The organism is Gordonia sp. NPDC003376 (assembly GCF_053589235.1).
Genome location: NZ_JBSFRM010000022.1, coordinates 1 through 42860 on the forward strand (window position 1 = coordinate 1; position 42860 = coordinate 42860).

General features: G+C 69.2%; 43 protein-coding genes. 19 read left to right on the forward strand and 24 right to left on the reverse strand.

Features of this window, described 5'->3' with window-relative positions:
* Positions 1-221 precede the first annotated feature (221 nt).
* From ACWDUA_RS19325 to ACWDUA_RS19385, 13 genes are all read right to left on the reverse strand, one after another.
* Positions 222-1181: an NAD(P)-dependent oxidoreductase gene (locus ACWDUA_RS19325; RefSeq protein ID WP_449752625.1), complete on the reverse strand. Its 960-nt coding sequence runs from the start codon at positions 1179-1181 to the stop codon at positions 222-224.
* The gene (locus tag ACWDUA_RS19330; protein WP_449752626.1) at positions 1181-2038 is read right to left on the reverse strand and encodes a class II aldolase/adducin family protein; all 858 of its coding nucleotides are present in this window, start codon (positions 2036-2038) and stop codon (positions 1181-1183) included. The genes ACWDUA_RS19325 and ACWDUA_RS19330 overlap by 1 nt, the downstream gene beginning before the upstream one ends.
* Positions 2039-2040: 2 nt before the next feature.
* Entirely contained in the window at positions 2041-3138 is a 1098-nt protein-coding gene (gene hisC, locus ACWDUA_RS19335) for a histidinol-phosphate transaminase (protein ID WP_449752627.1), read from the reverse strand.
* A gap of 64 nt (positions 3139-3202) precedes the next feature.
* Positions 3203-4216: an LLM class flavin-dependent oxidoreductase gene (locus ACWDUA_RS19340; protein ID WP_449752628.1), complete on the reverse strand. Its 1014-nt coding sequence runs from the start codon at positions 4214-4216 to the stop codon at positions 3203-3205.
* A complete protein-coding gene (locus ACWDUA_RS19345; protein WP_449752629.1) occupies positions 4213-4515 on the reverse strand; it encodes a TIGR04076 family protein in 303 nt (100 codons plus the stop codon). The genes ACWDUA_RS19340 and ACWDUA_RS19345 overlap by 4 nt, the downstream gene beginning before the upstream one ends.
* On the reverse strand, positions 4512-4823 hold the full coding sequence (locus tag ACWDUA_RS19350) for a hypothetical protein (RefSeq protein WP_449752630.1): 312 nt from the start codon (positions 4821-4823) through the stop codon (positions 4512-4514). The genes ACWDUA_RS19345 and ACWDUA_RS19350 overlap by 4 nt, the downstream gene beginning before the upstream one ends.
* A complete protein-coding gene (locus tag ACWDUA_RS19355; RefSeq protein WP_449752631.1) occupies positions 4820-6127 on the reverse strand; it encodes a hypothetical protein in 1308 nt (435 codons plus the stop codon). Before ACWDUA_RS19355 ends, ACWDUA_RS19350 begins: the two co-directional genes overlap by 4 nt.
* Positions 6128-6163: 36 nt before the next feature.
* Complete coding sequence (locus ACWDUA_RS19360; protein ID WP_449752632.1) at positions 6164-6880, reverse strand: SDR family NAD(P)-dependent oxidoreductase; 717 nt, start codon at positions 6878-6880, stop codon at positions 6164-6166.
* 28 nt (positions 6881-6908) lie between these two features.
* The gene (locus tag ACWDUA_RS19365; protein WP_449752633.1) at positions 6909-7724 is read right to left on the reverse strand and encodes an amino acid ABC transporter ATP-binding protein; all 816 of its coding nucleotides are present in this window, start codon (positions 7722-7724) and stop codon (positions 6909-6911) included.
* Positions 7721-8602 (reverse strand): amino acid ABC transporter permease, encoded by an 882-nt coding sequence (locus ACWDUA_RS19370; RefSeq protein ID WP_449752634.1) that lies wholly within the window; start codon positions 8600-8602, stop codon positions 7721-7723. Before ACWDUA_RS19370 ends, ACWDUA_RS19365 begins: the two co-directional genes overlap by 4 nt.
* 20 nt (positions 8603-8622) lie before the next feature.
* On the reverse strand, positions 8623-9546 hold the full coding sequence (locus ACWDUA_RS19375) for a transporter substrate-binding domain-containing protein (protein ID WP_449752635.1): 924 nt from the start codon (positions 9544-9546) through the stop codon (positions 8623-8625).
* 150 nt (positions 9547-9696) lie between these two features.
* A complete protein-coding gene (locus ACWDUA_RS19380; RefSeq protein WP_449752636.1) occupies positions 9697-10638 on the reverse strand; it encodes an alpha/beta hydrolase in 942 nt (313 codons plus the stop codon).
* On the reverse strand, positions 10635-11510 hold the full coding sequence (locus ACWDUA_RS19385) for a PaaX family transcriptional regulator (protein WP_449752637.1): 876 nt from the start codon (positions 11508-11510) through the stop codon (positions 10635-10637). The genes ACWDUA_RS19380 and ACWDUA_RS19385 overlap by 4 nt, the downstream gene beginning before the upstream one ends.
* A 226-nt stretch (positions 11511-11736) precedes the next feature.
* On the opposite strand from ACWDUA_RS19385, the gene alr reads away from it, so the two are divergent.
* The 6 genes from alr to tsaD are packed head-to-tail and all read left to right on the forward strand — an operon-like array spanning position 11737 to position 16924.
* Positions 11737-13032 carry an alanine racemase gene (gene alr / locus ACWDUA_RS19390; RefSeq protein ID WP_449752638.1) on the forward strand — a complete coding sequence of 432 codons (1296 nt, stop codon included), beginning with the start codon at positions 11737-11739 and terminating at the stop codon, positions 13030-13032.
* Positions 13029-14153 (forward strand): alpha/beta fold hydrolase, encoded by a 1125-nt coding sequence (locus ACWDUA_RS19395; protein WP_449752639.1) that lies wholly within the window; start codon positions 13029-13031, stop codon positions 14151-14153. Before alr ends, ACWDUA_RS19395 begins: the two co-directional genes overlap by 4 nt.
* On the forward strand, positions 14153-14608 hold the full coding sequence (gene tsaE, locus ACWDUA_RS19400; protein WP_449752640.1) for a tRNA (adenosine(37)-N6)-threonylcarbamoyltransferase complex ATPase subunit type 1 TsaE: 456 nt from the start codon (positions 14153-14155) through the stop codon (positions 14606-14608). The genes ACWDUA_RS19395 and tsaE overlap by 1 nt, the downstream gene beginning before the upstream one ends.
* Positions 14590-15369 carry a tRNA (adenosine(37)-N6)-threonylcarbamoyltransferase complex dimerization subunit type 1 TsaB gene (gene tsaB / locus ACWDUA_RS19405; RefSeq protein ID WP_449752641.1) on the forward strand — a complete coding sequence of 260 codons (780 nt, stop codon included), beginning with the start codon at positions 14590-14592 and terminating at the stop codon, positions 15367-15369. The genes tsaE and tsaB overlap by 19 nt, the downstream gene beginning before the upstream one ends.
* On the forward strand, positions 15366-15881 hold the full coding sequence (gene rimI / locus ACWDUA_RS19410; protein ID WP_449752642.1) for a ribosomal protein S18-alanine N-acetyltransferase: 516 nt from the start codon (positions 15366-15368) through the stop codon (positions 15879-15881). The genes tsaB and rimI overlap by 4 nt, the downstream gene beginning before the upstream one ends.
* Entirely contained in the window at positions 15878-16924 is a 1047-nt protein-coding gene (gene tsaD, locus ACWDUA_RS19415) for a tRNA (adenosine(37)-N6)-threonylcarbamoyltransferase complex transferase subunit TsaD (protein ID WP_449752643.1), read from the forward strand. Before rimI ends, tsaD begins: the two co-directional genes overlap by 4 nt.
* A 176-nt stretch (positions 16925-17100) precedes the next feature.
* On the opposite strand, the gene dmpG is transcribed toward tsaD, so the two are convergent.
* The 3 genes from dmpG to ACWDUA_RS19430 all read right to left on the reverse strand — a co-directional run bounded on the left by dmpG (position 17101) and on the right by ACWDUA_RS19430 (position 20030).
* Positions 17101-18114 (reverse strand): 4-hydroxy-2-oxovalerate aldolase, encoded by a 1014-nt coding sequence (gene dmpG / locus ACWDUA_RS19420; RefSeq protein ID WP_449752644.1) that lies wholly within the window; start codon positions 18112-18114, stop codon positions 17101-17103.
* Positions 18111-19076, reverse strand: coding sequence for an acetaldehyde dehydrogenase (acetylating) (locus tag ACWDUA_RS19425; protein ID WP_449752645.1), 966 nt, complete (start codon positions 19074-19076; stop codon positions 18111-18113). The genes dmpG and ACWDUA_RS19425 overlap by 4 nt, the downstream gene beginning before the upstream one ends.
* A 129-nt stretch (positions 19077-19205) precedes the next feature.
* A complete protein-coding gene (locus tag ACWDUA_RS19430; protein ID WP_449752646.1) occupies positions 19206-20030 on the reverse strand; it encodes a 2-keto-4-pentenoate hydratase in 825 nt (274 codons plus the stop codon).
* 69 nt (positions 20031-20099) lie between these two features.
* Between ACWDUA_RS19430 and ACWDUA_RS19435 the strand changes: the two genes are divergently transcribed.
* The 3 genes from ACWDUA_RS19435 to groL all read left to right on the forward strand — a co-directional run bounded on the left by ACWDUA_RS19435 (position 20100) and on the right by groL (position 23159).
* On the forward strand, positions 20100-20903 hold the full coding sequence (locus ACWDUA_RS19435) for an IclR family transcriptional regulator (RefSeq protein WP_449752647.1): 804 nt from the start codon (positions 20100-20102) through the stop codon (positions 20901-20903).
* Positions 20904-21122: 219 nt separating this feature from the next.
* Positions 21123-21422: a co-chaperone GroES gene (gene groES, locus ACWDUA_RS19440; protein ID WP_006334733.1), complete on the forward strand. Its 300-nt coding sequence runs from the start codon at positions 21123-21125 to the stop codon at positions 21420-21422.
* Between the two features lie 117 nt (positions 21423-21539).
* Positions 21540-23159, forward strand: a complete 1620-nt coding sequence (groL, locus tag ACWDUA_RS19445; RefSeq protein WP_449752648.1) for a chaperonin GroEL — start codon at positions 21540-21542, stop codon at positions 23157-23159.
* A gap of 197 nt (positions 23160-23356) precedes the next feature.
* Here the strand turns inward: groL and ACWDUA_RS19450 are convergent, their stop codons facing one another.
* Entirely contained in the window at positions 23357-23653 is a 297-nt protein-coding gene (locus ACWDUA_RS19450) for a WhiB family transcriptional regulator (protein WP_449752649.1), read from the reverse strand.
* A gap of 419 nt (positions 23654-24072) precedes the next feature.
* Between ACWDUA_RS19450 and ACWDUA_RS19455 the strand changes: the two genes are divergently transcribed.
* The 3 genes from ACWDUA_RS19455 to ACWDUA_RS19465 all read left to right on the forward strand — a co-directional run bounded on the left by ACWDUA_RS19455 (position 24073) and on the right by ACWDUA_RS19465 (position 26661).
* Positions 24073-25005 carry a hypothetical protein gene (locus tag ACWDUA_RS19455; protein ID WP_449752650.1) on the forward strand — a complete coding sequence of 311 codons (933 nt, stop codon included), beginning with the start codon at positions 24073-24075 and terminating at the stop codon, positions 25003-25005.
* Positions 25006-25157: 152 nt separating this feature from the next.
* A complete protein-coding gene (locus ACWDUA_RS19460) occupies positions 25158-25748 on the forward strand; it encodes a sigma-70 family RNA polymerase sigma factor (RefSeq protein ID WP_449752651.1) in 591 nt (196 codons plus the stop codon).
* Positions 25732-26661: an anti-sigma-D factor RsdA gene (locus ACWDUA_RS19465; protein WP_449752652.1), complete on the forward strand. Its 930-nt coding sequence runs from the start codon at positions 25732-25734 to the stop codon at positions 26659-26661. The genes ACWDUA_RS19460 and ACWDUA_RS19465 overlap by 17 nt, the downstream gene beginning before the upstream one ends.
* A 73-nt stretch (positions 26662-26734) precedes the next feature.
* On the opposite strand, the gene ACWDUA_RS19470 is transcribed toward ACWDUA_RS19465, so the two are convergent.
* A complete protein-coding gene (locus ACWDUA_RS19470; RefSeq protein ID WP_449752653.1) occupies positions 26735-27124 on the reverse strand; it encodes a DUF5319 domain-containing protein in 390 nt (129 codons plus the stop codon).
* A gap of 191 nt (positions 27125-27315) precedes the next feature.
* On the opposite strand from ACWDUA_RS19470, the gene guaB reads away from it, so the two are divergent.
* From guaB to ACWDUA_RS19485, 3 genes are all read left to right on the forward strand, one after another.
* Positions 27316-28827 carry an IMP dehydrogenase gene (gene guaB, locus ACWDUA_RS19475; protein WP_449752654.1) on the forward strand — a complete coding sequence of 504 codons (1512 nt, stop codon included), beginning with the start codon at positions 27316-27318 and terminating at the stop codon, positions 28825-28827.
* Positions 28828-28923: 96 nt separating this feature from the next.
* Positions 28924-30066 (forward strand): GuaB3 family IMP dehydrogenase-related protein, encoded by a 1143-nt coding sequence (locus tag ACWDUA_RS19480; RefSeq protein WP_449752655.1) that lies wholly within the window; start codon positions 28924-28926, stop codon positions 30064-30066.
* A 104-nt stretch (positions 30067-30170) separates the two neighbouring features.
* A complete protein-coding gene (locus tag ACWDUA_RS19485) occupies positions 30171-31937 on the forward strand; it encodes a GMC family oxidoreductase N-terminal domain-containing protein (RefSeq protein ID WP_449752656.1) in 1767 nt (588 codons plus the stop codon).
* A gap of 37 nt (positions 31938-31974) precedes the next feature.
* On the opposite strand, the gene ACWDUA_RS19490 is transcribed toward ACWDUA_RS19485, so the two are convergent.
* Genes ACWDUA_RS19490 through ACWDUA_RS19500 form a run of 3 tightly spaced genes read right to left on the reverse strand, consistent with a single transcriptional unit; the run spans position 31975 to position 33947 of the window.
* On the reverse strand, positions 31975-32577 hold the full coding sequence (locus ACWDUA_RS19490) for an energy-coupling factor transporter transmembrane component T family protein (protein ID WP_449752657.1): 603 nt from the start codon (positions 32575-32577) through the stop codon (positions 31975-31977).
* Positions 32574-33248: an energy-coupling factor ABC transporter ATP-binding protein gene (locus ACWDUA_RS19495; RefSeq protein WP_449752658.1), complete on the reverse strand. Its 675-nt coding sequence runs from the start codon at positions 33246-33248 to the stop codon at positions 32574-32576. The genes ACWDUA_RS19490 and ACWDUA_RS19495 overlap by 4 nt, the downstream gene beginning before the upstream one ends.
* A gap of 36 nt (positions 33249-33284) precedes the next feature.
* Entirely contained in the window at positions 33285-33947 is a 663-nt protein-coding gene (locus tag ACWDUA_RS19500; RefSeq protein WP_449752659.1) for a biotin transporter BioY, read from the reverse strand.
* 78 nt (positions 33948-34025) lie between these two features.
* Between ACWDUA_RS19500 and guaA the strand changes: the two genes are divergently transcribed.
* Positions 34026-35615 carry a glutamine-hydrolyzing GMP synthase gene (guaA, locus tag ACWDUA_RS19505; protein ID WP_449752660.1) on the forward strand — a complete coding sequence of 530 codons (1590 nt, stop codon included), beginning with the start codon at positions 34026-34028 and terminating at the stop codon, positions 35613-35615.
* Positions 35616-35639: 24 nt separating this feature from the next.
* Here the strand turns inward: guaA and ACWDUA_RS19510 are convergent, their stop codons facing one another.
* Together ACWDUA_RS19510 and ACWDUA_RS19515 are read right to left on the reverse strand one after the other, a co-directional pair.
* Positions 35640-35876 carry a hypothetical protein gene (locus ACWDUA_RS19510; protein WP_449752661.1) on the reverse strand — a complete coding sequence of 79 codons (237 nt, stop codon included), beginning with the start codon at positions 35874-35876 and terminating at the stop codon, positions 35640-35642.
* Positions 35873-37360, reverse strand: a complete 1488-nt coding sequence (locus ACWDUA_RS19515) for a PspC domain-containing protein (RefSeq protein ID WP_449752662.1) — start codon at positions 37358-37360, stop codon at positions 35873-35875. The genes ACWDUA_RS19510 and ACWDUA_RS19515 overlap by 4 nt, the downstream gene beginning before the upstream one ends.
* A gap of 136 nt (positions 37361-37496) precedes the next feature.
* Between ACWDUA_RS19515 and ACWDUA_RS19520 the strand changes: the two genes are divergently transcribed.
* Both ACWDUA_RS19520 and ACWDUA_RS19525 read left to right on the forward strand, forming a co-directional pair.
* The gene (locus tag ACWDUA_RS19520) at positions 37497-38801 is read left to right on the forward strand and encodes an ATP-binding protein (protein ID WP_449752663.1); all 1305 of its coding nucleotides are present in this window, start codon (positions 37497-37499) and stop codon (positions 38799-38801) included.
* Between the two features lie 94 nt (positions 38802-38895).
* Positions 38896-39582 carry a LuxR C-terminal-related transcriptional regulator gene (locus ACWDUA_RS19525; protein ID WP_449752664.1) on the forward strand — a complete coding sequence of 229 codons (687 nt, stop codon included), beginning with the start codon at positions 38896-38898 and terminating at the stop codon, positions 39580-39582.
* A gap of 450 nt (positions 39583-40032) precedes the next feature.
* On the opposite strand, the gene ACWDUA_RS19530 is transcribed toward ACWDUA_RS19525, so the two are convergent.
* Positions 40033-41322 carry a protein kinase domain-containing protein gene (locus tag ACWDUA_RS19530; protein ID WP_449752665.1) on the reverse strand — a complete coding sequence of 430 codons (1290 nt, stop codon included), beginning with the start codon at positions 41320-41322 and terminating at the stop codon, positions 40033-40035.
* A gap of 92 nt (positions 41323-41414) precedes the next feature.
* Here ACWDUA_RS19530 and ACWDUA_RS19535 point away from each other — a divergent pair, with 92 nt between their 5' ends.
* The gene (locus tag ACWDUA_RS19535) at positions 41415-42515 is read left to right on the forward strand and encodes an Rv2578c family radical SAM protein (protein ID WP_449752666.1); all 1101 of its coding nucleotides are present in this window, start codon (positions 41415-41417) and stop codon (positions 42513-42515) included.
* Positions 42516-42860 lie beyond the last annotated feature (345 nt).

The window sequence follows — 42860 nt, forward strand, 5'->3', positions numbered from 1 at the left end:
TCGAAATCTCCGCAGCGCACGTTGGGTGGTGACCGCCTCCGGGGTGGTGACGTTGACGAGTTCGGCCGACAGAGGTTTCGACACGCCTTGTCGCTTCGCTCCTCATCGGCTCAACCACCAACAGCTGGTCGCTACGCTCCTGGTCGGCTCAACCACCCACGGTGAGTAACTGATTGAGCAGGGATGCGCCGATGGTGGTCGCGTGCGGAGGTGCCGACAGGTCACCGGTTCAGGACGTGTAGCAAGGGTTCCCCGGTTGCCACGGCCAGGATGTTGTCGCGGACCGCACCGACCTGTGCGGCAACCGAATTGCGGGTCACGCCGGCGACATGGGGGCTCAGCAGGACGTTCTCCTCGCCCAACACCGCCGGTGCCAGTTGCGGGGGCTCGGTGCCGAAAACGTCGAGCGCGGCGCCGGTCATGGTTCGGGCGCGGACTCGCTCCAGCACCGCGTTCTGGTCGACGATGCCACCCCTACTCACATCGATCAGGATGGAGTCCTCGGGGAGGGTGTCCACCTCGTGCCGGCCGATGAGACCCAGCGTGTCCGGGGTGCGGGCGATCGCGATGATCACGATGTCACTGTCGGACAACAACTCCGGCAACGGCGTCCACGACGCACCGCCGATCCGCGAACGGGGCGACCAGTACGACACCGTACATCCGAGGGCCGCATACATCCCGCACAGACGAGTGCCGATCTGGCCGGCGCCCACCACACCCACGCGGCTGCCACGAAGCTCTCGCGGCCGGGCCTCGTCGAGGATGCCCAGCTGAGGCCACCGACCACCTCGTACCTGTGCGTCGGCCCACCGATACGACCGCAGCAGGTTCATCGTCGCACCCAGGCACCACTCGGTCACCGACCACGAGTTCGCCGGACCGATGTTCGCCACCGGGACGCCACGGCGGGCCCAGGCATCGAGATCGATCGTCTCGACACCGGCGGTCGGCTGCTGGACCAGTATCGTGCGCTCGGCGAGCGCGGCCTCGGTCTCGTCCAGCCGCAACTGTCCCGACCAGTCGCCGACGATCACGTCGCAGTGCGGCAGCGCCGCCCGCAGGGCATCGGGGGTGTGCTCGGGCAGCCGGGTCACCTCAACATCGACGCCATCGGGTTCGACCGCATCGAGTAGGGCGGGAGAAGGGTTGGGCGGCAACAACAAAACCTGCAGACCCATCAGACGCCCGCTCCCCACACCTCGGCGAAGTCGGGCTGCTCGCGGACGATCCTGGGAATGATCGACTGGTACTGGAACCATCCGACGGCCTCACCGCCGACAGTGGCACCGGTTGCCACCGCGGTGTCATGATCGAGCATGGTGGGGGTACCGGCGGCCAGCGCGATCATCTCGGCCTGCATCGACCGTTCCATCGTGATGAACCACCACACCGCCGACTCGACGGTCGTCCCCACCGTCAGATGCCCGTGATTGGCCAGGATCGCCGCCTTACGCGGACCGAGGGCCGCGGCGATCCGACGTCCCTCCTCGGCGGCGAAGACGACACCGTCATAGTTCGGATACAGGATGTGATCCTGGTAGAACGCGCACGCGTCCTGTGTCATCGCGCCGAGCTCACGACCCATCGCCGAGAACGCCTTGCCATACAGGCCGTGCGCATGCACCGCACCGACCACATCCGGCCGTTTGTCATGGATGGCCGCATGGATGGCGAAGGTCGCCCCGTTGAGCGGTCCGCTGCCCTCGACGATGTCACCGTCGGCGTTGACCAAGATCAGGTCCTCGGGGCAGACCGTGCCGAAATAGGCACCCCACCGTGCGGTCCAGAAGTGGTCGGACAGTTCGGGATCACGAGCAGTGATGTGCCCTGCGACACCCTCGTCCATGCCGAATCGCGACAGCAGTCGGTAGCCGCCGACCAGTGCGACCTTGCGGCGGTGGCGCTCCTCGTCGAGCGACGACGACGACCATCGGACAGGGATACCGCTCGGCTGATCGTCGGGCACAGCAGAGTCGGAGACAGCAGAGTCGGAAACGGGAGATGGGGAGACAGAGGATTCGGCGGCGATGGACATGGTCACTCCTTCGGAGCGGTCGGGGCGGGGATCATCCGGGCTGCGAGGTCGAGAAGACGTGTGTTGGCCTCGGTCTCGCCGATCGAGACGCGTACTCCGGTTCCGGCCAGCGGACGTACCGACAGTCCGATCTCGCCGGCCTCGGCGACGAACGCCGCGGCCCCGTCGGCATCGGGGAAGCGAAGCCAGACGAAGTTGCCCTGCGGATCACCCACGTCCCAGCCGATCTCGGCGAGGCCGCCGACCACGCGCAGGCGCTCGACGACCAGGGCGTCCACGCGCTCGAGCAACTCCGAGCGCAACTGCAGCGACGCCACCGCCGCGGCCTGTGCGGGCAGACTCACCCCGAACGGGACGGCGACGGCGCGCAATGCTGCGGCGATCTCGGTGGGTGCGTAGGCGTAGCCCACCCGCAGGCCGGCGAGGCCATAGGCCTTCGAGAACGTCCGTGCCACGGCGACGTTGGTGCGTGCGGTGGCGATCGCGATCCCGTCCACGGGATCATCCATCCGCACGAACTCCGCATAGGCCTCGTCCAGGATCACCAGGACGTGCGCGGGGACGGAGTCGAGGAACCGGAGGATCTCGGTGTGCGTCAACGCCGCGCCGGTGGGGTTGTTGGGTGTGCACAGGATCACGGCGCGGGTGCGATCGTCGATGCGGTCGGCCATGGCGTCCAGGTCGTGGCGCCCGTCGGCGGTGAGCGGGACCTGCTCCGACCGCGCGTTGGCGGCGAGTACCGCGATCGGGTAGGCCTCGAAACTGGGCCACGGGTAGACGACGTTGTCGCCCGGCTCGCACACGCTGGAGAGAAGGTCGTAGATGATGGCGGCCGATCCGGCGGCCACGGCCAGATTCGCCGTGGGTACCGAAAGGCTCTCGGCCAGTGCGGCATAAAGCTCGGCGTTGCCCATGTCGGGATAGCGGTTGGAGTCACGTACCGCCAGGTCGACGGCCGCGACCACGCCGGGCAGCGGCGGATACGGGTTCTCGTTGGACGACAGTTTGTACCGGGCGACCCCGGGTTTCGCGACGGGTGGTTTACCGGCCACATAGGGCGGCATCTCGCTGATGCTCGACCGTACGTGCAGGAGGGTCATCGTTGTCTCACCATGTTTCGTTGTGCTGCAGGGGTTCAGGGACAGGGAGTGGGGACACCCGGGATCAGGAATCGGCGAGCCGGCGCAACTCGGGCAGCACCGTGGTGCCGATCAACTCGAGGGCGTGGAGTGGATCGGCCCCGATCGGCGGACCGAAGGAGATGTGCCGGGCCCCGGCCTCGATCAGCTCGGAGCACTGGGCGATCACATCGTCCACGCCACCGACGATGCCGAGGCCGAGCATCCCATCGGTGACCGATGCGGTGGCGGCGTCGACGCCCTCGGTGTCGAGCAGTCGTTGGGTGTGGGCGAACTCGTCGGGGTCGAAACCGTGCTCGGCGAGGACTACGGCGGGCAGCGACCCGGAGTAGAGCGCGATCTGATGGGCCATCGCGTGGCGTGCCTCGTCGCGATCATCGGCGATCGACGCCCACACGCAGGCGGCGATGTCGATGTCGGCGATGTCGCGCCCCTTGTCGGCGGCGCCGGTGCTGATCTCCTTCATCACCGAGAAGACATGGCGCGGTGGCAGACACAGGGGCAGGGCGCCGGCGGCGTAGCGTCCGGCGACCCGCAGCATCTGCGGGCCCATCGCACCGACGTATACCTCGACCTCGTGGGCGTAACGCGGTATCGCGAGGTCGGTCCAGCCGGGTCCGGCTCCGGGCACACCGGCCGGACTGCGGCCGGCGGAGAGCTCTTTGATCGCCACCACGGCGTCGCGGGTGCGGGCGACCGGCCCCGACGGCGGTGCGATCCCGGCCTTGGCGTAGAACACGTCCGACCCCGCTCCGACACCTACGATGAACCGTCCGCCGGACAATTCCTGCAGGCCCGAGGCGAACATCGCGATCTGTCCGGGATGCAGTGTGACGGGGTCGACCACGCCGCAGCCGAATCGGATGCGGTCGGTACGTGACGCGATCGCTGCCAGGCTCACCAGGCCCGGTTCGCCGAGGAAGTCGTTGCCGGTCCAGACCTGGTCGAACCCGGCATGTTCGGCCAGCTCCGCCTTGGCCACCACATCGGCCACGCTGACGTGGGAACCGATGCGGGCACTGAACACGAGGCCGGTCATCCGGCACTCCTTTCGCTTGTGATGACGCCCGACTCGTCGAGCACGCTGACCCGCATCCGCACGGCCTCCGGGGCGTCCGGACAGGCGAGAAGCGGCGACGACCTCAGGTAGCGGTCGGCCTCTGCGGCGTCGAGACGTCCGAGGACGACCGGCAAGACGTTGGCAATTGCGAAGTAGCAGAACTGCTTTCCCTCGGGCACGATGACCCCGGTGTCGGACAGGTCGAAGTGATCGCCGACGGTCAGGCCGCATGCCGAGTAGTTCATCGACTCGACGGTGCAGCGCACGGTGACGCTCATGACGTCTCGTCCGGCTCGGGCACGATCGTGATCACCACGTTCTCCTCGACGTGCGGGCACAGGAAGTAGGGCTTGCGCAGCAGCCAGTCGTCGGCGGGCAGCGGCATCTGGCGTGTGCCCAGGCACGGCAACACCGCCGACAACGCGTTGGGACAGAAAGGCTTTCCGTCCGTGGACATCCGTGACTCATCGATGGTGACGTGGTCGCCGACCCGGGCTCCGCAGCGGGGCGCGTCGGCCCGGTCGATCACCACGCGCACACGCGGCGTGGGACCGACCATCGCCGGTGAGCCGGCGTCGGCACTCATCCGCGCTCGGCGAACAGCTCGCGGGCTCGCTCGGCCGGCATCATCCCGGAGGTGTCCACCCCGCCACTGCTCAGCCCGGCGCGGGCCAGCGCGCCGAGATGATCACGGCGGGTGCCTGCGTGTGCGAGCGCACCGTAGGCATCCCGGAGGACACGCTGCATCGGGTCGACGTCGCGGATGAAGCCGGCGCGCGCCAGATCGGTGGTGAGGTCGACGACCCGGCGCAGCGCCAGGCCCGCGACCGCATTGACACCGGTCATCCGGGCCTGTGCGGTGGGGGTGAGCACCCGGTCGGAGAAGATGGTGTCGTCGGTGATGTCGGCGACGTGGCGGCTGCCCGCATAGGCGAAGTCGACCTCGGCGATCGCCTCACCGAATCGCTGCAGTGTGGCGGCGTCGAGGTGGGAGACGCCGCGCGCCGAGATGATGTCGGCGGTGATGTCCACCAGGTGCCGGGCCACACCGAGGGCCACGCCGGTGAGCGCGAAGTGGCTGACGTGGACGCTCCGGTTGAGCGGGTCCTTGTTCTGGTCGTAGTCGGCGTCGCGGTCGAACGAGTGTGACGCGGGGACGAAGGCGGGCTCGATGATCTCGTAGGAGGTGCTGCCCGAGCCGCTGACCCCGAGCACCTGCCAGTTGTCGCACACCGTGATTGCCTCACGCGGAAGCCAGATCCCCAGATGCAACTGCTTGCCGGTCGGGCCGATCACCGGCTGGTCGCCGTCGAAGACGTTGGCGCTGCCGATCACGTGCTCGGCGACGTAGCTGCCGCTGCCCCAATCCCAGTGCCCGCTCACGAGATAGCCGCCGGGAACCACCTGGGCGCGGCCGCGCGGATGGAACGAACCACTGGTCGGCATGTCGCGGGTGGGGTAGAGCTCGGCGTAGGCCTCGTCACCGAGGCGGGCGGCGTAGTAACCGGTCGCGTTGAGCACACCGATGTTCCATGCGGCCGAGGCGTCGACGGTGGCCACTTCGGCAACCACGTCGAGTTGCCGGCGCAGACCCATCTCGAGTCCGCCGCGGAAAGCGGGGAACGCCATCTGGAACACGCCGGCGCGACGGAATGCGGTGGTCAGCCGGGGACTCAGGCGCGCGATCCGCTCCATCTCGTCGGCTTCCTCGGCGACGACGGGGAGCAGCCTGCGGGCATTGGTGAGCACGGCGTCGGCGGAGTCGAGCGGAAGCAGCTCGGGGATGGCGGCATCGGCACCGGCCGGCGGGGTGTCCGGACCGGCCACGCTGCCGGTTCCGGTCCGGTCGGTGCTGGGTGTTTCCGTGCTCGTCGTATCCGTGATGGACATGGGGGTACCTCGAATCATGAAGGGGGAGTGGATAGATCAGGTGATCGGTTCGCCACCGGTCACCCAGATCGTCTGTCCGGTGACCGCGGGGTTGGTCACCAGGGTTCCGACCGTGATCGCAACGTCGGCGGATGTGGGGAAGTCCGGCAACGACATCCGCGCGGTCAGGGCCTCGGCGGCGGCCACCCAGCCGGGGTCGGTGTCGACCGGATCGTCGGGATCGACCACACGACCCGGTGCGACGATGTTGGCGGTGATCCCGTACCGGCCTTCCTCGACGGCGAGGTACCGGGTCAGGGTGGTGGCGGCCGCCTTGGCCGTGCCGTATGCCGCGTGTCCGGCGATCGGCCGGGCCATCAGCGCACCGGCCAGGTACACGATCCGCCCCGATCCGGCGGCCCGCATACTCGGCAGGACGCGTCGGCACAGGGTGAGGTGGCCGGCGACGGCGGCGAGCTGCGCGGCGAGTTCGTCGGCACCGAGGTCGGCCACGGCGGTGGCGCCCGGCGCCCGCGGATGGGCTGCGTTGACCAGCACGTCCACCGCTCCGAGACGGGCCTCGAGATCGGTGAGCGCGGTGTCGACGGCCGCGGCGTCGGTGATGTCGCAGGCCGTCGACCACTGCGCGCCGGGCGGGTGGTCCCCGGAACGACTGAGTGCGGCCACGCGTAGCCCGAGTTCGGACAGGTGGTCGACCATCCTCCGTCCGAGCGGACCGGTGGCCCCGGCGACCAACGCGATCGGATCGGTCATCTCGACGGGTCCGTCGTCGCGGTGTTCGTCATCGGAGCACCGCCGACAAGAACGTGCGGGTGCGGTCGTGGGCGGGTGTGTCGAAGACCTGCGCCGGGGGACCGACCTCGACGATGGTACCGGCATCCATGAACACCACACGGTCACTGACCTCGCGGGCGAAACCCATCTCATGGGTGACCACGACCATGGTGATCCCGCCGGTGCGGGCCAGGTCCTTGATCACCGACAGCACCTCGCCGACGAGCTCGGGATCGAGCGCGCTGGTGGGTTCGTCGAACAGCATCACCTTGGGACGCATGGCGAGTGCCCGGGCGATCGCGACCCGCTGCTGCTGCCCGCCGGACAGTTTCGACGGGTAGGAGCCCTCCTTGTCGGCCAGCCCGACGCGCGCCAGCAGCGAGCGCGCGTACTCGGTGGCCGCCGCGGGGGATTCACGCTTGACCTTGATCGGGGCGAAGGTCACGTTCTCCAGGGCGGTCATGTGCGGGAAGAGATTGAAGTGCTGGAACACCATCCCGATCTCCAGGCGGCGCCGGCACGCCTCGGATTCGCGGAGTTCGTAGAGCTTTCCGCGCTTGAGCCGGTAGCCCACCAGGTCGCCGTCGACGGTGATCGATCCCGCCGAGATGTCCTCGAGGTGGTTCATGGTGCGTAGCAGGGTGCTCTTGCCCGAGCCCGACGGACCGATGATGCAGACCGTCTCTCCGGTGGGGATGTCGAGGTCGATACCCTTGAGGACCTCGGTGGAGCCGTAGGACTTGCGGACCCCGGAGATCCGGATCATCGGATCGTCGGTGGCGGGATCGGCCGACCGGGTGACGATGTCGGGTGTGGTCGTCATTTGGTGGCCGCCCGTCGTTCGAGGAAGTACTGGCCGATCGAGAGCAGGATGATCACCAGCAGGTACCAGATGGTGGCGACGATCAGCATCTCGATGGTGCGGAAGTTGACGCCGGAGATACCGAGAACCGCGGTCATGAGGTCACCGCCGGCGATCACCGACACGATCGCCGAGGCCTTGAGGCCGCCGATCAGTTCGTTGCCCAGCGGCGGGATGATGATCCGTAGTGCCTGGGGCAGAACGATGTACCGCAGGGTCTTGCCGCCGTCCACGCCGAGCGCCTTGGCCGCCTCGTGCTGTCCGATGCCCACCGAGAGCAGGCCGGCGCGGACGATCTCGGCCATGTATCCGGAGCCGGTCAGGGCCAGCGCGATCACCGACGCCACGAACGGGGTGACCACCTGCTGCACCTGGAAGGAGACGAGAGGTGCGGTGCCGAAGGGATTGGCGATACTGACCGTGTTGACGAACAGTCCGAGGTTGCCGACGAAGATCAGCAGCACCACCAACGGGATGCCCCGGAAGAAGAAGATCCAGATCGAGGCGAAGCCGGACAGGATTCTGCTCTCGGAGATCCGCATGACGCCGATCACCACGGCGAGGATCACTGCGATCCCGACGCCGAGGACGGTCATCTCGAGGGTCAGCAGCAGGCCTTTGAGCACACCGCCGTCGAGCAGGAAGTCGCCGACGACCGACCACTCGATGTTCGGATTGACCACGAAGCCGTACACGCAGAACGCGACGATCGCGATCAGCACGGCCGCACTGATCATGCGGCCCCAGTGCCGGACCGGAACCACTTGCAGGCTGTTGACGTCGACGTGGCCGGCGGCCCGCGTCACGTCCGGGGGATCGAGTGCAACGGAATTGGACATGGCCACTCGTCATCCACCGATCACTTGGTGCCGGCCGGCGTGCCGGTCAGCGGATTGACCTTGATCTCGTCGACGGTCACCGCGGAGTCGGCGGAGTCGTTGTCGGCGAGGATCTTGGCGTAGGTGCCGTTCTCACTGAGGCGACGCAGCGAGTCGGCGAAGGCGGTGGCCAGCGCGCCGTTCTTCTTCGAGACCGCGATCGTGGTGTAGAGCGGCTCGATCTCGGTGTCCGGGACGGCCACCGCGGTGAGCTTGGAATCGGCTGCGACAGCGCTCTTCTGGCTGGGGGTGGTGTCCAGCCACGCGTCGATGGCACCGGAACGCACGGCGCTGATCGCGGCGTTGGCGCCCTGGAACTCGGAGACCTTGATGGGGTTGGAGGCGCATTCCTTGTCGCTGACCGCCTTCACGGCGGCGACCTGGACGGCGCCGACGGGTGCGCCGATCGTCTTGCCGCACATGTCGGCCAGGGAGGTGATGCCGGCGGCCTTGTCGGCCGACATCAGCAGTGACTCGGTGGTCTTGATGAACGGCACGAGGTCGAACTCGCCGGCCTCGCGTTCACGGGTGTCGGAGATCTGGCCGAAGAGTGCGTCGACGGCACCCGACTGCAGGCCGGGCAGCTGGGCCGGCCACTGCATGTTGCGCCACTGCGGGGTGAGGCCGAGGTCGGTGCCGATCGCGGCCGCGAGGTCCGGGGCGATGCCGACCGGCTGGGAGGTGTTGGACGCGTCGACGCTGATGATCGGCGGGGTCGACCATTCGGCGCCGAGCTTGAGGGTGCCGCTGGAGGCGATCTGTTCGGGCAGTCCGCTGGCCGGGGTGCCGGAGCCGGTGGACTCCGTGGTGGTGCCGGTGGAGCAGGCGCCGAGGGTGACGGCGAGCGCGGCGGCGCAGGCTCCGGCGAGAGAAGTCGTGAGCTTTGCAAACGGTCGGGACGACATGAGGGGCTTCCGTTTCTGTGGGGGCGTGGTTTTCCCAGACGGGAGAAGGGGCTTCACACGATTCTGGCGGTCGGTGATGACCGCAGTATTGGATTGTCGTTACAAATACATTTCACATTTGTGCTTGCCGTCATGAACGTGACATGCCGATCAGGGGATGGCCGGGATGCGGACCAGGTGGCACCCCGCGGCGATCAGCGGATCGTGCAGGGATGCGGGATCGGGTACCTCGATGTCGGTGGTCACCACGGTGGTGTACTCGTGGCCATAACGGTCGACGAAATACGCGATCTCGTTGGTGTCCAGCCCTTCTCGGGTCGGAGATGGCGGGATCAGGGCCATTCTGCGGTCCGGGGTGGCCCCGGCGGTGGTCAGGATGGTTGCGACCTGGGCGGTCGCGTCGGTGGAAACACCTGGGGTGATGGCGATCCCGAGCCGTCGTCCGTGTGGGCGATGGAGCCGGGCGAGAACCGCGGCAAGCTCTCCGGGTCCGACGATATCGGTGAGAGCCCAAGGTGTGCAATCGGGTTCATCGTCATCATGAGGGGTGGGCCAGTCGCCGGTGAGCGCCCAGTGGTGGGCCGGAGCCCACGTGCCGAGCCCGGACGTCTCGTTGAGATGGCCTCCGGTCGGGAGGGTGATCACCCGGACCCCGGAATCGGCGGGCGCGTCGGGAATGTGTCCACTCAGCCACGGATCATCCTGCGCCACAACGATGGTCGGTGGCTCCACGGACAGTGGTCGCAGGGCCGTGAGATCGGGGTCGGGAGTGGGGTCGGCCCAGGGGCGTCGGCCCGGGCCGGGCGGGGCGACCAGCAGGACACGGCGCGCGACGGGGACGGGGCCACCATCGGCGGCCAGCCGTGTCCAGCAGTGAGCCGACAGCCCGTGCGCGATCACGATGGTGTCCGAGTCGATATGGCGGCGAAAAGCCTTGCACCACTGGTCAACATCGGGATCGTCGAGATCGGGTAGCAGCGGATAGGACACCTCGATGCCCTCGTCGCAGAGGCGCTGGGCGAGCAGGATCTGCCAGTGTCCCGGTGCACGGCGGAACTGCGCACCGTCGAGCATCACCACCGGCCCGGTCATCGCGGCAACTCCTCACGGAACGCCGACATCGCCGAGCGCCGGCCGGTGACCTCCTCGATGAATCGGCCCGCGGGCTGTTCGAGGGTGTCGCTGAGCTCCAGGAACTTGGGCACGCTGACCGTGCCGGGCCAGTCGGCCGCCATCATCGACGACGGCAGTGCCGGATCCACATAAGTGATGGGGCGCCAGAGATCGAGTGCCCTGGTCCAGCCGTGGAAGGCGGTGCGCGGGTCCGGCGACTGCGAGTAGGCGGCCATCGCCGCGGCGTGTGCCGCCAGGAAGTGATCGTGCAGATCGCGGGCGAGCTCGAAGTCCCACCAGCGCGTGACGGCGACGTCCGGTCGGGTCTCGCCGTGGATCTCACTGACGATGAAGGTGGTCACGTGGCCGGTCAGGCCCAGCTCGGCGACCATCTCGTGCACCTCGTCGTCCATGTATGCCGGGCAGATCCAGAGGCCGTTGGCCACATTCCCGCAGCCCATCCAGGTGAGGCGTCGGCGCAGCTGGTGGCGTAGGCCCCGATCCTGCTCGGGAACCGAGAACGAGATCAGGCACCACGGGTCGCCGTCGGTCATCAGGCGCGGTCGTACGTAGCGGAGGATGTCACGGGCGAAGACCCGGGCGGCACGGTCGGAGGCCACGTACCCCGGCGTCGGGCCGTCGGGCTGTGCGACGAGATGCCCCTTCGCCTTGAGGCGGGTGAGGGCGGTGCGCGCGGGCTGGTCGGCGACTCCGACCGCACCCATCAGGGTGACTATGCTCGACGTCGACAAGTGCGTCGGGTCGTTGCCGACAGTGACGCCCAGAACGGTCCGGAGCAGCGATGTCGCACTTCCGGGCCGTGAATCGAACTCGTCGACGATCTTTTCCATCGGTGTCTCTCCTCGGGCTGGTGGCGAAAACATATCACCGCTGTGACGACCGTCTGGTTTACGAAATGTTACGCCGGTGTTTCGGTCTTCGTGGCCCGGTGCGCCCACGTCGGGCCAGGCAGGCGGCGCGTGGAACCGGCTGTCGTCGAGCCCATCTCGGATCGAGTGTCGCGGCACGGCGGTGCCGACCCAGATCACAGTCGATGATCTGGGACAATGGCAGACGATGACCACGCCAGATCCCAACGACCCAGCCCTGCCCACGCCCGTACGGACCGCCCCGGCCCAGACCGATCCGGCCCAGACCGATCCGGCCCAGACCGATCCGGTCCCGACCAATCCGGCCCTGACCGCGACCGTCGACCTCGACGCCATCGCCCACAACGTCTCCGTGGTGCGTGCGGCGTCCGGAGCCGATGTGATCGCGGTGGTCAAGGCCGACGGATACGGGCACGGCGCGGTACCGGTCGCGCGAGCGGCGCTCGAGGCGGGGGCCACCGAACTCGGTGTCGCCGTGATCGGTGAGGCCCTCGCGCTGCGGGCGGCGGGCCTCGATGCGCCGATCACCGCCTGGTTGCACACCAACGACGCCGACTTCGGCGGTGCGATCGCCGCCGGGGTCGACCTCGCCGTGTCGTCGCGTAGGCAACTCGGGCGAGTCCTGGACGCAGCGCGCGCCCTCGGCACCAACGCCACCATCAGCGTCAAGGTCGACACCGGACTCAATCGCAGCGGTGTGGCGGCGGACGAATGGTCCGACTTCGCCGCCGACCTGGCCGCCGCCGTCGCCGAGGGGGCCGTGACGGTCCGCGCGATGATGTGCCACCTCGCTCGCGGCGACGAGCCCGAGCATCCCCTCAACTCCGAGCAGGCGCGGCGACTGGACACCGCACGTGCCGATCTCGTGCGACGCGGGGCCGGCCCCGAGGTGATGCACCTGGCCAACTCGCCTGCGGCGCTGACCCGGCCCGATCTCGCGCGCGATCTGGTTCGACCGGGTATCGCGATCTACGGCGGGGTGCCGATCCCCGGCCGCGACTTCGGACTGGTCCCGGCGATGACGCTGAGCGGCGAGGTGGCGCTGGTCAAGCACCTGCCCGCGGGTGAGGGCGTCTCCTACAGCCACACCTGGATCTCCGAGCGCGACACCATGATCGGCGTGGTACCCGCGGGATACGCCGACGGTGTGCCGCGCACCGCATCCGGCCGTCTGAGGGTGCGGATCGGCGATCGGGACTTTCCGCAGATCGGTCGGATCTGCATGGATCAGATCGTGATCGACCTGGGGCCCGACGGTGGCGGGGTCCGGGAGGGCGACCGCGCCGTACTGTTCGGCAACGGTGCCGCCGGCGGGCCGACCGCACAGGAATGGGCCGAGGCCGTCGGAACGATCGACTACGAGATCCTGTCCCGGATCGGTGGCCGCACGGCGCGGACCTATGTGCGGTCCGGCCGGCCGGTGCAGGCCCTGCAGGCGCAGGGTCGGCAGGTGGGAGGACCGCAGGTGGGGGGACGGCGATGAAACCGTCGGAACGGATCGGCCTGGCCGCGGGTGCGGCGGGCCTGGCCGCGCTCGGTGGGCTCGCGGCCGCCGGAGCGGTGCGCACCGCGAAGGGTCGGCGCGTGCCGCCGGGCGGAGATCCCTACGCCGGCACCGACTTCACCACCATGTACGACGATCCGGCGTCGACCGTCCCCGCTGCCGACGGCCTCGCACTGGCGGTCCGGACCGTCGACCTGGGCGGACTGACCTCGGGGGAGACCCCGGAGCTGACCGTGGTCTTCGTGCACGGCTTCAGTCTCCGCCTGGCCAGCTGGCATTTCCAGCGGTACGCGCTCGCCGATCGCTGGGCCGACCGACGGATTCGGATGGTGTTCTTCGATCTGCGTGGCCACGGCCGCAGTGCGGACGCCCCCGCGGATACGTGCACCATGGATCAGCTGGTGGCCGACCTCCGCGAAGTGGTGCGTGCGGTCGCCCCTGCGGGACCGGTTGTGCTGGTGGGCCATTCGATGGGCGGCATGGCATTGATGGGCCTCGCTCGACGCAACCCGGAACTGTTCGCCGCCGACGGGCGCATCGCCGGCGTCGCCCTGGTGGCGACCGCGGCGAGCGGGCTGGCCTCCGAAGGACTCGGCCGCAGCCTGCGCAATCCGTTGCTCGACGCGTTCGCGGTGGCCGCCCGGCGCACCCCGCGGGTGATCGAGGCCGGCCGTGACCTCACCCGAATGGTCCTCGAACCGGTCCTGGTGGCAGCGAGTTTCGGACCCGGGTTCCACAGCCCGGCAGCCGGCCGGGCGGTGGAGAAGATGCTGCAGAACACGCCGATCGCGACGGTGGTGAACTTCCTGTCGGTCCTCGAGGCCCACGACGAGACCCTCGGTCTGCCGGTGATAGGGCAGGTGCCGTCGGTGGTGGTGTGCGGTGACCAGGACAAGATGACGCCCCTGCCCAACTCGCTCCACATGTACGGCGAACTCGGTGCCGACTCCCGTCTCGAGGTGGTCGAGGGCGCCGGGCACATGGTGCAGATGGAGGTACCCGACCGGGTCACCGATGCCATCGACGAGCTGATCGGGCGGGCACGCCTGGCCGCCCCGCGACCCCGCCGCCGCTGGTGGCGTCTCAAGGAGAATGCGTGATGGCCGCCGACACGACCGCCGGACAGCGGGAACTATCCGAGGTCACCGACACCGAGGCGCTGGGATTCGATCTCGCCCAGCAACTCTCGGCAGGAGACCTGGTGATCCTGGACGGACCGCTCGGGGCCGGGAAGACCGCGCTGGCCCGCGGTATCGCCGCCGGTCTCGGGGTGGTGGGCCGGGTGTCGTCGCCGACGTTCATCATCGCCCGCGAACATCGCCCCGGTACGCCCGGCGCACCGTGGATGGTGCATGTGGACGCCTACCGGCTCGGCGGTCTCGACGAGCTCGACGCCCTCGACCTCGACACCGAGATCGCCGACGCGGTGGTCGTCGTGGAGTGGGGTGAGGGGGTGGCCGAGCGGCTCGCCGACCGGCATCTGATGGTACGACTGCGCCGTGATCCGGACACCGATGTGCGGCATGCGGAATGGGAATGGGTGAATCGCCAGTGAGCACTGCCGAATTCGAGTCCGTCGGCACCGTGGTGACCTCATCCGGCGGAGCGCGGACGGTCCTCGTGGTCGACACCGCCACCGACGCGGTGGTGACCGGCATCGCCACCATCACGGCCGGCGACGACGCCGCGCGGCCGGAGGTGACGGTGCTCGCCGACCGCACCGTCGCCGATCATCGTCGCCACGCCGAACTGCTCACCACGCTGATCGGGGAGACCCTCACCGAATCGGGCGTCGCCCGTGGACAACTCGACGCCGTCATCGCCGGTGTGGGACCGGGACCCTTCACCGGCCTGCGGGTCGGGATGGCCACCGCGGCCGCCTTCGGTGACGCCCTGGGCCTTCCGGTGTACGGTGTGTGCTCCCTCGACGCCATCGCCGTGGAGGTGGCCCGGACGACCCCGTCGGCGACGACGATCGCCGTGGCCACCGACGCCCGTCGCCGCGAGGTGTACTGGGCGCTCTACTCGCGGGCCACCCGCATCCGCGGCCCGGAGGTCGCCGCGCCCGCCGCGGTGGCCGCCGACCTCGGCGGCACCACTCCCGACGCGGTCGGCGGATCGGCACCGCACCTGTCCCAGATCGGCTGGACGACAACCGAACCCGCATCGACCATCCCGACCGTGTCGGGTCTCGCGACCGCGGCGGCGACGGCGGTTTTTGCCGGGGCGATCCCGGATCCGCTCGTCCCGCTCTACCTGCGTCGCCCGGATGCGGTGGAACGCAAGGACCAGCGGCCCAAGACGGTGACGCCGTGAGCGCCCGGGAACTCGTGATCGACGCCCTCGAACTCGCCGACGTGCCGCGGGTCGTGGAGGTGGAGCACCAGAGCTTCGCCGGTGACTCCCCGTGGCCGGCAAGCGCTTTTCGCGCCGAACTGAACGCCCCCTACAACCGGTACTTCGCCGCACGCGAACATCCCGGCGATCCGGTGATCGGATATGCGGGGATCTCCACCCTCGGGATCCCCGGGTCCTACGAGTGCGAGATCCACACCATCGCGGTGGCACACACCCACCGCGGTCTGGGATACGGCCGCGCACTGCTCGACGCGCTGCTCGCCGTCGCCGACGCGATCGACGCGCCGGTGTTTCTCGAGGTGCGCACCGACAACGACACCGCCATCGCGCTCTACGAGCGCAACGGTTTTGCCACAGCGGGCATCCGGCGCGGCTACTACCAGCCGTCCGGCGCCGATGCCTACACAATGATCCGACCGTCGGCATCCGGACGCGTCGGCACCGACGACGCGGGAGGCGCCGACTCATGATCGTGATGGGGATCGAGAGTTCCTGCGACGAGACCGGAGTGGGGATCGTCGGCTGGGAGCCCGGCACCGACGGCACACCCGGACGTGCGGTGATGCTGGCCGACGAGGTCGCCTCGAGCGTCGACGAACACGCCCGATTCGGTGGGGTGGTACCCGAGATCGCCTCGCGCGCACACCTCGAGGCCATCGTGCCGACCATGCGACGCGCCCGCGAGGCGGCCGGGATCGACCGCCCGGACGCGATCGCGGTGACCATCGGCCCCGGTCTGGCCGGTGCGCTGCTCGTGGGTGTCGCCGCGGCGAAGGCCTACGCGCTGGCGTGGGACGTGCCGCTGTACGCGATGAATCACCTCGGTGGACATGTCGCGGTGGACACCCTCGAACACGGTCCGATGCCCGAATGCGTGGCGCTGCTGGTGTCCGGTGGTCACACCCACCTGCTGCACGTGACCGATCTGGCCGCGCCGATCGTCGAACTCGGCACCACCGTCGACGACGCCGCCGGTGAGGCCTTCGACAAGGTGGCCCGGCTGCTCGACCTCGGCTACCCGGGCGGCCCGGCACTCGACCGGCTCGCCACCGACGGGGACCCGCAGGCGATCGCCTTCCCCCGGGGTATGACCGGGCCGCGCGACGCACGCTACGACTTCTCGTTCTCCGGGGTGAAGACCGCGGTCGCGCGGTACGTCGAGAAGTGCCGGCGCGACGGGGTGGAGGTGCCGATGGCCGACGTGGCCGCATCGTTCCAGGAGGCGGTGGCCGATGTGCTGACGCTCAAGGCGATCCGCGCCTGCAACGACCTCGGCGTCGACACCCTGGTGCTCGGCGGTGGTGCCACCGCGAACTCGCGCATCCGTTCCCTGGCCGGTGAGCGTTGCGCCGCCGCCGGGATCACCCTGCGCGTCCCGACCCCGCGCCGCTGCACCGACAACGGCGTGATGATCGCGACGCTCGGCGCCCACGTGATCGCCGGTGGCGCGGCACCGTCACCGCTGACCGTCGCCACCGATCCCGGACTGTCGGTCCAGCTCAGTCAGCTCTGACGAGCACGGCCGTCGCGCGGTGTGCGCGACGGCCGATGACAGATCTCGGGGAGAAGCTCCGGGGTCGGCTGTGCCGGCCCGGGCATGATGGGTCCTCTCGCACGTGACGTCGGCGCGGTGGTTCTCACCGGTGATGTCACCATGCCGTGCCCGGGCCGGCGGAGCCCGTACCGGCCTTATGCCTCGGCGGCGGCCAGTCCCAGTGCCACGTCGATGATCATGTCCTCCTGACCACCGACGAGGCGACGCCTACCGCACTCCACCAGGATGTCGCGGACGTCGACATCGTAGGTCTTGGCGGCATTCTCGGCGTGACGCAGGAACGACGAGTACACCCCGGCGTAGCCCAGCGTGAGGGTCTCGCGGTCGACGCGCACCGGGCGGTCCTGCAGCGGCCGGACGATGTCGTCGGCGGCGTCCTGCAGTTTGAACAGGTCGCAGCCGTGCTTCAGATCCGACAGGTCGGCGACGGCGATGAACGGCTCGATCGGGCAGTTGCCCGCACCGGCACCGTGTCCGGCGAGTGAGGCGTCGACGCGGAAGGCGCCGTTCTCCACGGCCACAACCGAATTGGCAACTGCCAGCGACAGGTTCTCGTGGGCGTGGATACCGATCTCGGTCTGCGGGTCGAGGACGTCCCGGTAGGCCCGGACGCGAGCGGCGACGTCGTTCATGGTCAGCCGGCCGCCGGAGTCGGTGACGTAGACGCAGTGTGCGCCATAGGATTCCATCAGCTTGGCCTGCTCGGCCAGCTTCTCCGGCGGGGCCATGTGCGAGAGCATCAGGAAGCCCGACACGTCCATGCCGATCTCGCGGGCCGCGGCGATGTGCTGGGCGGAGATGTCGGCCTCGGTGCAGTGGGTGGCCACACGCACCGACCGCACGCCGAGGTCGTAGGCGCGCTTGAGCTCACCGATGGTGCCGACGCCGGGCAGCAGCAGCGTGGTGAGCCGGGCGGTGGTGAGCACCGACGCGGCGGCCTCGATCCACTTCCAGTCGGTGTGCGAGCCCGGTCCGTAGTTCAGCGACCCGCCGGCGAGGCCGTCGCCGTGGGCCACCTCGATGGCGTCCACGCCGGCGTCGTCGAGGGCGGCGACGATGCGCTTGACGTCCTCGGTCGAGATGCGGTGGCGGACGGCATGCATGCCGTCACGCAGGGTGACGTCCTGGATGAAGATCGGTGTGCTCATGCCTGAATCTCCTTGGTGGCGGCGATCTTCTCGGCCATCTGCACGGCGGCCGAGGTCATGATGTCGAGGTTGCCCGCGAAGGCGGGCAGATAGTCGGCGGCTCCCTCGACCTCGAGAAAGACCGACACCTGGTGGGTGGGCCGGGAGGTACCGGGCACCAGCAGGGTCTCGACCGGCTGGTCGGCCGGGATCTCGCTGATCTGGACCTTCTGCTTGAGGCGGTATCCGGGCACGTAGGCGGCGACGTCGGCGACCATCTTCTCGATGGAGTTCACGATCTCGGCCTTCACCGGGTCGGCGTCGGCCGGCAGGGTGACGAGGGTGAAGACGGTGTCGCGCATGAGCAGCGGCGGCTCGGCCGGGTTCAGGATGATGATCGCGCGACCGCGGGCGGCGCCGCCGACCTGCTCGATGGCCGCCGAGGTGGTCTCGGTGAACTCGTCGATGTTGGCGCGGGTGCCGGGGCCTGCCGAGCGCGAGGCGATCGAGGCGACGATCTCGCCATAGGCGACCGGGACGACCCGCGAGATCGCGGCCACGATCGGGATGGTCGCCTGACCACCGCACGTCACCATGTTCACGTTGGTGGCGTCGATGTGCTCGTCGAGGTTGACCGCGGGGATCACGTACGGCCCGATGGCCGCCGGGGTCAGGTCGATCATCCGCTTGCCGAGCGGGCGCAACGTGGCGTCGTTGGCGGTGTGCGCACCGGCCGAGGTGGCGTCGAAGACGATGCCGATCTCGTCGATCTGCGGCGAGGCGAGCAAACCGTCGACGCCGTCGGCGGTGGCCTCGAAGCCGTACTTCCGGGCGCGGGCGAGACCGTCGGAGGCGGGGTCGATGCCGACCATGACCGCCATCTCCAGGTGGGTGCCGTTACGCATGATCTTCTTCATCAGGTCGGTGCCGATGTTGCCCGACCCGATGATGGCGACCTTGGTCTTCTGACCTGTTGTGGTCATCGGATCTCCTTGCTGTTCTGAGGTTCTCGAAGGTTGTGGTGCGGTGTCGACGGGGTGGGGTGTCGACGGGGTGGGGTGTCGACGGGGAGGGGTGTCGACGAGGTGCGGGGCCGTCGCGTGCCGGCTCGACTACCGGGCGGTGAAGGTGACGGTGCCCAGCGGTGCGACGGTGGCCGAGACGGTGGCGCCGGGGGTGATCGGACGCATCGGACCGAGCGCGCCGGAGAGGATGACCTCGCCGGTCCGCAGCGGCTCACCGAGGTCGCGGACCTGCTCGGCGAGCCAGACGACGGCCTCGATCGGGTCGCCGAGGCAGGCCGCGCCGGTGCCGGTGGACACCTCGGCGTGGTCGATGGACATCGTCATGGTGACCTCGCGGGGCTCGAACTCGGCGAGGGTCTTGTGCTCGGTGCCCAGGACATAGGCGCCGGCCGAGGCGTTGTCGGCGACGGTGTCGCCGAAGCTGATGTCCCAGTCGGCGACGCGGCTGCCGCAGATCTCGATGGCCGCGACACCGTAGGCGATGGCCGCGCGGACGCGGGCGGCATCGATCTCGCCGTCGAGGTCCTCGGCGAGGACGAAGGCCAGTTCGGCCTCGGCGCGGGGCTGCAGCACCGCACCGGCCGCGAGGGTGCCGCCGTCGGTGACGATCATGTCGTCGAACAGCACTCCGAAGTCGGGCTGGTCCACACCGAGCTGGGCCTGCACGGCTTTGGAGGTCAGCCCGATCTTGCGGCCGACGCGGCGGGCGCCACCCGCGAGGCGTTCGGCGACGCCGATCTGCTGGACGGCGTAGGCGGCGCGGATGTCGGCGGTGCCGATCAGTTCGCGGACCGGGGCGACGGGGGTGGCGGACTCCGATGCGGTCCGCAGCCGGGCGGCCGCCTCGGTGATCGCCGCCTCGGTGATCGGTGCGGGGGCGATCGGTGCTGGGGTGGTGACCTGCTCTGTCATGCCTCCACTGTCGCCGCAGGTCGGCGGGTTCTCCTACGAAATCGTTCCACTCAGCGATACGCTGATCAGATGTCGGGTGAGGCCGTGGATCAGGCGGGTGCACGGGGGACCGGGGCCGGTGATCCCGCCGGTGCCGATCTGGGCACCGTGCTGGGCAAGGCGGTCGCGGTGCTCCGGGCGTTCCGGGTGGAGGATCGCGTGCTCCCGCTGGCCGAACTCGTGCGCCGGACCGGGCTGTCCAAGCCGACGGTGCACCGGATCGCCGGTGACCTGGTGACCTACCGTCTGCTCGACAAGGACGAGCGCGGCTACCGGCTCTCGGGTGGGCTCTTCGAGCTGGGGATGCGGGCGTCGGCCGAACGGACCCTGCTCGAGGTGGCGATGCCGTTTCTGCAGGACCTCTATGAACGCACCCGTGAGACGGTGCACCTCGGCGTCCTCGAGGGCGCCGAGGTGGTCTACATCGCCAAGATCGGCGGGCATCGGCAGGCGCGGTCGCCGTCGAGGACCGGCGGACGTATGCCGCTGCACTGCACAGCAATAGGTAAAGTTCTTCTGGCGCATGCCGATCCGGAGCTGCAGCAGCAGGTGCTGGCGGGGCCGCTGAAGCCGTGGACACCGCACACAATCGTCGCGTCGGGACTGCTGAGGCGTCGCCTCGCGACCATTCTCGAGGCGGGGGTCGGGTTCGAGCGCGAGGAGTCCACGCTCGGGCTGCTGTGTGTGGCGGCGCCGGTGCTCGACACCGGAACCGGGGAGGCGGTCGCCGCGATCAGCGTGACGGGTCCGGTCGGACGGTTCCGTCCGGAAGCCCATGTCGCGGCCGTGCGGGCCGCCGCCGCGGGGATCGCCGGGGTGCTGGCGAGGCGGTAGCGGCCGATCCCGTCGACCACCGGCTCGTCTCGCTCGGGGTGATTTCGCCGAAGGCTGATCTTTTGCAGCCGCGAGCCTTGAGTGCTGGCACTCGCATGTATAGAGTGCTAGGAGGCACTGCGAGCAGACCTCGGCACCCGCGACGACGGGGTCTCGTGGCAGAGCCCCGCAGAAACAAGAACATCGTTTTCTCAGATGAGAAAGTAGAGGACTCACATCGTGGCGAGCGTGAACATCAAGCCGCTTGAGGACAAGATCCTGGTGCAGGCCGTCGAGGCCGAGACGACCACCGCGTCGGGTCTGGTCATTCCGGACACTGCCAAGGAGAAGCCGCAGGAAGGCACCGTCATCGCCGTTGGCGAGGGCCGCGTGACCGAGCAGGGCAACCGCGTGCCGGTCGACGTCAAGGAAGGTGACACCGTCATCTACAGCAAGTACGGCGGCACCGAGATCAAGTACGCCGGCGAGGAGTACCTGATCCTGTCGGCGCGCGACGTGCTCGCCGTCATCGGCAAGTAAGGATCGCGAGACCCTCGTGACACTTCCCGCCCCGGCGCCCAGTGGGCACCGGGGCGGAGTCGTCCGTGCGGCCGGTGACCCGGCCGCACGATCAGCCAGCACAGAGAGAAAGCCCTGATGGCAAAACAGATCGAATTCGATGAAAAGGCCCGTCGCGCACTCGAGCGCGGCATCGATCAGCTCGCCGACGCGGTGAAGGTGACCCTCGGGCCGCGCGGCCGGCACGTGGTGCTGGCCAAGGCATTCGGTGGCCCCAGCGTCACCAACGACGGCGTGACCATCGCCCGTGACATCGACCTCGAGGATCCCTTCGAGAACCTCGGCGCACAGCTGGTCAAGTCGGTCGCGACCAAGACCAACGATGTCGCAGGCGACGGCACCACCACCGCCACCGTCCTCGCCCAGGCGATCGTCCGCGCAGGCCTGCGCAACGTCGCCGCGGGTGCCAACCCGATCACGCTCGGCGTCGGCATCGCCAAGGCCGCCGACGCGCTGAGTGAAGAACTGCTGCGTCTGGCCACGCCGGTCACCGGTGAGGTGGGTGTCGCGCAGGTCGCCACCGTGTCCTCGCGCGACGAGGAGGTCGGTGAACTGGTCGGCAAGGCGATGAACACCGTCGGCACCGACGGCGTCGTCACCGTGGAGGAGGGCTCGGGTCTGCTGACCGAGCTCGACATCACCGAGGGCGTCCAGTTCGACAAGGGATACCTGTCGCCGTACTTCGTCACCGACGCCGACGCCCAGGAAGCGGTCCTCGACGATCCGCTGATCCTGCTCTACCGCGACAAGATCAGCTCGCTGCCGGACTTCCTGCCGCTGCTGGAGAAGGTCGTCGGCGCCGGGAAGTCGCTGCTGATCATCGCCGAGGATGTCGAGGGCGAGCCGCTGTCGACCCTGGTGGTCAACTCGATCCGCAAGACCGTCAAGGCCGTCGCGGTCAAGGCGCCGTTCTTCGGTGACCGCCGCAAGGCGTTCCTCGAGGATCTGGCCGTGGTCACCGGCGGCACCGTGATCTCCTCCGACATCGGTGTCTCGCTGAACGCCGCGGACCTCGACCTGCTCGGTTCGGCCCGGCGTGTCACCGTCACCAAGGACGCCACCACGATCGTCGAGGGCGCCGGCACCGCCGAGGCCGTCGCCGATCGCGCCGCCCAGCTGCGGCGGGAGATCGAGAACAGCGACTCCGACTGGGATCGCGAGAAGCTCGCCGAGCGTCTGGCCAAGCTGGCCGGCGGCATCGCCGTGATCCGCGTGGGTGCGGCCACCGAGACCGCGCTCAAGGAGCGCAAGCATCGCGTCGAGGATGCGGTCGCCGCGGCCAAGGCCGCTGTCGAGGAGGGCATCATCCCCGGTGGCGGCTCGGCCATCGTGCAGGCCGCGGCCGTGCTCGACGCCCTCGCCGAGGAGCTTCCCGACGAGGAGGCGCTCGGGGTCAAGGTGGTGCGCGAGGCCGTCAAGGCCCCGCTGTACTGGATCGCCACCAACGCCGGAGTCGACGGCGCCGTCGTCGTACACCGCGTCGCCGGGGCGGAGAAGGGCCATGGCTTCAACGCCGCGACCCTGACCTACGGCGATCTGGTCGCCGAGGGCATCATCGACCCGGTCAAGGTCACCCGCTCCGCGGTGGTCAACGCCGCGTCGGTCGCCCGCATGGTCCTGACCACCGAGACCGCGGTCACCGACAAGCCCGCCGAGGCCGCCGACGACCACGGCCACGGCCACGGTCACGCGCACTGACGTCACACTGATCCGGCCGACGGCGCCCACACGGGCGCTCTGACGCAGACGACTCCGCGGTGGTCACCCCTGAGGGTGGCCACCGCGGAGTCGTCTGCATCGGATCTGCTGCTGTTGTGGTCTCGGATGTCGGGACGGCCGGGTGTTGCCCGCTCCGGTCGCGTCGCCGGTCTCGTCGTGGTGGAGTGTGCGGGTGGCTAGCTGGCGATGCGGCGTCCCATACCGCGCTTCATGAGCATGCTGCGTTCGGACTCGGAGAGTCCGCCCCAGATGCCGTACGGCTCGGCGACGGCCAGGGCGTGCTCACGGCACTGCGCGATGACCGGGCACTGGTGGCACATCTCTTTGGCGCGACGCTCGCGCTGGGCCCGTGCGCGGCCGCGCTCGCCGTCGGGGTGGAAGAACATCGAGGACTCGACACCGCGGCACAAGCCGTGCATCTGCCAGTCCCACACGTCTGCATTGGGGCCGGGGAGGTGGTTGGGCTGGGGCATGTCAGCTTCTCCTTCATCAGGACGAGGAACCGGGGCCGGCTCGTGGCGATGTCCATGCTCAGTCGGTGTCGTGGGGCGTTCCGAACTGCGCAAGCAAAACAGTAGGCGGGCGCCAGAAACAGCGTCAATACCGCCAATTCGGCCGAAATGATGGCAAAGATTCCGGTGTTGTTAACTGGGTGTTAGAGGGTCTCACTGCACTATCACAGTGCCCAGGCGGTGTCGCCCCGGGCTGTCGTTCATCCGGTGAAATAGGTTGTGAACTGGCAATTTCTGCGCGGATGGCGCCCTTCGTGGTACGAATCCGGGATGCGATCGGTTCGTGACCGGGGAAACGCCGGTAACCCGCTGGAAATATATAAGTCACCCGGAGTTGATTTTCTCGTCCGCTTTAACAATTGTGACGGCGAGTTAAATTCATGCTAACTGCTAATTGTTTCGGTGACCTGGGCCACGTTTCTCCCGCGCAGACGGCGTCTTCGGCCTGGCTCGCCGCCGTCGAACGGGGCGGCCGGGGAGAGATCGCCGCGGCGTTGACCGCTCTCGAGGAGCTCGTCGTCGACGCGCGACGCCGTAACGATCCCACGATTCTGTCCCTCGCGCGCAGTACAGCTGGTTCGTTGCTGCGTCAGGCCGGCCGGCACGAGGTGGCGCTGGTGCTCGACGGGGCGGCCTTCGTGGCGGCCGCGGGTTCGGGTGCGGACATGTGCCGGGGTGTGGACATGCGTAGGGGGAGGGACAGGGGTCGAGGGGAGGACAGGGGTCGAGGGGAGGACATGCGCCGGGGGAAGGACACAGACCGGTGGGGTGACGACGAGTGGGGCCGCGCGGCCATGGTGGATGCGCTGGTGAACCTGGCCGCCGACAATCTCGGGCTGGGTCGGTTCTCGGCGTCGGCCAGACTCCTGCGGCGCGCCGGGGCGGAGCTCGCGCCCGAACCCGGCCCCGGGGCGACCGAGCCGTGGGAGACGTCGGCGCGGGGGCGGCTGCGTCACCTCTGGGTCTCCGCCGAGCTCGCGATGTACACCGGTGATCGGGGCGCCGCGCTCGATCGATCGGCGAGGGCGATGGACCTGATGGACCGCCGTGCCGACAGCGGACTGCAACGTCACCGGATCAAGACACTGCTGATCTCGGCGGCCGCCCACGCGGCGTCAGGGGAGATCGAGATCGCCCGGTCCGGCGCAGCCGGATGTCGACGCCGTGCCGCCGCGGCCGGCCTGCTGCCGCTCGAGTGGGCTGCGATGATGCTGGAACGGGGTGTGGGCGACGAGTCCACGGCCCTCGCCGCCGACCAGGCCCGGATCGAGGCGACACTGAGCGCGCGTGGCATGGTTTTCGTCCCGCGCTGACCGGATCGCTAAGGTGTTTGGGGTCCGACGCCGTGTTCGTGAGCCGATTTCGAGCAGCGGTGGGCCCGCGCCGGGGGTGAAGCGGCGTGCCTTTGTCAACCGAGCCGGTGAGACCGGCCGCACAATGCGTAACACGGGGATCACTGCTGACGATGAAATTGACAGGTGTTGAGTTGGACGCCGCAGTCCGGGCTGCCGGACTGGGCGACCGCGACGCGCTCACGTCAGTCCTCGAAAGTGTGCAAGAGCCGATCCTGCGCTACTGCCGGGGGCGGATCGGTGTCGGAGAACGCCATCTGTTCTCTGCGGATGACATTGCACAGGAGGCGTTGATGGCGGTGATGACGGCGCTGCCCCGCTATCAGGATCAGGGCAAGCCGTTCATGGCCTTCGTCTACGGCATCGCCGCACACAAGGTGGCCGACGCGATGCGTGTGGCCGGCCGTGTCAAGGCCGACCCGGTCGACAGTGTCCCCGATGTCTCGACGGTCAACGGTGGGCCAGAGCAGGCGGCGCTGGATTCCGACGGCAGCCGCCGGATGCGGATGCTGCTGTCGGTGCTCCCCGACAAGCAGCGCGAGATCCTCGTGCTCCGTCTGGTCGTCGGGATGTCCGCCGAGGAGACCGCCGACGCGGTCGGGAGCACCCCTGGCGCCGTCCGGGTCGCCCAACACCGAGCACTGGCGAAATTGAAAGACGAACTGAGGAAGGCAGGTGTGCGACGCGATGAGCGACGAGCGTGATCGGGATCGACGTCGACCGATGCCGGGCCCGCAGTCGTCGGGGGCGATGCAGGGTCCGGGATCGGCACATGGCGGTGACGGACAGCCGGATGACGGTCACATCGACCTGAATCAGGTCCACTTCGACGACGCGTTCCTCGACGCATTGTCACACGATCAGCCCACGCCGACCCGCGACGATGCCGAGTACGAGCTCGCCGCGCTCCTGTCCGGGTGGCGCCACGAGGCCATCGCCACACCTGCGCCGCCGATGCCGGGCATCGGCGAGGTGGACCGCGCCCTGGCGGCGCAGCGTCCGGCCAGGCGCGGTGCGTCGGTGGTGCGCACGCTGCGTGTGGTGTCCGGAGCCGCGGCCATCGCGGTGGTCGCCGCCGCCGGGCTCACCGTGGTGAGCGAGGGTGCGGCGCCCGGCGATGCCCTCTGGGGTGTGAAGAAGGTCGTGTTCGCCTCGGCGGCGTCGGAGACGCAGGCGTCGTTCGACGTGCGCGCCGACCTCGAGCAGGCGGAGGCGGCGTTCGCCGCGGGCGACACCGAGAGCGCGCACCAGCTGATCGCGCGGGCCCAGACCAGGCTCGCCCCGGTGCGTGACGACGCGACCCGCGATCAGATGACCGAATGGATCGACCGGCTCAAGACCGAGGAGCCCGGATCGACCACGGCGGCATCGACCGCCTCGTCGGCGGCACCCGGCACGACCGGGCCGGGCGGGACGACCCCGGCACACGGGGGAACCACCGGTGGATCGTCGACGAGTGTCGACGTGCGGGCGCGGACCACCGTGCCGACCACCACCACGCCGCCGGTCGAGACCACGCCGACGCCCACATCGCAGACCCCGACACCGACCAGCGCGACGGTCACCCAGGTGCCGAGCGCGCCGGAGGAGACCACGACCACGACCACACCGTCCTGACCGATGGGTCGTGGACGGCCCGGGGGCGTGAAGCATCACCGCCCGGATCGGGTCGGTGCGAGGCCTGGGCCCGTCAGCGCTCGTGATCGATATGGGCACGCGCGTCGGCGTACCCGCGGCAGTAGTCCCACGTGACGTAGGACTCCGTACACGGGTCGATCGCCGGCTCGTGCGGGCGGACGGTGCCGTCGATCAGCAACTGGAGCAGATTGGCGCGCAACATGTCCCAGTCGTGGTAGTGGTCCTCGTGGCAGTCGTCGCAGACCACGACCAGTCCGCGGATGCCGCGGTGGGCCAGCAGGGCCTCGTAGACGGCGAGGTCGGCGAGATCCTCTTCCACCGCGAGACGCTCGTTCTCGTCGAGCGGGATTCCCGGTTCCACGGAGTCCAGTGCCGCCGCGGGATCGCTCGGATCATCGGCGAACGGATCCGGCGGGAGTCCGGGAGGGAGGTGGTCACGCACACCACCACGGTAGCCGATCTTCGGTGACCTGCGCCGCATCGCATCCACAGTTCGTCTGCCCGCTCCACCGCGTCGCCGGTGCCGTCCACCCACCGATTCGGGGGACGGTCGACGTGAGGCACGTGCGGGGACAGAACGTGACCCACACAATCGCATTCGGTTCCTCGGCAATCGCTCGTTAGGATGGTCAGATGACTCACGTTCGTACTGGTGGTGACGATCCCAACAAGGTTGCAATGCTCGGCCTGACCTTCGACGACGTCCTTCTCCTGCCCTCGGCATCGGACGTGATCCCCGGCGAGGTCGACACCTCCTCTCGCCTCACCAGGGAGATCACCCTCCGGGTGCCGTTGGTGAGCTCGGCGATGGACACCGTCACCGAGGCGCGGATGGCGATCGCCATGGCCCGCGCCGGTGGCATGGGTGTGCTGCACCGCAACCTGTCCATCGAGGACCAGGCCGGTCAGGTCGAGACCGTCAAGCGGTCCGAGGCCGGGATGGTCACCGATCCGGTCACCTGCTCGCCGACAGACACACTCGCCGACGTGGACTCCATGTGTGCCCGCTACCGCATCTCGGGTCTGCCCGTCGTGGACGGCAAGGGCGAGCTCGTCGGCATCATCACCAACCGCGACATGCGGTTCGAGGTCGACCAGGACCGCCCGGTGTCGGAGGTCATGACCAAGGCGCCGCTGATCACCGCCCAGGAGGGCGTGTCCGCCGAGGCCGCGCTCGGACTGCTCCGCCGCAACAAGGTCGAGAAGCTCCCGATCGTCGACGGCAACGGTCGGCTGACCGGTCTGATCACGGTCAAGGACTTCGTCAAGACCGAGCAGCACCCCTACGCCACCAAGGACTCCGACGGCCGCCTGCTGGTCGGTGCCGCGGTCGGTGCCGGTGACGAGGCGTGGTCCCGCGCCATGGCGCTGGCCGATGTGGGCGTCGACGCCCTCGTCGTCGACAGCGCACACGGGCACTCCCGCGGCGTGCTCGAGATGATCGCCAAGCTCAAGGCCGAGATCGGCGACCGCGTGCAGCTCGTCGGGGGCAACGTCGCCACCCGTGAGGGTGCGCAGGCACTCATCGACGCCGGGGTCGACGCCGTCAAGGTGGGCGTCGGACCGGGCTCGATCTGCACCACCCGTGTCGTCGCCGGCGTGGGCGCCCCGCAGATCACCGCGATCCTCGAAGCCGTCGCCGTGTGTCATCAGGCCGGTGTCCCGGTGGTCGCCGACGGCGGTCTGCAGTACTCCGGCGACATCGCCAAGGCACTCGCCGCCGGTGCGTCCACCGCGATGCTCGGCTCGCTGCTGGCCGGTACCGCCGAGGCGCCCGGTGAGCTGATCCTGGTGAACGGCAAGCAGTTCAAGAGCTACCGCGGCATGGGCTCGCTCGGCGCGATGCAAGGCCGTGGACAGGGTAAGTCGTACTCTAAAGACCGCTACTTCCAGGACGACGTCCTCAAAGAGGACAAGCTGGTCCCGGAGGGTATCGAAGGCCGCGTTCCGTTCCGTGGTCCGCTCACCCAGGTGATCCATCAGCTCGTCGGTGGTCTGCGCGCCGCGATGGGCTACACCGGCTCGGCCACCATCACCGACCTGCACCACGCGCGCTTCGTCCAGATCACCGCGGCCGGACTCAAGGAATCGCATCCGCACGACATCACCCTGACCGCCGAGGCGCCGAACTACTATTCACGCTGAATCGGCCGACACGGCAGATCACACACCGTCGGGAGTGGATTCTCGACAGCGTCGGCCCGTCCAGGGCTCCGGCGTGCGTAGCAGAAAGGCGTAACGGTGCGCGACATCGTCGACATCGGAATGGGCCGTACGGCCCGGCAGACGTTCGAGCTCGATGACATCAGTCTCGTCCCTTCCCGGCGGACACGGTCGTCGAAGGATGTGTCGACCGCGTGGCAGATCGACGCGTACCGTTTCGATGCGCCGATCCTCGCCCATCCGACCGATGCGCTGGTGTCGCCGGCGGTGGCCATCGAGCTCGGCCGTCTCGGTGCCCTCGGTGTGATCAACGGCGAGGGCCTGTGGGCGCGCCATCGCGACGTCGAGGACAAGATCGCCGAACTCGTCGAGCTCGCGACCTCCGACCCCGATCCGCAGGCGCCGGTGCGTCGGCTGCAGGAACTGCACGCCGCACCGCTCGACACCGAACTGCTGGCGAAGTCGGTGGCGGCCGTCCGTGACGCCGGGGTCACCACCGCGGTGCGGGTGAGCCCGCAGAACGCCGCCGAGCTGACCCCGGCCCTGTTGAAGGCGGGCGTGGAACTGCTGGTGGTACACGGCACGATCATCTCCGCCGAGCACGTCGCGCAGGGGTCGCAGGAGCCGCTGAACCTCAAGACGTTCATCAGTGAGCTCGACATCCCGGTGATCGCCGGCGGTGTGCACGACCACCGCACCGCGCTGCACCTGATGCGTACCGGCGCAGCCGGCGTGATCGTCGGATACGGATCGACGGCCGGTGCCACCACCACCGGTGAGGTGCTCGGCCTCGGCGTGCCGATGGCGACCGCGATCGCCGACGCCGCCGCCGCACGTCGTGACTACCTCGACGAGACCGGCGGCCGGTACGTCCACGTCATCGCCGACGGCGACATCCACACCTCCGGTGACCTGGCCAAGGCGATCGCCTGCGGCGCCGACGCCGCGGTGCTCGGCACCCCCCTCGCGGCGGCCGCCGAGGCGCCCGGCAAGGGCTGGTACTGGCCGTCGGCGGCGGCCCACCCGGACACACCGCGCGGCGCGCTGCTCGAGGTGGCCCGTCCGGACGGTCGCCCGAGTCTCGAGCAGGTGCTGACCGGCCCGTCCGACGACCCCTACGGCGAGCTGAACCTGGTCGGCGCACTGCGCCGCTCGATGGCCAAGGCCGGCTACTCCGATCTCAAGGAATTCCAGAAGGTCGGACTGACCGTTCGCAGCTGAGAGCGACCGGCGCTGCTCGCGCCGCTCCGCTCGGGCCGGGCGGTGTTCACGATGGGGTGCGGTCGCCGTCACCGTATGTGACAACGAGCGTTAGTATGATCGTCATGGCAGCCCACCCCAGTCGTGAAGCATCTGATCATACGGACTTCGACGTCCTGATCATCGGTTCCGGATTCGGCGGCAGCGTGAGCGCGCTGCGACTCGTCGAGAAGGGATACCGGGTCGGCGTGGTCGAGGCCGGTCGACGCTTCGCCGACGACGACTTCGCCGCCACCAGCTGGCGCTTGAACAAATGGCTGTGGGCGCCCAAGTTGGGACTGTTCGGCATCCAGCGGATCCACGCCCTCAAGGACGTCATGATCCTGGCCGGCGCGGGCGTGGGCGGCGGGTCGCTGAACTACGCCAACACGCTCTACAAGCCGCCCGCCCCGTTCTTCACCGATCCCCAGTGGGCGCACATCACCGACTGGCAGGCCGAACTCGACCCCCACTACGGGCAGGCCCGCCGCATGCTCGGCGTGGTGCAGAACCCGACCTTCACCGAATCCGACCGCGTGATCCGCGACGTCGCCGAGGAGATGGGTGTCGGCGACACCTTCGTCGCCACCCCGGTCGGGGTGTTCTTCGGTGCCCGGACGGGGCTGGCCGGTGCGCCCGGTGAGACCGTCGGCGATCCCTACTTCGGTGGAGCGGGTCCGGATCGCACCGCCTGCACCGAATGTGGCGCCTGCATGACCGGATGTCGGGTCGGTGCCAAGAACACCCTGCTGAAGAACTACCTCGGACTCGCCGAGGCGAACGGCGCCCGGATTCTCGACCGCACCACCGTCGACTCGCTCACCCGGCGGCCCGACGGCAGCTGGGAGGTGGGCACGCGCGGGTCGGCGGCCTGGGGACCGCTCGGGCGGCGTCGGCGCAGTGTCACCGCCGCGCAGGTGATCGTCGCCGCCGGGACCTTCAACACCCAGCGGCTGCTGCACCACGCGAAGGCGTCGACGCTGCCCGCGATCTCCGACGCCATGGGGCGGCTCACCCGCACCAACTCCGAGGCGATCCTGGGTGCCGTTGCCGCGAAATACGATCCGGCACACAACTATTCGCAGGGGGTGGCCATCACGTCGTCGTTCTATCCGGCACCCAACACCCACGTCGAGCCGGTGCGCTACGGCAAGGGCTCCAATGCGATCGCCTTCCTGCAGACGGTGATCACCGACGGCGGCACCCGCCGCAAGCGTCTCGGTCAGGTGCTGGCGCAGCTGTTGCGCAGGCCGTCGACGCTGGTTCGGTTGCTGGTGGTGCGGCGCTGGAGTGAACGCACGGTGATCGCGCTGGTGATGCAGAACAACGACAACTCGCTGACCACCTTCCTGCGCCGGCGTGGACCGCTGCGGTACGTCACCAGCACGCAGGGACACGGTGAACCCAACCCCACCTCGATCCCGGAGGGCAACGACGCGACCCGGCGGATCGCGGCGAAACTCGACGACGGCCTCGCCGGCGGCACCTGGGGTGACGTGTTCAACATGCCGATGACCGCGCACTACCTCGGCGGCTGTGCGATCTCCGACGACCCGGCGAACGGTGTGATCGACCCGTACCACCGGGTGTGGAACTACCCGACCCTGCACGTCACCGACGGCGCGGCGATCTCGGCGAACCTCGGTGTCAACCCGTCGCTGTCGATCTGCGCGCAGGCCGAGCGCGCGATCGCGCTGTGGCCCAACAACGGCGCCGACGACATCCGCCCCGCGCAGGGCGAGCCGTACCGTCGTCTGTCTCCCATCGCCCCGGACGCACCGGTGGTGCCCGCCGACGCCCCGGCGGCCCTGCGACTGACGATCACCCCGGTGGACCACGCGTCGGCATCCTGAGCCGGGACATCCGGAACACGACGTCCGGGGCCGGGTGCTAGTCGAGGCCCCGCGCGATGAGGCTGTCGGCGAATCCGTCGGCGGTGCGCAGGGCACCGACCACGATCGGGGCCACCAGGATGCGTGGTCCAGGGCGGAGCCCGCGGGCACGTCGGGCCTCGTCGACCGCCCGGGCGATCTCCACCATGAGCGGGATCGCCCGGATGGTCAGGGCCAGCGAGATCGCGATCAGGTCCACCCGCACCCCGAACCGGGCGAGCGGTGACAGCGCACGGGTGATGGTGGCGAGCATGTCGGTGACACGCGTGGTGAGCGTGACCACCGCGGCCAGGACCACCGTCAGGGCCAGGATTCCCACCACGATCACCGCGCGATGCCAGCCGGTGAAGATCACCTGGAACACGAAGATGAACAGCAGCATCCAGATCGCCGGGCGCAGCTGACGCCACGCGGCGACCGGTCCGATACCGCCGAGTGCGTAGAGCGCGGCGACCCCCACCGCGGCGATCCCCAGTCCCGGCAGGGTCCGCACGAACAACGAGATGGCCAGCACCGCGACGGCCAGGCCGACCAGTTTGGTCCCGGGGGACAGCCGGTGCAGCACGGTGCTTCCGGGCCGGTAGACGCCGAGTGCGGTCACGACATCATCGCCCGATACGCGGCGAGAGCGGGGCCGGGCAGGTCGTCGACCACCACCCGGCCGTCGTCGATCACGAGTACCCGGTCGAAGTCGTCGACCAGGTCGAGATCGTGGGTGACCACGATGAGTTGTTCGTCGAGACCGGCGAACACCTCCCGCAGCATGCGGCTGTTGCGCAGGTCGAGCAGCGTCGTCGGCTCGTCGGCGACGATGATCCGCGGTTCGGTCACCAGGATCGAGGCGAGCGCCAGGAGCTGCTTCTGCCCGCCGGACAGGCGGGCCGACGGATGGTCGGCGTGGTCGGCGAGACCGAACCGGTCGAGCACCGTGCGGGTGCGTTCGGCCCGTTCGGCGCGGTCGAGATCGGTTCGGGTGAGCGACAGCTCGATGTCCTCGCGCACGGTCGGCATGATGATCTGCCGATCCGGGTCGGAGAACACGAAACCCACCGACCGCCGCACCCGCCGTCTGTGGCGTGCCGCGTCCACGCCGTCGACGACGACGCTGCCCTGGTCCGGGGTGACCAGCGCGTTGATCATTCGGGCGAGGGTCGACTTGCCGCTGCCGTTGGCGCCGACGATGCCGACCCGGCGCTCGGGGAGGGACAACGACACCTCGCGCAGAACGGTCCGGTCCTCGTAGGCGTGTGTGACGTGACGGAACTCGATCACGGCGTCGATACGATCACCGGTGCGTCGCCGATCACGTCAGTCGGCGACGGTGGCGGTACCGCGGCTCCCGGATCGCCACGGGGTGATCAGACCGGGCCAGGCACGGTGCACCTGTGCGGCGACCAGCGCGGCCACCACGGCCTTGATCACGTCACCGATGATGAAGGTGCCGTTGGTGGAGATGGCCGCCCACAGGGTCAGATCGGTGCGGGCCAGAAGGCCGATCACACCACAGGCGTACACCACGACCATGCCGCCGAGCAGGTTGATCAGCGTGCCCCACACGACCCGGTAGCGTGGCATCATCAGGGCGGTCAGCACACCGATCACGATCACGGCGGGCAGGAACCCGATGAAGTATCCGGCGGTGGGCGAGAGCAACGCGGTCTGGCCGTTGCGTCCCCCCGACAGGATCGGCAGGCCGGCGAGTGCGAGCACCATGAAGATGACCACCGCGAGGGTGCCCTTTTTGGGGCCGAGGACCGCGCCGGCGAGCATCACCCCGAGGGTCTGGAACGTGATCGGGACCCCGCTGCTGCCGAGGTTGATCGTTCCGGGCAGGCCCAGGGCGGCGATCAGTGCTGCGAACACCGCCGCCTGGGTGAGGTCGGCGACGCCGAGGGAGAACCGGCCGGAACCGGACTCGGCGGACCCGGTCGATACCGACCTGGCGTTTTCTGGGGAGTCAGAGGTATCCATGGTGGTCAACCAGTATTCCACGCACCCCTGGCGCCGCCGACCGGTAGGTCGGTGGTGGGCAGACATTAGACTCGCCTCGTGACGGATTCTGCAGATGGAGCGATCGAGGGGCCGCGTCCGGTCCTCGTCGTCGATTTCGGCGCACAGTACGCGCAGCTCATCGCGCGCCGCGTGCGCGAGGCCCGCATCTACTCCGAGGTGATCGCGCACGACGCCACCATCGAAGAGTTGGCGGCCCGAAACCCGGTGGCGCTGGTGCTCTCCGGTGGACCGTCGTCGGTGTACGCCGACGACGCACCGGCCATCGACCCGGCGATCCTGGACCTCGGCATCCCGGTGTTCGGCATCTGCTACGGATTCCAGTCGATGGCCAAGGCCCTCGGCGGCGTGGTCGCCAACACCGGTGGCCGCGAGTTCGGACGCACCACCCTGACCGCCGACGGCGCGGGTGTGCTGCATCAGGGTCTGCCCGCCGAGCAGCCGGTGTGGATGAGCCACAACGACGCCGTGCAGGTGGCCCCCGAGGGCTTCGAGGTGGTCGGCTCGACGCCGGGCGCACCGGTCGCCGCATTCGAGAACGTCGAACGCAAGATGGCGGGTGTGCAGTACCACCCGGAGGTGCTGCACTCGCCGCACGGCCAGCAGGTGCTCACCCGCTTCCTGTACGAGATCGCCGGCCTCGAACCCACCTGGACCGCCGCGAACATCGCCGACAGCCTGATCGATCAGGTCGCCGGCCAGATCGGTGACGGACTGGCGATCTGCGGTCTGTCCGGCGGTGTCGACTCCGCGGTCGCGGCGGCGCTGGTGCAACGCGCCATCGGCGATCGGCTGACCTGCGTGTTCGTCGACCACGGTCTGCTGCGTGCCGGTGAGCGTGAGCAGGTGCAACACGAGTTCGTCGGCGCGACCGGCGCCCGGTTGGTCACCGTGGACGCCGCCGACACGTTCCTCTCCGAACTCGCCGGTGTCTCCGACCCGGAGACCAAGCGCAAGATCATCGGCCGCGAGTTCATCCGCTCCTTCGAGGGTGCGGTGTCCGACGTGCTCGGCGACCGCGCCGCCGCCGGTGACAAGGTGGACTTCCTGGTCCAGGGGACCCTGTACCCCGACGTCGTCGAGTCCGGCGGAGGAAGTGGCACCGCGAACATCAAGAGCCATCACAACGTGGGCGGGTTGCCCGATGACCTGGAGTTCACCCTGGTCGAGCCGTTGCGGCTGCTGTTCAAGGACGAGGTCCGCGCGGTCGGACGGGAACTGGGCCTGCCCGAGGAGATCGTCGGACGTCAACCGTTCCCCGGGCCGGGTCTGGCCATCCGCATCGTCGGCGAGGTGACCGCCGACCGTCTCGCGCTGCTGCGCACCGCGGACCAGATCGCGCGGGAGGAACTCACCGCCGCCGGTCTGGACAACCAGATCTGGCAGTGCCCGGTGGTGCTGCTCGCCGACGTCCGCAGCGTCGGTGTGCAGGGCGACGGCCGCACGTACGGCCATCCGATCGTGCTGCGTCCGGTGTCCAGCGAGGACGCGATGACCGCGGACTGGACGCGCATCCCCTATGAGGTGCTCGAGACCATCTCCACCCGCATCACCAACGAGGTGCCCGACGTCAACCGCGTCGTCCTGGATGTGACGAGCAAGCCGCCCGGCACCATCGAATGGGAGTGATCGGTCCCGATTCGGGCGCGATCGTCAGCGGCGCGCCGACCGCGCACCGCTGACGATCAGCACGAGTCCGGCGATCACCCCGATCACCACCGCGACCCAGCCCAGGGTCGCGAGATCGGGAAGGGTGGGACCGTCGGCGAGACCCCAGGCCGCCACGGCCACACCCAGCAGGGCGAACAGCGCGAGGCCGGGTGACCGTCGGGCCACGTCGGTGGTGGTTTCGGTCACGGTGGTCGGGTCCATGGGGTCGGTGCCGTTCATCGCCTGATCTCCACTCGTCCCATTCCGGTGTGCGCGTCGACCGTCAGAACCGGCCCGGCGGTGCCGTCGTTGCCGCCGTCGAGTCCGTCGGGGCAGGAGTAGTCGCCGATCCCGGTACTGCAGTTGGCGCGGACGTTCATGCCGGTGGGGACCTCGATGACGAGTTCGCCGATGCCGTTGCGCAACTGCACCGTTCGGTTCGACGACAGCGTGATGTCACGCAGGTCGAGCGTGCCGGTTCCCATACCGAGTGAATACTCGCCACGGATGTCGTTCTCGCTCAGTGGTTTCCAATTGCGGTCGCCGACACCGCCGGCGGGTATCCCCAGGCCGTGGTCGCTCGGGCTCCAGGTGGTCAGGGTGGTGGAGACCACCACGGCCGCCATCAGTGCGAGCAGCACCGGCACGAGACCCCCCGCGTGACGGCCGGATTCGGTCTTGCGCAGCGCGCCGACCAGCAGTCCGGCGGCCACCACGGCCAGTGCCAGCGACAGGACGTGTGGCACCGAGAACCAGGTGATCCCGGCCCGGTGGCCGGCGATCCCGGCGGCGACGACGATCACCGCGATCCCGGCGACGACGAGCCCCAGCGGGGATCGACGTGGGCGGTTCGGCACGGCCGGCGGCGTGGGCATGCTCGGCTCGGGCAGATCCCACGCGAAGCGGGCCGCCCCCAACGGATCCCACGCGGGTGGGGTGCGGTCGATCGGATCGGTCGGGGTGGTCGGGGTGGCGGTGTCGTCGACCCCGGTCGCGACCGATGGGAGATCGGAATCGGTACCGGCCGGGACCTTCCCGAGATCGACCGTGGCGCGCTGGGCGGTCGGAGTGCGGGACGGATCGGCGGACGAGCCGGTCGCGGTCGATGCGGTCGCATCCAGGTTCGCGGTCGCATCTCGGTTCGGGGTCGTGCCCGTCATCGTGGCCGTGGTGGGGCCCTGCATGGTGGGGCCCTGGGCGGTGCGCATCGCACGCGGGGTCCAGCGCACGAAGTGATCGGCGCCGATCGCGGTGGGTGCCGACGTCGGGACGATGGTCGTGACGCTCGTCCCGGCCGGTGCCTCGGGGGTGCGCAGGTACAGCAGCCACCAGCCGAACAGCATCAGCAGACCGCCGAGCAGGCCGCCCGAACTCCACGGGCCGGACGATCCGATCGAGGTCACCACCACGATGACGACGAGGACCACCAGCAGCAGCTTGACGGGACTTCGGGTTCGGCCGGGATGCCCCCCGCCGACGGGTGTGACCTGTGCGGAGACCCGGGTGACCGACGGAAAGGCGATCCAGCCGGCCAGATACAGGATCAGGCCGCTGCCACCGAACAACGTCGACACCACGAACGCGACCTTCACCAGGGTCGGATCGACCCGGTAGCGGTCGGCGACACCTGCACAGACGCCGGCCACGGTGCGTGGTGCCGACGGTCGCACCGGGCGTGTGGCCCACAGGTTCTCGAGCCGGTTGCGAAACTCTGCACCATCCATGTCACCCATCGTCACGCTCGCCGGCCCCGCCCACATCGGGGGAGCACCCTGAGATCCACCCGGAACGAGCACCGGTACCGGATTCGGGGGTGGACCCTGATGCCCGCGCCCCCGCATACGTGACACCATCGGATTCATGGAAGTGGCGCAGGCGGAGCTGCCGCCGCGGCTGATGCGCCGCAGTGGCGGCCGCGTGATCGGTGGGGTCGCAGGAGGCGTCGCCGACCATCTCGGCGTCGACGCGTTCCGCGTGCGGGTGGTGTTCGTGGTGCTCACCGCCCTCGCCGGCGCCGGGGTGCTGGCCTATGCGCTCCTGTGGTTCTTCTGTCCGCAGGGCTCCGACACCGCACCGCTGCGACCGGGTGAGCGGCGCCAGGCCTGGGGATTGGCGATCCTCGGCCTGATCGCGATGTCGGTGGTCGGGTTCGCCGCCGCCGGCACCCCGGCCGCCTATCTGGTGCCCTTGGTCTTCGTCGCCGTCGGCGCCTCCCTCGTGTGGCGGGAGTTCGACACCTCCGCGCGCGCCCACGCCCGCAGCCCGGTCCTCACCTGGTTGCGGCTCGCGGGTGGTGTGGTGCTGGTGGTGGGCGGGCTGGTGGTGATCGTGCTGGCCGGCAACCGCAACTTCGGTGGTCTGAGCACCACCCTGTTCGCGGTCGGTGTGACCCTGATCGGTGTCGTGCTGTTGACCGTGCCGTTGTGGATGCGGATGTGGCGGGCACTCAACGAAGAACGCGCCGCACGGATCCGTAACGCCGAGCGCGAGGAGATCGCCTCCCACCTGCACGATTCGGTGCTGCAGACCCTCGCCCTGATCCAGAAGAAGGCGGGACGTCCGGAGGAGGTGGCCCGTCTGGCACGCAGTCAGGAGCGCGAACTGCGCAGCTGGCTGTTCGGTGATCCGGCCCAGCAGCGCAGCTCGCTGAGCGCCGCGCTGCGCAGTGTCGGCGCCGAGGTCGAGGACGACTACGGGATCGAGGTGGAGGTGGTCACCGTCGGCGACCTCCGCCCCGACGCCGACACCGACAAGGTGGTGGCGCGGCGCTGGCCTGCCCTGATCGGCGCGACCCGCGAGGCGCTGGTCAATGCGGCCAAGCATTCCGGGGAGCGCAAGGTCGACGTGTACCTCGAGGTGGGTGACGACGAGGTGGAGGTCTACGTCCGTGATCGTGGGGTGGGCTTCGACCCGGACACCGTCGACGGGGACCGCCAGGGGGTGGCGCGCTCGATCCGCGCACGGATCGAGCGGGTCGGCGGACGTGCGACGGTCAAGTCGCAGCCGGGGCGCGGTACCAACGTGGCGATCACGATGCCGCGTGGCGACGGCCGTGCGGTGGGTGACGGGGAACGGGTGCTCGACGGGGACCCGGACCGGGACGACTCCGATTCGGGTCCCGACACGGCAACGGGGACGGACACCGCGCGGGGAAAGGCGTCATGATTACCGGTGGACCCCCCGGAACACGGCGATGGTCGAGGGAACCGATGTGCGATCGACGGGGCGCGACGACATGACGACGGATGAGCGGAGCGAGATGACAACCGAGGAACAGGCCGCGCCGCCCGGTGGGTATCGGGTGTTCCTGGTCGACGACCACGGGGTGTTCCGTTCCGGCGTGCGTGCCGAACTCGCCGGCGAACCCGGGCTGACCATCGCGGGGGAGGCGGGTGCGGTGGCCGAGGCGATAGCCGGGATCACCCGGGTGCGACCGGACGTCGTACTGCTCGACGTACACATGCCCGCCGGTGGTGGGGTGGCGGTGCTGCGTGGCGTCGCCGACGCACTCGGCGACGAGGCGCCGGTGTTCCTGGCGCTCAGCGTGTCCGATGCGGCGGAGGACGTGATCGCCACCATCCGGGCGGGTGCCCGCGGATACGTGACCAAGACGATCGACGGCAAGGAACTCGCCGCCGCGGTGCGGCGGGTGGCCGAGGGCGATGCGGTGTTCAGCCCGCGGCTGGCCGGCTTCGTGCTGGACTCGTTCACCGGTAGGTCGTCGGTGCCCGAACCGCAGCTCGACCCGGAGCTCGACTCGCTGACCCGCCGTGAACTCGAGGTGCTGCGGCTGCTCGCACGCGGATACACCTACCGCGAGATCGCCGAGGAACTGTTCATCTCGATCAAGACCGTCGAGACCCATGCGTCGAATGTGCTGCGCAAGACCCAACAGTCCAACCGCAATGCCCTGACCCGATGGGCAGCCACGCGTCACATCGGTTGAGCCACAACCAGGCCGACCGGATTGGACGCGGCGCCGTCCGTGAGGTCGGTGCGGACGGGCAACCGCAAGCTCGGCGGCGGCGGCGGTCTCGTCTCGTCGCTTCGCTCCTCGTCGGCTCGACCATCAACGGCCAGGTGCTGGTTGATCCGGGACCGAGCATCGCGAGGGCCCGTGTCGAAACCCGGCGAGACGAGTACGTGCGCAACGACTTCCGAAGTGCTCACCTACCGAGCTCGGCCGACTGGGGTTTCGACACGTCTCGTCGCTTCGCTCCTCGTCGGCTCGACCATCAACAGCTGGTTGCTGATTGAGCCGGGACCGAGCATCGCGAGGACCCGTGTCGAAATCTCCGCAGCTTGCGTTGGGTGGTGCCCGCTTCCGAGGTGGATGCGGTGGCGAGGTCGGCGGCGGAGGTTTCGGGACCGGTCCACGTCGGGTCGATCGGGGTGTTCAGCCGGTGAGGGCGATAACGAGGACGATCACCGCGGCGAGCACCAGGAAGAACAGGAACACCGCCCCGGCGAGGACTGCGGGCGAGGTGCCCGACTGCGTTCCGGGCGGCGGGATGTGCGACGGCATGGCGCTCGGCGTACTTCCCGGATACGAACCGTACGGTCCGGGGTTCTGGGGTCCGGGATTCTGGGGTCCGGGATTCTGGGGTCCGGGGGTATGGGGCCCGGCGGCGGACAGGGGCAGCGGAGGCGTCCGGGGCGCCGGGGTGGCGGTGCGCGTGTGGTCGAACTGGCCGGGTACCGCTCCTGCATATCCGCCGGAGGCGGCGTATCCACCGGACGGCAGCCCCGAGCGAGGGGCCAGCGTGGACGGCCCGACCACCGGCCGGGCCACCATGCTGGTGAGGACCTGCTCGGTGGTGCCGTGCTCGCCCGCGGCGATCCGGGCGAGCTCGTCGCGCGCCTGTGCCATGCTGATCCGGCGTCGAGGACTCGGTTCGAGCATGCGCAGGATCACCGGTTCGAGGGCGCCGGCCCGCGTCATCGGATTGATCTGGGCGCGGGCCACCCGGTGCAGCATCACCAGCGAATTGTCGTCGACGCCGAACGGCGGCTGCCCCTCGACCATCGTGTAAACCGTCGCCCCGAGCGAGTAGACGTCCGACTCCTCGGCCGGCTCGTCGCCGCGGGCCACCTCGGGGGCGAAATAGGCGGGGGTGCCGGTGATCAGTCCGGTCTGGGTGATCGTGACATCGTCCTTGGCGCGAGAGATGCCGAAGTCGGTGATCTTGACCAGGCCGGCGTTGCGTCCCGCCCCGGCGATGAGGATGTTGCCGGGTTTGATGTCGCGGTGGATGATCCCGGCGGCATGCGCCTCGGTCATCGCGTCGGCCACCTGGGCGCCGATCTTCGCGGCCTCGGTGACGTCGATCGTGGCGGTCGCGTGCAGGATCTGGGCGACGCTGCGCGACGGAAGGTACTCCATGACCAGCCACGGTTCACCGCCGTCGAGTGCGACGTCGTGCATCGCGATCGCATTGCGATGGCTGAGCCGGGCGGCGATCCGCCCCTCGCGCATCGCGCGTTTGCGCACGTTCTCGGCGGATTCTTCGGACAACCCCTCGGTGGAGAGCACCTGCTTGACCGCGACCTCGCGGTCGAGGAGCTGGTCGCGGGCCAGCCACACGGTGCCCATCCCGCCGCCGCCGATCCGGGAGAGCAGGCGATAGCGACCGGCGACCAGATAATGCGGACCGGGGGTCCGGTGGGGGTCGGTCTCGCTGGTCATACCGGAGATGATAGCCGGGCGCGCCGGGCGGACCGGTCTACGTGGGACCTCACACGCTTGACATCTCCTCGCACGCGTGTTCGACTTTCGGCATGCGATGGTCCGAACAGGTGATCGAAGCCGACGATGGTGCCCTGCCGGGTCTCGGTCGGGCCGGGTTGGTGCGCTCGGTGCAGGCCCCCGAGTTCGAGGGCATCACCTTCCACGAGGTGTTGGCCAAGAGTGTGCTCAACCATGTACCCGAGGGCTCCGGGCTGCCGTTCACCTACACCGTCAACACCTTTCGCGGATGTACCCATGCCTGCCGGTACTGCTTCGCCCGGCCCACCCACGAGTACCTCGATCTCGACGCCGGACGTGACTTCGACAGTCAGGTGGTGGTGAAGCTCAACGTGGCGGCCGTGTTGCGCAAGGAGCTGCGACGCCGGTCCTGGCATCGGGAACCGGTGGCACTCGGCACCAACACCGATCCGTACCAGCGGGCAGAGGGGCGATATCGCCTGATGCCGGGGGTGATCTCGGCGCTCACCGAGGCCGCCACCCCGTTCTCGATCCTCACCAAGGGCACCCTGCTGCGTCGGGACCTGCCGCTGCTGCGGCAGGCCGCCGGTCAGGTACCGGTGCGGTTGAGCGTGTCGTTGGCATTCATCGACACCGAACTGCAGAAACAGATCGAACCCGGCACGCCGTCACCGGCCGCGCGGCTGCAGTTGATCGCCGACATCGCCGACGCCGGATTCGCACCGCATGTGATGCTGGCGCCGGTGATCCCGTATCTCACCGACTCCACCGCGCATCTCGACGAACTCCTCGGATCGATCGCTGCGGCCGGTGCGACCGGGGTGACGGCCTTCCCGCTGCATCTGCGGGGGGCCACCAAGCCGTGGTTCCTGAGCTGGCTCGCCGAGCATCATCCCGCGCTGGTCCGGCGCTATCGCGACCTCTACGGCCGAGGTGCCTATGTCACCCCGGAATACTCCTCCCGATTGCGGGAACGACTGCAGCCGTTGGTGTTCGGTCATGGGCTGGCATCACGGACCGATCGCCTCGACGACGAACGCGCCGGTGCTGCCGCCGGAAATGCGGGGCGTGCACCAGTGCCGGGCGGGCGTGCGGGACCCGCCGGGGTCGGATCAGGCGGGGTGGGACTCGTGGCCGCCCCGGCCCAACAGCAGGTGCTGACCCTGTTCTGAATCCTGCCCGACTCGTATCGGGCCCGGAACTGCGGCGCTGTCGGATTGTGGTTACCGTGGTGCGACTGTCGTGGTCGCGTTTGCGAGGTCGCTTGCGGAGATCTCGACACGTCTTGTCGCTGCGCTCCTCGTCGGCTCGATCGTCGTGGGGTTCGCCTCTGCGCTTCTCGTCGGCTCGATCGTCGTGGGGTGTTGTCGGGGTCGGTTGTCGTGGTTGCGTTTGCGAGGTCGCTTGCGGAGATTTCGACACGTCTTGTCGCTGCGCTCCTCGTCGGCTCGATCGTCGTGGGGTTCGCCTCTGCGCTTCTCGTCGGCTCGATCGTCGTGGGGTGTTGTCGGGTACGT

Bases quoted from the DNA above. Each gene is read 5' to 3' on its own strand.
- ACWDUA_RS19325 (WP_449752625.1), bottom strand. From the start codon at position 1,181: ATGGGTCTGCAGGTTTTGTTGTTGCCGCCCAACCCTTCTCCCGCCCTA.
- ACWDUA_RS19330 (WP_449752626.1), bottom strand. From the start codon at position 2,038: ATGTCCATCGCCGCCGAATCCTCTGTCTCCCCATCTCCCGTTTCCGAC.
- hisC (WP_449752627.1), bottom strand. From the start codon at position 3,138: ATGACCCTCCTGCACGTACGGTCGAGCATCAGCGAGATGCCGCCCTAT.
- ACWDUA_RS19340 (WP_449752628.1), bottom strand. From the start codon at position 4,216: ATGACCGGCCTCGTGTTCAGTGCCCGCATCGGTTCCCACGTCAGCGTG.
- ACWDUA_RS19345 (WP_449752629.1), bottom strand. From the start codon at position 4,515: ATGAGCGTCACCGTGCGCTGCACCGTCGAGTCGATGAACTACTCGGCA.
- ACWDUA_RS19350 (WP_449752630.1), bottom strand. From the start codon at position 4,823: ATGAGTGCCGACGCCGGCTCACCGGCGATGGTCGGTCCCACGCCGCGT.
- ACWDUA_RS19355 (WP_449752631.1), bottom strand. From the start codon at position 6,127: ATGTCCATCACGGATACGACGAGCACGGAAACACCCAGCACCGACCGG.
- ACWDUA_RS19360 (WP_449752632.1), bottom strand. From the start codon at position 6,880: ATGACCGATCCGATCGCGTTGGTCGCCGGGGCCACCGGTCCGCTCGGA.
- ACWDUA_RS19365 (WP_449752633.1), bottom strand. From the start codon at position 7,724: ATGACGACCACACCCGACATCGTCACCCGGTCGGCCGATCCCGCCACC.
- ACWDUA_RS19370 (WP_449752634.1), bottom strand. From the start codon at position 8,602: ATGTCCAATTCCGTTGCACTCGATCCCCCGGACGTGACGCGGGCCGCC.
- ACWDUA_RS19375 (WP_449752635.1), bottom strand. From the start codon at position 9,546: ATGTCGTCCCGACCGTTTGCAAAGCTCACGACTTCTCTCGCCGGAGCC.
- ACWDUA_RS19380 (WP_449752636.1), bottom strand. From the start codon at position 10,638: ATGACCGGGCCGGTGGTGATGCTCGACGGTGCGCAGTTCCGCCGTGCA.
- ACWDUA_RS19385 (WP_449752637.1), bottom strand. From the start codon at position 11,510: ATGGAAAAGATCGTCGACGAGTTCGATTCACGGCCCGGAAGTGCGACA.
- alr (WP_449752638.1), top strand. From the start codon at position 11,737: ATGACCACGCCAGATCCCAACGACCCAGCCCTGCCCACGCCCGTACGG.
- ACWDUA_RS19395 (WP_449752639.1), top strand. From the start codon at position 13,029: ATGAAACCGTCGGAACGGATCGGCCTGGCCGCGGGTGCGGCGGGCCTG.
- tsaE (WP_449752640.1), top strand. From the start codon at position 14,153: ATGGCCGCCGACACGACCGCCGGACAGCGGGAACTATCCGAGGTCACC.
- tsaB (WP_449752641.1), top strand. From the start codon at position 14,590: ATGGGTGAATCGCCAGTGAGCACTGCCGAATTCGAGTCCGTCGGCACC.
- tsaD (WP_449752643.1), top strand. From the start codon at position 15,878: ATGATCGTGATGGGGATCGAGAGTTCCTGCGACGAGACCGGAGTGGGG.
- dmpG (WP_449752644.1), bottom strand. From the start codon at position 18,114: ATGAGCACACCGATCTTCATCCAGGACGTCACCCTGCGTGACGGCATG.
- ACWDUA_RS19425 (WP_449752645.1), bottom strand. From the start codon at position 19,076: ATGACCACAACAGGTCAGAAGACCAAGGTCGCCATCATCGGGTCGGGC.
- ACWDUA_RS19430 (WP_449752646.1), bottom strand. From the start codon at position 20,030: ATGACAGAGCAGGTCACCACCCCAGCACCGATCGCCCCCGCACCGATC.
- ACWDUA_RS19435 (WP_449752647.1), top strand. From the start codon at position 20,100: ATGTCGGGTGAGGCCGTGGATCAGGCGGGTGCACGGGGGACCGGGGCC.
- groL (WP_449752648.1), top strand. From the start codon at position 21,540: ATGGCAAAACAGATCGAATTCGATGAAAAGGCCCGTCGCGCACTCGAG.
- ACWDUA_RS19450 (WP_449752649.1), bottom strand. From the start codon at position 23,653: ATGCCCCAGCCCAACCACCTCCCCGGCCCCAATGCAGACGTGTGGGAC.
- ACWDUA_RS19455 (WP_449752650.1), top strand. From the start codon at position 24,073: ATGCTAACTGCTAATTGTTTCGGTGACCTGGGCCACGTTTCTCCCGCG.
- ACWDUA_RS19460 (WP_449752651.1), top strand. From the start codon at position 25,158: ATGAAATTGACAGGTGTTGAGTTGGACGCCGCAGTCCGGGCTGCCGGA.
- ACWDUA_RS19465 (WP_449752652.1), top strand. From the start codon at position 25,732: ATGAGCGACGAGCGTGATCGGGATCGACGTCGACCGATGCCGGGCCCG.
- guaB (WP_449752654.1), top strand. From the start codon at position 27,316: ATGACTCACGTTCGTACTGGTGGTGACGATCCCAACAAGGTTGCAATG.
- ACWDUA_RS19485 (WP_449752656.1), top strand. From the start codon at position 30,171: ATGGCAGCCCACCCCAGTCGTGAAGCATCTGATCATACGGACTTCGAC.
- ACWDUA_RS19500 (WP_449752659.1), bottom strand. From the start codon at position 33,947: ATGGATACCTCTGACTCCCCAGAAAACGCCAGGTCGGTATCGACCGGG.
- ACWDUA_RS19510 (WP_449752661.1), bottom strand. From the start codon at position 35,876: ATGAACGGCACCGACCCCATGGACCCGACCACCGTGACCGAAACCACC.
- ACWDUA_RS19515 (WP_449752662.1), bottom strand. From the start codon at position 37,360: ATGGATGGTGCAGAGTTTCGCAACCGGCTCGAGAACCTGTGGGCCACA.
- ACWDUA_RS19520 (WP_449752663.1), top strand. From the start codon at position 37,497: ATGGAAGTGGCGCAGGCGGAGCTGCCGCCGCGGCTGATGCGCCGCAGT.
- ACWDUA_RS19525 (WP_449752664.1), top strand. From the start codon at position 38,896: ATGACAACCGAGGAACAGGCCGCGCCGCCCGGTGGGTATCGGGTGTTC.
- ACWDUA_RS19530 (WP_449752665.1), bottom strand. From the start codon at position 41,322: ATGACCAGCGAGACCGACCCCCACCGGACCCCCGGTCCGCATTATCTG.
- ACWDUA_RS19535 (WP_449752666.1), top strand. From the start codon at position 41,415: ATGCGATGGTCCGAACAGGTGATCGAAGCCGACGATGGTGCCCTGCCG.